44 protein-coding genes and 1 riboswitch are annotated in these 48836 nt (G+C 67.1%); of the genes, 20 read left to right on the top strand and 24 right to left on the bottom strand.

The features are described from left to right. Positions 1–171: 171 nt before the first annotated feature. The 9 genes from G372_RS0103635 to rpmE all read right to left on the bottom strand — a co-directional run bounded on the left by G372_RS0103635 (position 172) and on the right by rpmE (position 8725). The gene (locus G372_RS0103635; protein WP_019025620.1) at positions 172–2232 is read right to left on the bottom strand and encodes a transglycosylase SLT domain-containing protein; all 2061 of its coding nucleotides are present in this window, start codon (positions 2230–2232) and stop codon (positions 172–174) included. Positions 2233–2374: 142 nt separating this feature from the next. Beyond that, positions 2375–2917, bottom strand: coding sequence for a pseudouridine synthase (locus G372_RS0103630; RefSeq protein WP_026340357.1), 543 nt, complete (start codon positions 2915–2917; stop codon positions 2375–2377). Then, positions 2917–3582: a DUF1007 family protein gene (locus G372_RS0103625; protein WP_019624008.1), complete on the bottom strand. Its 666-nt coding sequence runs from the start codon at positions 3580–3582 to the stop codon at positions 2917–2919. Before G372_RS0103625 ends, G372_RS0103630 begins: the two co-directional genes overlap by 1 nt. Beyond that, a complete protein-coding gene (locus tag G372_RS0103620) occupies positions 3579–4526 on the bottom strand; it encodes a 5'-3' exonuclease (protein ID WP_019624007.1) in 948 nt (315 codons plus the stop codon). The genes G372_RS0103625 and G372_RS0103620 overlap by 4 nt, the downstream gene beginning before the upstream one ends. After that, entirely contained in the window at positions 4510–5433 is a 924-nt protein-coding gene (gene mdh / locus G372_RS0103615) for a malate dehydrogenase (protein WP_019624006.1), read from the bottom strand. The genes G372_RS0103620 and mdh overlap by 17 nt, the downstream gene beginning before the upstream one ends. Positions 5434–5490: 57 nt before the next feature. Continuing rightward, complete coding sequence (locus G372_RS0103610; protein WP_018863642.1) at positions 5491–6711, bottom strand: malic enzyme-like NAD(P)-binding protein; 1221 nt, start codon at positions 6709–6711, stop codon at positions 5491–5493. Between the two features lie 79 nt (positions 6712–6790). After that, on the bottom strand, positions 6791–7648 hold the full coding sequence (locus G372_RS0103605; protein ID WP_019624005.1) for a M48 family metallopeptidase: 858 nt from the start codon (positions 7646–7648) through the stop codon (positions 6791–6793). Then, positions 7645–8421, bottom strand: coding sequence for a thermonuclease family protein (locus G372_RS0103600; RefSeq protein WP_019624004.1), 777 nt, complete (start codon positions 8419–8421; stop codon positions 7645–7647). Before G372_RS0103600 ends, G372_RS0103605 begins: the two co-directional genes overlap by 4 nt. A 100-nt stretch (positions 8422–8521) precedes the next feature. After that, positions 8522–8725: a 50S ribosomal protein L31 gene (gene rpmE / locus G372_RS0103595; RefSeq protein WP_018174932.1), complete on the bottom strand. Its 204-nt coding sequence runs from the start codon at positions 8723–8725 to the stop codon at positions 8522–8524. A gap of 337 nt (positions 8726–9062) precedes the next feature. Here rpmE and rimO point away from each other — a divergent pair, with 337 nt between their 5' ends. The 3 genes from rimO to bioD are packed head-to-tail and all read left to right on the top strand — an operon-like array spanning position 9063 to position 12061. Continuing rightward, positions 9063–10424, top strand: coding sequence for a 30S ribosomal protein S12 methylthiotransferase RimO (rimO, locus tag G372_RS0103590; protein WP_019624003.1), 1362 nt, complete (start codon positions 9063–9065; stop codon positions 10422–10424). A gap of 27 nt (positions 10425–10451) precedes the next feature. Beyond that, positions 10452–11348 (top strand): phosphoribosylaminoimidazolesuccinocarboxamide synthase, encoded by an 897-nt coding sequence (locus G372_RS0103585; RefSeq protein ID WP_019624002.1) that lies wholly within the window; start codon positions 10452–10454, stop codon positions 11346–11348. Continuing rightward, positions 11345–12061 carry a dethiobiotin synthase gene (gene bioD / locus G372_RS0103580; RefSeq protein WP_019624001.1) on the top strand — a complete coding sequence of 239 codons (717 nt, stop codon included), beginning with the start codon at positions 11345–11347 and terminating at the stop codon, positions 12059–12061. The genes G372_RS0103585 and bioD overlap by 4 nt, the downstream gene beginning before the upstream one ends. Here bioD and G372_RS0103575 read toward each other — a convergent pair. The 6 genes from G372_RS0103575 to tkt form a co-directional block, all read right to left on the bottom strand. Then, complete coding sequence (locus G372_RS0103575; protein WP_018863636.1) at positions 11989–12792, bottom strand: lipid-binding SYLF domain-containing protein; 804 nt, start codon at positions 12790–12792, stop codon at positions 11989–11991. The genes bioD and G372_RS0103575 overlap by 73 nt on opposite strands. An 89-nt stretch (positions 12793–12881) precedes the next feature. Beyond that, positions 12882–13946 carry a class II fructose-bisphosphate aldolase gene (gene fba / locus G372_RS0103570; RefSeq protein ID WP_019624000.1) on the bottom strand — a complete coding sequence of 355 codons (1065 nt, stop codon included), beginning with the start codon at positions 13944–13946 and terminating at the stop codon, positions 12882–12884. 69 nt (positions 13947–14015) lie between these two features. Continuing rightward, positions 14016–15446 (bottom strand): pyruvate kinase, encoded by a 1431-nt coding sequence (gene pyk / locus G372_RS0103565; protein ID WP_018863634.1) that lies wholly within the window; start codon positions 15444–15446, stop codon positions 14016–14018. 37 nt (positions 15447–15483) lie between these two features. Then, positions 15484–16662 carry a phosphoglycerate kinase gene (locus G372_RS0103560; protein ID WP_018863633.1) on the bottom strand — a complete coding sequence of 393 codons (1179 nt, stop codon included), beginning with the start codon at positions 16660–16662 and terminating at the stop codon, positions 15484–15486. Positions 16663–16791: 129 nt separating this feature from the next. After that, entirely contained in the window at positions 16792–17790 is a 999-nt protein-coding gene (gene gap / locus G372_RS0103555; protein ID WP_018862624.1) for a type I glyceraldehyde-3-phosphate dehydrogenase, read from the bottom strand. A 50-nt stretch (positions 17791–17840) separates the two neighbouring features. Beyond that, the gene (gene tkt / locus G372_RS0103550) at positions 17841–19841 is read right to left on the bottom strand and encodes a transketolase (RefSeq protein WP_019623999.1); all 2001 of its coding nucleotides are present in this window, start codon (positions 19839–19841) and stop codon (positions 17841–17843) included. A 356-nt stretch (positions 19842–20197) separates the two neighbouring features. Between tkt and metK the strand changes: the two genes are divergently transcribed. From metK to G372_RS0103530, 4 genes are all read left to right on the top strand, one after another. Further along, positions 20198–21370 (top strand): methionine adenosyltransferase, encoded by a 1173-nt coding sequence (gene metK, locus G372_RS0103545; RefSeq protein WP_018863631.1) that lies wholly within the window; start codon positions 20198–20200, stop codon positions 21368–21370. A gap of 33 nt (positions 21371–21403) precedes the next feature. Continuing rightward, positions 21404–21485, top strand: a riboswitch (S-adenosyl-L-homocysteine riboswitch). A gap of 19 nt (positions 21486–21504) precedes the next feature. Next, the gene (gene ahcY, locus G372_RS0103540) at positions 21505–22917 is read left to right on the top strand and encodes an adenosylhomocysteinase (RefSeq protein ID WP_018863630.1); all 1413 of its coding nucleotides are present in this window, start codon (positions 21505–21507) and stop codon (positions 22915–22917) included. 95 nt (positions 22918–23012) lie between these two features. After that, the gene (metF, locus tag G372_RS0103535) at positions 23013–23867 is read left to right on the top strand and encodes a methylenetetrahydrofolate reductase [NAD(P)H] (RefSeq protein WP_018863629.1); all 855 of its coding nucleotides are present in this window, start codon (positions 23013–23015) and stop codon (positions 23865–23867) included. Positions 23868–23873: 6 nt separating this feature from the next. Beyond that, positions 23874–24641: a 16S rRNA (uracil(1498)-N(3))-methyltransferase gene (locus G372_RS0103530; protein WP_018863628.1), complete on the top strand. Its 768-nt coding sequence runs from the start codon at positions 23874–23876 to the stop codon at positions 24639–24641. A 46-nt stretch (positions 24642–24687) separates the two neighbouring features. On the opposite strand, the gene G372_RS0103525 is transcribed toward G372_RS0103530, so the two are convergent. The 6 genes from G372_RS0103525 to G372_RS0103500 are packed head-to-tail and all read right to left on the bottom strand — an operon-like array spanning position 24688 to position 34316. After that, complete coding sequence (locus tag G372_RS0103525; protein WP_018863627.1) at positions 24688–25179, bottom strand: hypothetical protein; 492 nt, start codon at positions 25177–25179, stop codon at positions 24688–24690. Next, positions 25176–30788, bottom strand: a complete 5613-nt coding sequence (locus tag G372_RS0103520) for a hybrid sensor histidine kinase/response regulator (protein WP_019623998.1) — start codon at positions 30786–30788, stop codon at positions 25176–25178. The genes G372_RS0103525 and G372_RS0103520 overlap by 4 nt, the downstream gene beginning before the upstream one ends. Before the next feature lie 15 nt (positions 30789–30803). Beyond that, the gene (locus G372_RS0103515) at positions 30804–32882 is read right to left on the bottom strand and encodes a methyl-accepting chemotaxis protein (protein WP_038070491.1); all 2079 of its coding nucleotides are present in this window, start codon (positions 32880–32882) and stop codon (positions 30804–30806) included. Between the two features lie 35 nt (positions 32883–32917). Then, positions 32918–33496, bottom strand: a complete 579-nt coding sequence (locus tag G372_RS0103510; protein ID WP_018863624.1) for a chemotaxis protein CheW — start codon at positions 33494–33496, stop codon at positions 32918–32920. Next, positions 33493–33858: a twitching motility response regulator PilH gene (pilH, locus tag G372_RS0103505; RefSeq protein ID WP_018863623.1), complete on the bottom strand. Its 366-nt coding sequence runs from the start codon at positions 33856–33858 to the stop codon at positions 33493–33495. Before pilH ends, G372_RS0103510 begins: the two co-directional genes overlap by 4 nt. A 38-nt stretch (positions 33859–33896) precedes the next feature. Beyond that, positions 33897–34316 carry a response regulator gene (locus G372_RS0103500; RefSeq protein ID WP_019623996.1) on the bottom strand — a complete coding sequence of 140 codons (420 nt, stop codon included), beginning with the start codon at positions 34314–34316 and terminating at the stop codon, positions 33897–33899. A gap of 203 nt (positions 34317–34519) precedes the next feature. Here G372_RS0103500 and gshB point away from each other — a divergent pair, with 203 nt between their 5' ends. The 11 genes from gshB (at position 34520) to G372_RS0103445 (ending at position 43529) form a co-directional block, all read left to right on the top strand. Continuing rightward, a complete protein-coding gene (gshB, locus tag G372_RS0103495) occupies positions 34520–35461 on the top strand; it encodes a glutathione synthase (protein WP_026340356.1) in 942 nt (313 codons plus the stop codon). Between the two features lie 12 nt (positions 35462–35473). After that, positions 35474–36529 carry an FAD:protein FMN transferase gene (locus G372_RS0103490; RefSeq protein WP_026340355.1) on the top strand — a complete coding sequence of 352 codons (1056 nt, stop codon included), beginning with the start codon at positions 35474–35476 and terminating at the stop codon, positions 36527–36529. Next, entirely contained in the window at positions 36526–36900 is a 375-nt protein-coding gene (locus G372_RS0103485; RefSeq protein ID WP_018863619.1) for a NusG domain II-containing protein, read from the top strand. Before G372_RS0103490 ends, G372_RS0103485 begins: the two co-directional genes overlap by 4 nt. A 95-nt stretch (positions 36901–36995) precedes the next feature. Then, entirely contained in the window at positions 36996–37541 is a 546-nt protein-coding gene (locus G372_RS0103480) for a Gx transporter family protein (RefSeq protein ID WP_019623993.1), read from the top strand. Next, positions 37516–38442, top strand: a complete 927-nt coding sequence (locus tag G372_RS0103475) for an energy transducer TonB (protein ID WP_019623992.1) — start codon at positions 37516–37518, stop codon at positions 38440–38442. Before G372_RS0103480 ends, G372_RS0103475 begins: the two co-directional genes overlap by 26 nt. 58 nt (positions 38443–38500) lie before the next feature. Then, positions 38501–39079, top strand: a complete 579-nt coding sequence (locus G372_RS0103470; protein WP_018863616.1) for a YqgE/AlgH family protein — start codon at positions 38501–38503, stop codon at positions 39077–39079. An 18-nt stretch (positions 39080–39097) separates the two neighbouring features. Next, positions 39098–39490 (top strand): Holliday junction resolvase RuvX, encoded by a 393-nt coding sequence (ruvX, locus tag G372_RS0103465; protein WP_019623991.1) that lies wholly within the window; start codon positions 39098–39100, stop codon positions 39488–39490. After that, the gene (gene pyrR / locus G372_RS0103460; RefSeq protein ID WP_018863614.1) at positions 39487–40011 is read left to right on the top strand and encodes a bifunctional pyr operon transcriptional regulator/uracil phosphoribosyltransferase PyrR; all 525 of its coding nucleotides are present in this window, start codon (positions 39487–39489) and stop codon (positions 40009–40011) included. The genes ruvX and pyrR overlap by 4 nt, the downstream gene beginning before the upstream one ends. Continuing rightward, positions 40008–41030 carry an aspartate carbamoyltransferase catalytic subunit gene (locus G372_RS0103455; RefSeq protein ID WP_018863613.1) on the top strand — a complete coding sequence of 341 codons (1023 nt, stop codon included), beginning with the start codon at positions 40008–40010 and terminating at the stop codon, positions 41028–41030. Before pyrR ends, G372_RS0103455 begins: the two co-directional genes overlap by 4 nt. Then, on the top strand, positions 41027–42322 hold the full coding sequence (locus G372_RS0103450; RefSeq protein WP_019623990.1) for a dihydroorotase: 1296 nt from the start codon (positions 41027–41029) through the stop codon (positions 42320–42322). The genes G372_RS0103455 and G372_RS0103450 overlap by 4 nt, the downstream gene beginning before the upstream one ends. Positions 42323–42629: 307 nt before the next feature. After that, a complete protein-coding gene (locus tag G372_RS0103445; protein ID WP_019623989.1) occupies positions 42630–43529 on the top strand; it encodes a dihydroorotate dehydrogenase electron transfer subunit in 900 nt (299 codons plus the stop codon). A 106-nt stretch (positions 43530–43635) separates the two neighbouring features. On the opposite strand, the gene G372_RS0103440 is transcribed toward G372_RS0103445, so the two are convergent. From G372_RS0103440 to G372_RS0103430, 3 genes are read right to left on the bottom strand one after another with little or no spacing between them, the layout of a single operon-like run. Beyond that, entirely contained in the window at positions 43636–44754 is a 1119-nt protein-coding gene (locus G372_RS0103440; protein ID WP_019623988.1) for a PilT/PilU family type 4a pilus ATPase, read from the bottom strand. Between the two features lie 27 nt (positions 44755–44781). Continuing rightward, positions 44782–45954, bottom strand: coding sequence for a PilT/PilU family type 4a pilus ATPase (locus tag G372_RS0103435; RefSeq protein WP_019623987.1), 1173 nt, complete (start codon positions 45952–45954; stop codon positions 44782–44784). Positions 45955–45996: 42 nt separating this feature from the next. Continuing rightward, positions 45997–47031 (bottom strand): type IV pilus twitching motility protein PilT, encoded by a 1035-nt coding sequence (locus tag G372_RS0103430; RefSeq protein ID WP_018863608.1) that lies wholly within the window; start codon positions 47029–47031, stop codon positions 45997–45999. Between the two features lie 143 nt (positions 47032–47174). On the opposite strand from G372_RS0103430, the gene G372_RS0103425 reads away from it, so the two are divergent. Further along, positions 47175–47888, top strand: coding sequence for a YggS family pyridoxal phosphate-dependent enzyme (locus tag G372_RS0103425; RefSeq protein WP_019623986.1), 714 nt, complete (start codon positions 47175–47177; stop codon positions 47886–47888). 14 nt (positions 47889–47902) lie between these two features. After that, positions 47903–48721, top strand: coding sequence for a pyrroline-5-carboxylate reductase (gene proC / locus G372_RS0103420; protein ID WP_019623985.1), 819 nt, complete (start codon positions 47903–47905; stop codon positions 48719–48721). The last annotated feature ends 115 nt before the right edge of the window (positions 48722–48836 follow it).

Genomic DNA, 48836 nt, shown 5'->3' with positions numbered 1-48836 from the left:
GGCCGGGGTCGCGGCAGTCGGGCGTGTTTCTTGGGTACTTCTTTGCACGAGCAAAGAAGTACCTCGCGGCGCGCTCGCGAGTGAGCGCTTGGCAGGCGGCCAGCCGAAGCCACCGTAAACACCGAAGGGCGAACCAGGCCCAGCCTCAGCGTGTGAAGATGCCCCAGCCCGTCAGCAGGCGTTTTCAGTGTAACCGGGCGCGTCGCAGAAGGCGCGGCCGAGCGCGAGGTCCTCGCGCATGTTGCGCAGTGCCCGGAGGTGATCCTCGCGGCTCGCCGCGAGTTTGGACTCTGGCGTCACCGGAAACAGCAGCTGCGACAGCGACGGCGGGTCCTGCCCCAGACGCACCGCATAGACGATCTGGTAGGCATATACCCGGCGCACATAATCGCGGGTCTCCGAGAACGGGATCAGCTCGGCCCAGATATCGGCGTCCATCTCGCCGTCGTCCGGCAGCCAGGAGCGCACGCGATGCGCCCCGGCGTTGTAGGCCGCCGTGGACAGCAGGCTGTGCCCGCCAAAGCGATCCAGGTTGCGCCGCAGGTAATAGGTCCCCAGCGTCGCATTGGTCGCTGGGTCGAGGATGTCCCAATCGGAGTTGACCCGGACCCCGGCGCTGGAGGCGATCGAGCGCCCGGTCGCCGGCATGATCTGCATGACCCCCAGCGCACCGGCCCCGGAGCGCACGTCGTGCAAAAAGGCGCTCTCCTGGCGGGCGATCGCCATCGCCCAGGCCGGGTCGATGCCCTGTTTTTCCGCGCCCGGGACGATCACGGAATCGAAGGCCAGCGGGAAGCGCAGCTCGATATCGTCCCAGTTGCGGGCCCGCGCGATGGTGAAGATCGCCCGGTCGTACCAGTTCCAGTCGGCGAACTCGGCAGCCGCAGCCTCGAGCTCGGGCGGTTCCATGTTGGCCACCGTGCGGGTCCACTCGCGGCGCGCCTCGGCGTAGCGATCCAGCGCCACCAGTTCGCGCATGCGCTGCATGGACGGGCGCTCCATGATCGATTCGCGCGCGCCATTAGCCAGTTGCAGGGGCTGGTGCGCAATGCGGTAAGGCTGGCCCAGACGATCGGCGGCCAGGAACCCGTGGAAATTGCGCTCGCGCGCCGCCCGCTCGTAGAAAAAGCGCGCCTCCTCGGCATCGCCCAGCTGCTCCAGCGCCCGCGCGTACCAGTACTGCCAGGCGGTTTCGTCGCGGGCATCGCGGCCCATGGAGCGGATCGCGCTTTTGACCGTCTCCCAATCGCCATCATGGAGTGCGGCGCGTACCTGCCACTGGCGCAGCTGGTCGTCGAAGACCTCGGTGTCCAGGCCCTCCATGAACTCCAGCGTCTCGGAGCGGAAACGCAGGGCGAGACGCAGCGCAAGCGCATGTTCGATCTCGCGGGCCGTCTCGGCCGGGAATCCCAGGCGCTCGCCACGCTCCTCCCAGCCCTTCAGGGCCGCATCCAGGTCCTGCGGAATCCAGCGCTTGAACGCCTGTTCCAGCATGGCCTCGGCCGAGCGGTGATCGTCCGCGCGGAAGTCGACCTCGACCACCCGTGACGGCCGCGACTCGAGCTCCAGCCAGCGCTCCGCCCAGTCGCGATCGGCGCTGGCCAGGTAGCGGCGCAGGTAGCTCGCGAGCCCGGTCTGGCGCGCCTGCATCGCCAGGGCGAAACGCTCCCAGGCCAGTTCGTCCGTCAACCCGCCGGCATCGCGCCAGGCCTTAAGCGCCGGATCACAGGCACTGGGGCGGGACTGGCCGTGCAGCCAGATCGAGTCCATATCCTCGATCGCCGCCGAGGTGTTGCCGGTCTCGATCAGTGCCTTGCGCCGCTGGCAGTCCTGCGTAACGGAGAGGTCGCGGCCATCGTCGGCAAAGTCGATATACCGTGACCACTCCTCTTCGCGAGCCAGATACGAGAGGTAGTTGCTGCGCAACTGGCCGGCCAGCGGGGTGTCGTCGTGCTCTTCGATAAAGGCACGCACGGCATCGGGGTCCGCGCGCCCCAGGTCGCGCGCCAATTCGCGATGATCCAGGTAGGGCGTCAGCGGATAACCCTCGAGCGTGCTGCGGGCATTGCGATAGGCCGTCATGTCGCCGCGGCTCAGGGCGCGTTCGGCATGCAGGAACAGGCTGCGTTCGAAGACCATCCCCGTCGGGGCCGGGTTAGCCGCCGGGGCCCCGGCGGCGAAGGCCATGACCAGACCGGTCAGACCCGTGGTGAGTATCCTGGGCAGGCGCATCGGATTGCGTTCTCGCTTGTCTGATCCGTTCATATTCCGCACGACCTGTAGCAGGCGCAATGGCCTTGTGGTGATTTCGCACCGTACCGGCCGCATTCCCAGATAATCCCCGGGTCCGCCGACAGGCCACCGGCAGTCGGCATCACCCGCGTTCGATCACGGAAAAGGCGCCGCGTTCCAGGCCATCCAGGGTCCAGGAGGCCACCCGGTAGCGCACCAGGCGCAGGGTCGGATGCCCCACCGCGGCGGTCATGCGCCGCACCTGGCGGTTGCGGCCCTCGTGCAGGGTCAGCGCGAGCCAGGTGGTCGGGACGGACTTGCGAAAGCGTACAGGCGGATCGCGCTCCGGCAGGTCGGGCGGGGCCATGCGCTCGACCTTCGCCGGCTGCGTGCGGCCGTCCTTCAGCTCCACCCCGGTGCGCAGGGCCTCCAGCGCGGCGTCATCGGGCTCGCCCTCCACCTGTACCCAGTAGGTCTTGCTGGTCTTGTGGCGCGGCTGGGTCAGCCGCGCATTCAGGCGCCCGTCGTCGGTCAGCACCATCAGCCCCTCGCTGTCGCGATCCAGGCGCCCGGCCGGGTAGACCCCGGGGATGTCGATGTAATCCGCCAGCGTGGGGCGCCCTTCCGGGTCGGTGAACTGCGGCAGCACACCCCAAGGCTTGTGGAACAAAACGATTCGGTGCATCAATCGCAGCGCACGGTCACGCGCTCGGCGAAATGGCGGCCCAGGTCGTAGTCTACCGTGGCGCCGTAATCGAGCATCATGGCCTTGGCGACGAGCTGAGGATCCGGCCGGGGACGCTCCAGCTCCGCGCTGCAGCCCGCGGCCGCGAGCCCGTCGGCCTCGACGATGCGCGTACCGGCCGGCTCCTCGTGCAGGAGCTCGATGAAATAGGTCGGGTCGTAGACCTTGTACGCCAGGGTCTCGGAACCCACATCGACTGGCTCGTCCAGCGCCAGTCGGAAACGGAAGAACAGCAGCCCGCCATCCATGCGCATCGAGGGATCGGGCTCGGCAGCGACGCCCATCTCGCGCCCGCCGGCCTCGACATGGCTGTACCACTCGTATTCCTCGAGGTTGTCGAGGATCTCGCGGGCGAGCGCCTGCAGCTTCTCCTCTTCGGTCGCGCCCTCCTGATGCGCCAGGGCATCCTCGTAGAGGTACTGCCCGTAGGTTGGGTCGAAGCGCCAGCGATGCAGCATGTGGGTAATGCGCCCCTCGCCATCGCGCTCCAGCGTGATCTCCAGGTCGATCCAGGCATGCGGATGCGCCTGTACCGGCGCACTGACCAGCAGCAACCACACCAGGCCCGCGGCAAGGATGGCGTAGAGAAGAGAACGTGGCCTCATGCAATCTCCGGGGTCGTGGACCGCCAGGCACCGGCGGCCGCCAGCAGGCGACCATGATAATCGCGCGCCACCCCGAGTTCCGCGAGCCAGCGCGCGGCATCGGGTTTCGGTCCGGTGGGGTGCAGGGCCTCGAGCACCGGCAGGTCGGGGATGCGGTCCGCCAGCCCGGTCAGCCGGCGCGACAGGCGCAGCCGCTCCGACTGCTCGGCGATGCGCGCGGCCACCGCGTCGGCCCGGCGGATATTGCAGCGCGCCACGGCCTGCGGTTCGGCCAGCACCGTCTCCAGATCGCCCAGGCGCCGCAGGATCCGCGCCGCAGTCCTGGGGCCCACGCCCTCGATACCCGGGATGTTATCGCTGGCATCGCCCGCCAGGGCGAGCATGTCCGCAACCTGTTCTGGCCGGATGCGAAAGCGCTTCTCGATCGCGCGGCGATCCAGCACGGTCCCGCGTTCCGGATCATGCATCCGGTCCTGATCACCGAGGATGACCTGGGTCAGGTCCTTGTCCGCGCTCTTGACCTCGATGCGATAGCCCGCGGCCCGTCCGGCCCGCGCCAGGCTGGCGATCAGGTCATCGGCCTCGTACTCGGGGTGGGCCAGGGTCCGGAAGCCGAGCTGACCGAGCAGCTCCCGGATACGCGCGAACTGCTCGCGCAGCTCCGGTGGTGCCGGCGGGCGATGGGCCTTGTAGGCAGGGTCGAGCCGGTGGCGAAAGCCCTTGCGCAGGCTCTCGTCGAAACAAAAGGCGATCGGACCGGGGGCGCAGGCGGACAGCCACTGGCAGAGCGAATGCACCAGCCCGTGCACGGCCCCGCCCGGCCGCCCGAGCGGATCCGGGTCCAGTCCGCGCGCGAACCAGGCACGAAAGACAAAGATGCTGGAGTCGACCAGCGTCAGGGTCGGGCGCGGCGGCCCCGGGTGCGACTCAGTGCAGGCGTTCAAGGTCCTTGCGCACCCCGGCGATGGACTGGTCGAAGGCCGCGCGTTCATCCGCGTCCAGTTCCAGCTCGATCACCCGTTCCATGCCTCTCTGGCCGAGGATACAGGGCACACCCATGGCCACGTCGCGCTCCCCGTACTCGCCCTCCAGCAGGGCCACGGTCGGCAGGACGCGCCGGCGATCCAGGGCAATCGCCTCCACCATCGCGGCAATGGCCGCGGCTGGCGCGCCATAGGCGCTGGAGGTCTGTTTCAGGGCGAGGATCTCGGCACCCCCATGGCGTGTACGCTCGACGATGCTGTCGAGTGTCGCCTGGTCCATGAAGTGGTTCAGCGGCACCCCGTTGACACTGGAATAGCGCAGCAGTGGCACCATCGCGTCACCATGACCACCCAGCACCAGCGCCTGGATGTCGTGGGTGGACAGCCCCGTCTCAAGCGCGATGAAGGCCTCCATGCGCGAGGTATCCAGTACCCCGGCCTGCCCGAAGACGCGATCGCGGCTCCAGCCGGTCTTCTGCCAGGCACGGTAGGTCAGCACGTCCACCGGGTTGGACACCACCAGGATGCGGCTTTGCGGCGCGTGGACGAGGATGTCCTGCAGAATCTGGTCGAGGATCTCGACGTTCTTGTCCAGGACGTCGGAGCGCGACATGCCCGGCTTGCGCGGGAGCCCGGCCGTGACGATCACCAGTTCCGCCCCGGCGATCACCGAGGGTTCGTGACTGCCGCTCAGGCGCGTATCGAAGCGCAGCAGGGGTGCGGTCTCCTGGATGTCCAGCGCCGCACCGGCCGCCGCCCCCTCGCGCACGTCCAGCAACGCGATCTCGCGGGCGACATCGCGCCGGGCCAGGAACTGGGCGGTGGATTCGCCGACGCGTCCGGCTCCGATGATGGCGATTTTCTGCATGCTTCCCTCGTCTGACGGAGGTGGAGTTTGGAGAAACGCTGATCAATCAGCGTTTCCTTAGCGACGCGCCACCCCGCTGTCGCGCGCGGCCTGTGCGACCGCCTGCGGCACGGTATCGATCAGGCGCGGGTCGAACGGGGTCGGCAGGATGTAGTGCGGGCCGAACTCGAGTGCCTCCAGGCCATAGGCGTCCAGCACGGCCTGCGGGATCGGCTCGCGGGCGAGCGCGGCCAGCGCATGCACGGCCGCGACCAGCATCTCGTCGTTGATCCGGCGCGCGCGCACATCCAGCGCACCGCGGAAGATGAACGGAAAGCCCAGTACGTTGTTGACCTGGTTGGGGTAGTCCGAGCGGCCTGTCGCCATGATCAGGTCGTCGCGCGTCTCGTGCGCGAGTTCCGGACGGATCTCCGGGTCCGGGTTGGACAGCGCGAAGATCACCGGCTTCGGCGCCATGGACTTCAGCATCTCGGGCGTCAGCAGATCGGGGCCCGACAGCCCAATGAAGACATCCGCACCCTCGCAGGCGTCCTCCAGCGTGCGTGCCTCGGTATCGACGGCGAAGATCTGCTTGTATTCGTTCAGGTCGTTGCGCTGGCTGTGGATCACGCCCTTGCGGTCCACCATGAACAGGTTCTTCTTGCTCGCCCCCAGGCGCAGCAGCAGTTGCATGGAGGCGATGCCGGCCGCACCGGCACCAACACAGACGATCTTCGCATCACTGAGCTTCTTGCCCTGGATCTCCAGGGCGTTCACCAGACCGGCCGCGGTAATGACCGCCGTGCCGTGCTGGTCGTCGTGGAAGACGGGGATATCCAGGCGCTCGGACAGGCGGCGCTCGATCTCGAAGCAGTGCGGCGCGGCGATATCCTCGAGGTTGATCCCGCCGAAGCCCCCGGCAATGCGGGCCACGGTGTTGATGAAGTCCTCCGGCTGCGGCGCATCCACCTCGATGTCGTAGACGTCGATATTGGCGAAGGCCTTGAACAGCACGCCCTTGCCCTCCATCACCGGCTTGGCTGCCAGCGCGCCGACATTGCCCAGTCCCAGCACCGCCGTGCCATCGGTGATCACCGCGACCAGGTTGCCCTTGCCGGTATAGCGGTAGGCCAGCTCCGGATCGGAGGCAATCGCGCGCACCGGCGCGGCCACGCCCGGCGAATACGCCAGGGAGAGGTCATCCTGGGTCGCCGTGGGCTTGGTGATATGGATGGCCAGTTTCCCGGCCGGCTGCTGTTCGTGGTAATCCAGCGCGCGCTGGGTGAAATCGTTGGACATGGAGTTGCGGGGCCTTTCAAGCAGTGACTGTCAGAATGCAGCGGGGTTACGGGGCCGATCCAGCCGCCCGCGTAACCCGTCAGTTGACCGGGTGGGTTGGGACCGAGGAGCCCCGGGCCTGTTCGTACAGCGGCCGGAACTCGTCGGCCATGCGGGTCAGGTCGCGCTGACGCGACTCGGGCGCCGGGTGCGTGCTCAGAAACACCGGATGGCGTCCGTTGGCCTGCTCCGCCATCTTGCGCCACAGGCTCGCGGCTGCGTCCGGATCATAACCGGCCCGCGCCGCCAGTTCGATCCCGATGCGGTCGGCCTCCGCCTCCATCCGGCGGCTGTGCGGCAGCTGCACCGCGAGCGCGGCCCCCAGGGCGGCGCCGGTCAGCGCCACGGGCGAGCGGTCACCCGTCATCGCGTAGCCCGCCACCGCGAGATTGCTGGCCAGGGCCACCGACATCTTCTCGGCCGTGTGCGCGGACAGTGCATGCGCGATCTCGTGGCCGATGATCTGCGCCAGCTCGTCGTCGGTCAGCTCCAGCTGCTCGATGATGCCGGAGTAGATCGCCATCTTGCCACCGGCCATGGCGAAGGCGTTGACCGTGTCCGGTGCCTCGATCACGCGAATCTCCCACTCCCAGTCGGCGGTCTCGGGGCGATACTTGACCGCCTGTGCCACCACGCGCTCGGTGATCCGCTGCACGCGCGCAGTCATCTCGGGGTCGGCATCCACCCGCCCCTCCTCGCGCGCCGGGGCGAGCATCTCCACATAGGCGGTACGCGAGGCGTCGATCGCCTGATTCTCGGAGACCAGCATCAGCTGCGAGCGCCCGGTGACCGGGTTGGTGGTGCACCCCGGCAGCGCGACGGCCAGGCCCGCGCCGATCAGCAGCGTCAGGGCCAGCGCCGCCCAGCGACGGGGAAACAGGCGGGACAGGGCGTTCATGGATCGATCACCTCGAGATCAAGGGGGTGGCGGATACGCATCCGCCCTCGCTCCCTCCAAGGATACACCGCACCGCGGGCGACCACGGTGTTTCCCAGCAGTGAGCGTGGTTCCAGATCCTCGAAAAACTCACGATCACCCCCGGAGATCAGCAGGTCCACCGGGCCGTCCAGCACCAGGACCCAGTGCGGCTCGCGCACCCGCACGTCGATCACCTCGCCCTGGACCCGCAGCCGGCCCTGCGAGCGCTCGCGCGGGGGGTCCAGCCAGCCAACCGGGAAGGCCGCTGGCCGCTCCAGCCAGAGCCCACGCGATTCCTCGCGCGCCGCGGCCTCGGCCCCGTAGTAGCACTCATCCAGGGGTCCCGGTTCCGGCCCCGGACGCGGCATCGCCAGGCCCTGCCCGATCAGGCTGGCCGCCAGGAGCGGACCGTCGTCGATCCAGGCATGCATGCGCAGATGCCCGTAGACGTCGCGGGCCGGACGCCCCGGCAACAGCACCAGGCGGTGCTCGGCGCTGCGCAGGTGCTCCGTCAACGCGCCATGCAGGTCCAGCCCGAAGCCCACCGGCAGCAGGTGTGGCGCCACCGACGGGCGCGCAGCCGCCGGCGCCAGCCCCAGCAGGCGGATGTGTCGCCCGTCTTCCAGCTCCAGGGCATCCGGCGCCCAGACGCGCTCGACCGTCACGCGCTGCAGATCGCGGGAGTCGTGGTCCTCCAGCGCACACTGCGCCGCTGCCCCCGGGGCGAACAGCCACACCGACAGCGCGACCAAACAAGCGAGGGCGCCCCGCAGGACGCCCTCGTTGAGTGGCGCGAGCATCCACTGGACGCCCCGCCAGAACCCGCCTCGCGCCATCAGGCGCGAACGCACTTTAGAATGCGAAGCGGCGGTTGAACTTGTCGACCTGACCGGCGGTGTCAACGATCTTCTGCTTGCCGGTGTAGAACGGATGGCACTGCGAGCACACGTCCAAATGCATCTCGTCCTTCGAGAGGGTGGAGCGGGTCTCGAACTGCGAGCCGCAGCTGCAGATGACCTTGACGTTGTGGTAGTTCGGATGAATGTCGGCTTTCATGGTCGGCTCACGCGTGTTCTGGCGAAAAGTGCGATAGCATAGCCGCCTTCCCGGGGGCGTTGCAAGGTCCGCCCTGGAGGGCGACTTGCGGGTCTCGCGGACGCAAGTCCTTGAAGACCCCGCCCCTTCGAGGGGCCCAGGGCGGCTTGTGGATAACCTTGTGGACGAATTGTCAGCGGCTGCCAACCAAGGGGCCACGGGACACACCGGAGTCGGCCCTTGATCGGCGACCGGCCTACGCAACCCGTTAAACCAAAAGAACAATCTGGGTAAAAACCAGCCCGCGCGCCCGGGTTTCGGCGCGCCTGGAGCAACCCCCAGAAGGCGATAACGCACTGTGAACAAAAGCAACACCCCGTCCCCTGACAGCGCGCAGCGCGTGGGCTTTGTCAGCCTCGGCTGCCCGAAGGCCCTGGTGGACTCCGAGCAGATCCTCACGCGCCTGCGCGCCGAGGGCTACGAGATCGCCGCCGACTACGACGGCGCGGACCTGGTGGTGGTCAATACCTGCGGCTTTATCGACGATGCGGTGGCCGAATCCCTGGACGCGATCGGCGAGGCCCTGGATGCCAACGGCCGGGTAATCGTGACCGGCTGTCTGGGCAAGGATGCCGAACGCATCCACGAGACCCACCCGGGTGTGCTCGCGGTCACCGGGCCGCATGCCTACGAGGAAGTCGTCGGCGCGGTGCACGAACACCTGCCGCCGCCGGCGACCCCGTTCGAGTCACTCGTGCCGCCGCAGGGCATCCGCCTGACCCCGCGCCACTACGCCTATCTGAAGATCTCCGAGGGCTGCAACCACCGCTGCAGCTTCTGCATCATCCCCAGCCTGCGTGGCGACCTGGTCAGCCGCCCGATCGGCGAGGTACTGGCCGAAGCGGAACGCCTGGCCGCGGCCGGCGTGCGCGAGATCCTGGTGATCTCGCAGGACACCTCGGCCTATGGCGTGGACGTGAAGTACCGCACCGGCTTCCATGGCGGGCGCCCGGTCCGTTCCGACATCGCCCACCTGGCCGAGGCGCTGGGCCAGCTCGGCATCTGGGTGCGCCTGCACTATGTCTACCCCTACCCGCATGTGGATCGGCTGATCCCGCTGATGGGTTCGGGCGAGGACGGCGGGATCCTGCCGTACCTGGACATGCCGCTGCAGCATGGCCACCCCCGGGTACTCAAGGCGATGCGCCGCCCGGCCGCCGCCGAGCGCGTGCTGGAACGCATTGCGAGCTGGCGCGAGCAGGTCCCCGACCTGACGCTGCGCTCGACGTTTATCGTGGGCTTTCCGGGCGAGACCGAGGCCGAGTTCGAGACCCTGCTGGAGTTCCTGCGCGAGGCGCAGCTCGACCGCGTCGGGGCCTTTGCCTACTCGCCGGTGGAGGGCGCGGTGGCCAACGACCTGCCGGACCCGGTGCCGGAGGCCGTGCGCGAGGAGCGCCTGGCGCGCTTCATGGACGTGCAGGCCCGGATCAGCGCCGAGCGTCTGCGCCGCCGGATCGGCAGCCAGCCGGTGGTGCTGGTCGACGAGGTGCACGCGGACGGGACCGTGATTGCCCGCTCGGCCGCGGAAGCCCCGGAGATCGACGGCGTGATTCGCGTGGCCGGGGTCGACCCGGAGTCGGTGGATATCGGGGACTTCATCGAGGTCGCGATCACCGACACCGACGAGCACGACCTGATCGCCGAACTGCCAGACGACTGACCACAAGCCGACCGAACGGAAGCACTGATGAGCGACGCCCTGCTGGAAAGCCAAATCCCCGATCTCGAACTGGTCCATCGCGGCAAGGTGCGCGACCTGTACGCGATCGATGCCGACCACTGGCTGATGGTCACCACCGACCGCCTGTCGGCCTTTGACGTGATCCTGCCCACCCCCATTCCGGGCAAGGGGCGCATGCTGACCGCGATTACCGAGTTCTGGATGCACAAGGTGGAACGCGAGCTGGGCATCCCCAACCAGCTGACCGACATCCCGCTGGAGCAGGTGGTCCCCGACCCGGCGATCCGGGCGCCACTGGAGGGCCGCAGTCTGGTGATTCGCCGGCTCGAGGCGCTGCCGGTGGAGGCCGTGGTGCGCGGCTACCTGATCGGGTCCGGCTGGAAGGACTACCAGGCCAGCGGCGCGGTCTGCGGCATCCCGCTGCCGGCCGGTCTGGAACTGGCCTCGAAGCTGCCGGAGGCGATCTTCACCCCGAGCACCAAGGCGGCGGTCGGCGATCATGACGCGAACATCGACTTCGCGACCGTGGTGGAGACGATCGGCGAGAAACAGGCCCGACAGGTACGCGACGCCGCACTGGCGATCTACGCGATGGCGCGCGACTACGCGGCCGAGCGCGGGATCATCATCGCCGATACCAAATTCGAGTTCGGGGTGGACGCGAACGGGGCCCTGCACCTGATCGACGAGGTCCTCACACCCGATTCCTCGCGCTTCTGGCCGGCCGATCAATATGCGCCAGGCCGCAGCCCCGAGTCCTTCGACAAGCAGTACGTGCGCGATTATCTCGAGACCCTGGACTGGGACAAGACCGCCCCCGGACCCGAGCTGCCGCCCGAGGTCGCGGAGCAAACGGCCGCGCGCTACCGCGAGGCCCTGGAACGGCTGACCCGCGACGCATGAGCGACGTGCCACAGGGCCTGTTTGTTACCGGGAGCGATACCGCAGTCGGCAAGACCTTTGTCGGCTGTGCCCTGCTGGCGGCCTGGCGCGCCGAGGGCCTGTCTCCACAGCCGCGCAAGCCGGTGGAATCCGGCTGTCCGGAACGCGACGGCGCGCTGTTCCCCGAGGACGGCGCAGCGCTGACCGCAGCGGCCGGGCTTTCTGCGAGCGCCGTGGAGCAGGTGACGCCCTGGCGGTTCCCCGATGCACTGGCACCCGATCAGGCCGCTGCGCGCCAGGGTGTGCAGCTGACGGTCGCAGAACTGGCCCGGGCCTGCGAGGCACCGGGCGATGCCCCCCGGCTGGTGGAGGGCGCGGGCGGGTTCTATTCGCCGCTGTGCAGCGATGGCCTGAACGCCGATCTGGCGCAGGCGCTGGGCCTTCCGGTGCTGCTGGTCGCCGAGGACCGGCTGGGCGTTCTGAACACCTGTCTGCTGACGCTGGAGGCCCTGGAACGGCGTGGCCTGCAACTGGCCGGGATCGTGCTCAACCGGCGCCGCGCCGATGCCGACCCCCTGCTGGACAACGCGAGCGCACTGGCCCGGCACACCCCCGCGCCCATCCTCTCGCTGCCGGAGGGGATAACCCCGGAGGATGCGACTCAGAAGCTCTCGACCTGGAAGTCGTCCTGGCGGATGCCGCCCTCGCCCGGCGTGACCTCGTCCAGGGTCTGATCCGGGCGCATGTCACCGTCCCCGGCACCGGGTTCTGCGGCCTCTTCGGACTGACGGAACGAGGCCAGCAGGTCACGCAGCTCGCGCGTCCCGGCGTGATCCACGCGGCGGCTCTCGATGATGTGCACCGGTCGCTGCGCCTCGCCGTAGTACGCCTCGTTGAAATCGTCGCGTACGGTCAGGCGCGAGCCGGAGAAGCTCATGCCCAGATAGGCCCCCCGCGCGCGCGAATAGGACAGGAAGTCCGCGGTTGGTGTGGACCCGCGCCCGGCCCCTACCGGCCCGGCGGCGACGGAGGCATCGGCCCCGAGGCGGATGGCCGAACCGAACATCGAGTCGACCGCATCCTGGGTACGCGCGACCATCACCACCTCGGCGGCGTCACCGCCGAACTGCATGCCGAAGCTCACGGACCCCATGGAGTAGAAGGCGACCGGGGAGTAGTCACCCTTGTCCTCGTCCCAGGCCAGGAACACCCCCAGGCCTCCGGAGCCGCCCACCAGGAAGGCACCACGAGCGATACGCGGGAAGATAACGACACCGCGGGCGGTGCGCAGGTCTTCCTTGAGGTGCTCGTATTCGGGGTGTGTGGCGAGACGCTCCAGCGTGACCTTCGCCCGATCGACAACGTCCTGCGGATCAACCTCGCGGCTGAACGGGTTTGCGTGGGCGGTCGCGGACAGGGCAGCCACCACCAGAACCGTCAGACAAAAGTGGATCAGTCGCGGCATTGGATGAACGCTCCGGATGGTTCGGTGGGCGACATCATCGCATAAAAAAAGGGGGCCGAAGCCCCCTTTTCCGTGCTGCGATCCGCAGATCAGTTGACCTTCGGATCCAGCTCGCCGCTCTTGTAGCGAGCGACCATGTCGTCCAGCGAGATCGGCTTGATCTTGGACGCCATGCCGGCGCAACCGAAGGCCTCGTAACGCGCCTGGCAGATGTCCTTCATGGCCGCGGTGGAGGCCTTCAGGAATTTGCGCGGGTCGAATTCCTTCGGGTTTTCCGCGAGGAACTTGCGCACCGCGCCGGTGGAGGCCATGCGCAGGTCGGTGTCGATGTTGACCTTGCGCACGCCGTGCTTGATGCCTTCCTGGATCTCTTCAACCGGCACGCCATAGGTCTCGCCCATGTCGCCACCGTACTTGTTGATGATTTCCAGCCACTCCTGCGGCACCGAGGAAGAACCGTGCATGACCAGATGCGTATCCGGGATGCGGTTATGAATCTCCTTGATGCGCTCGATGGCCAGGATGTCACCGGTCGGCGGACGGGTGAACTTGTAGGCGCCGTGAGACGTACCGATGGCGATCGCCAGGGCATCGCACTTGGTGTTCTTCACGAAGTCGGCGGCCTCGTCCGGATCGGTCAGCAGCTGATCGTGGGACAGCTTGCCCTCGGCACCGGAGCCGTCTTCCTCGCCGGCCATGCCGGTTTCCAGCGAACCCAGGCAGCCCAGCTCGCCTTCCACGGACACGCCGCAGGAGTGCGCCATCTCGGCGACCTTGGCGGTCACGTCACGGTTGTAGTCGTAGCTGGCCGGGGTCTTCATGTCGGGCATCAGCGAGCCGTCCATCATCACCGAGCTGAAGCCGGACTGGATGGAGCGCAGGCAGACCGCCGGCTCGGAACCGTGGTCCTGATGCAGCACGACCGGGATGTCCGGGTACTGCTCGATGGCGGCGATGATGTTGTGGCGCAGGAAGGGCTCGCCGGCGTACTTGCGCGCACCGGCGGAGGCCTGAATGATCACCGGGGAGTCGACCGCGGCGGCCGCTTCCATGATCGAGTGGACCTGTTCCATGTTGTTCGCGTTGTAGGCCGGCATGCCGTAGCCATGCTCGGCGGCATGGTCCAGTAGCTGGCGAAGGGAGATCAGTGCCATGGGTTCCTCCTTAACGGGATCGGACTGATGTAGTGAAAAATCTCGGGTTTGCCAGGGGGAGTCGCGCGTTCACAGCTCGTCGCCAACGCGCACGATCTTCATGGCGTTCGTTCCACCATGTTCGCCCTGCAGATCACCCTTGGTAATGATAACCAGCCCGCCATCCTGCACGACGCCCTCGGCCTGGAGCAAGTTGACCGCCTCACGGTTCACGCTCTCGTGGCTCTGGGGCATGGTGCTGATGATGACCGGATAAACCCCGCGATAAAGTGTCATGCGGCGGCTGGTGGACTCGTGCTGGGTCAGCGCGTAGATCGGAATGCCGGAACTGATACGCGACATCCACAGGGCGGTGGCGCCGGATTCGGTCAACGCGGCAATCGCCGCAACGTCCAGGTGGTTCGCGGTGTACATCGTAGCCATCGCGATGGCCTCGTCCACGCGGCCAAAGGTCGAGTCCATGCGATGGTCCGACTGGCGTGCGGCGCGCTGGCGCTCGGCAGCCTCGCAGATTCGGTGCATGCTCTCGACCACACGGTCCGGGTAGCGACCGGTCGCGGTCTCACCCGACAGCATCACCGCATCCGTCCCGTCGAGCACCGCATTGGCGACATCGAACACCTCGGCGCGCGTCGGGATCGGGTTCTGGATCATGGTCTCCATCATCTGGGTCGCTGTAATCACCAGACGATTGAGCGTACGCGCCCGCGAGATCAGGGTCTTCTGCACCCCGGGCAGCTCGGCGTCTCCGATCTCCACGCCCAGGTCTCCGCGGGCGATCATGATCACTTCGGATGCGGCGATGATCTCGTCGATCACGTCCAGGGCCTCGGAACGCTCGATCTTCGCGCAGACCCCGGCCTCCCAGCCGGCATCCTGCAGCAGGCTGCGCGCCAGGTGCAGGTCCTGTGCCGAGCGAGGGAAGGAGACCGCCAGGTAGTCCACCTGCAGCTCGGCCGCCAGGCGGATGTCTTCGCGATCCTTGTCGGTGATGGCCGGAGCGGAGAGGCCACCGCCCTGGCGGTTGATGCCCTTGTTGTTGGACAGCTCGCCCCCGACCACGACGGTCGTTTCGATCCGCCCGCCGTTGACCGCGCTCACCTTGAGCACAATACGCCCGTCGTCCAGCAAGAGGACGTCATCGGGGCGGACGTCCTGCGGCAGCTCCTTGTAGGTCAGCCCGACCTGGGTCTCATCCCCCGCATCGCGATCAAGATCCGCGTCCAGCGCGAACGGCGCGCCTTCCTGCAGCAGGACCTTGCCTTCGCGAAAGCGGTCAATACGGATCTTCGGGCCCTGGAGATCGCCAAGGACGCCGACGCAGCGGCCAACACGGCCCGCCGCGGCGCGCAGGCGCTTCAGACGGGCACGGTGGTCGTCCGGATCGCCATGGGAGAAGTTCAGACGGACGACATCCACGCCGGCCCGAATGATGGCCTCCATGGCCTCGTCGGTATCCGTGGCCGGCCCGAGGGTGGCCACGATCTTGGTACGTCTCATCCGCGTCGCTCTCCGTCAGCGGAGAGCGCGCCGGGCATCAGCCGCGGGCGCGCTCTTCCAGGATGGCGACGGCCGGCAGGGTCTTGCCTTCCAGGAACTCCAGGAAGGCACCGCCACCGGTGGAGATATAGCTGATGCGGTCGGCCAGGTTGTACTTGTCGATCGCGGCCAGGGTGTCACCACCACCGGCGATGGAGAACGCATTGCTCTCGGCGATCGCCTCACCCAGGGCCTTGGTGCCGGCGGCGAACTGGTCGAACTCGAACACGCCGACCGGGCCGTTCCAGACGATGGTGCCGGCATTGCGCAGGGCCTCGGCATAGGTCGCCGCGGTCTCGGGGCCGACGTCGAAGATCATGTCGTCATCGGCCACCGCATCCACGGACTTGGTCTCGGCCGGGGTCGACTCGGAGAATTCCTTGCCCACGGTCACGTCGGTCGGCACCGGGATCTCGCCGCCCTTGGCGCGGGCGGCCTCCATCAGGCGCCTGGACTCGTCGACCAGATCGGCCTCGTACAGGGACTTGCCGACCCCGTGGCCCTGGGCGGCGATGAAGGTGTTCGCGATACCGCCGCCGACAATCAGCTGGTCCACCACATTGGACAGCGACTCCAGGACGGTCAGCTTGGTCGAAACCTTGGAGCCACCCACGATGGCCACCAGCGGACGCTTCGGGGTCTCCAGCGCCTTGCCCAGGGCCTCCAGCTCCTTGGCCAGCAGCGGGCCGGCGCAGGCCTGCGGCGCAAACTTCGCCACGCCATGGGTCGAGGCCTGGGCACGGTGGGCGGTGCCGAAGGCATCCATCACGAATACGTCGCACAGGGCCGCATACTTCTTGGCGAGCGCCTCGTCATCCTTCTTCTCGCCGGCGTTGAAGCGGACGTTTTCGAGCAGGATGACCTCACCCGGCTGGGCGTCCACACCATCGAGGTAATCCCGCACCAGGCGCACTTCGCGGCCCAGCAGGCCGGCCATGTGCTCGGCGACCGGGGCCAGGGAATCCTCCTCGGAGAACTCGCCCTCGGTCGGGCGGCCCAGGTGCGACATCAGCATCACCGCAGCACCGCCGTCCAGCGCCTTCTGCACGGTCTCGAGGCTCGCACGGATACGGGCGTCGGAGGTGACCTTGCCGCCCTTCACCGGCACGTTCAGGTCCTGGCGCACCAGTACGCGGCGGCCGTTCAGGTCGAGATCGGTCATCTTGATGACAGACATGGGAGTACCTCTCGAAATTCGTTGAAAAGGAAAAAGGCTTCGGGCTAGCCCCCGCGGGGACTGGCCCCAGGCCTCTGGACCCGGGAAGAGAAACACGGCCGGACCCCGGCTGGGCCCGGCCGTCAGGCCTTACTTGGCGACGTGCTCCACCATGCGCAGCATGTTGCAGGTGTAGCCGTACTCGTTGTCGTACCAGGCGACGACCTTGACGAAGGTCGAGTCCAGCTGGATGCCGGCACCGGCATCGAACACGGACGGGGCGGTGTAGCCACGGAAGTCGGTGGATACGACCAGCTCGTCGGTGTAGTCCAGCACGCCCTTCAGTTCGCCACCGGCCGCCTTCTTCATGGCCGCGCAGATGTCGTCGTACTTGGCTTCGCCGTTCAGCTCCACGGTCAGGTCGACCACGGAGACGTCGGAGGTCGGCACGCGGAAGGCCATGCCGGTCAGCTTGCCGTTCAGGTCCGGCAGCACCTTGCCCACGGCCTTGGCGGCACCGGTGGAGGACGGGATGATGTTCTCCAGGATGCCGCGGCCGCCGCGCCAGTCCTTCATGGACGGGCCGTCAACGGTCTTCTGGGTCGCGGTGGCGGCGTGCACGGTGGTCATCAGGCCGCGCTTGATGCCGTAGTTGTCGTGCAGGACCTTGGCCACAGGCGCCAGGGCGTTGGTGGTGCAGGAGGCGGCGGAGACCATGTTCTGGCCCGAGTAGTCGCCGTGGTTCACGCCATAGACGAACATCGGGGTGTCGTCCTTGGACGGCGCGGACATCACGACCTTCTTGGCGCCGGCGTCCAGGTGCTTCTGGGCGGTCTCGGCGGTCAGGAACAGACCGGTGGACTCGATCACGATGTCGGCACCGATATCGCCCCACTTCAGCGCGGCCGGATCCTTCTCGGCAGTCAGGCGGATGCGGTTGCCGTTCACCACCAGGTGGTCGCCGTCGACGCTGATATCGCCTTCGAAGCGGCCGTGCACGGAGTCGTAGCGCAGCATGTAGGCCAGGTACTCCGGATCCAGCAGGTCGTTGATACCGACCACCTGCAGGTTCGGGAAGTCCTTGGCGATGGCGCGGAAGGCCATGCGGCCGATACGACCGAAGCCGTTAATACCAACCTTGATCGACATGGGATGTCTCCTCTCTTTCTTGCTTATGCGAAATCGATGCGGACGTAAGCTTAGCCGTTCAGCACGTCACGGGCGATCTGGGCGACGTTCTCCGGCTTGAAGCCGAAGTAGTCGAACAAGGCGCCACCCGGGGCCGACTCGCCGAAGCGATCCATGCCGAACACGGCGCCGTCCAGACCGGTGAACTTGTACCAGGTGGCGGTGGCGCCGGCCTCGACGGCCACGCGCTTGCGCACGGCGGCCGGCAGTACGGCCTCCCGGTAGGCGGGATCCTGCTGTTCGAACAGCTCGACGCAGGGCATGGAGACGACGCGCGCCTTCTTGCCCTCGCCGGCGAGCTCCTCGGCCGCCTTCACCGCCAGCTCGACCTCGGAGCCGGTCGCGATGAAGATCAGGTCCGGGGTGCCGTCGCAGTCCTTCAGGATGTAACCACCGCGGGCGATGTTGGCGAGCTGCTCGCCATCACGCTCCATGTGCGGCAGACCCTGACGCGACAGGATGAACGCCGACGGGCCGTCGGTACGCTCGATGCCGGCCTTCCAGGCCACCGCGGTCTCCACTGCGTCGCAGGGGCGCCAGACGTTCAGGTTGGGGATCAGGCGCAGGCTCGGGGTCTGCTCGATCGGCTGGTGGGTCGGGCCATCTTCGCCCAGACCGATGGAGTCATGGGTCAGCACGTACATCACCCGCTGCTTCATCAGCGCGGACATGCGGATGCCGTTACGGGCGTAGTCGGAGAAGATCAGGAAGGTGCCGCCATACGGGATGAAGCCGCCGTGCAGGGCGATGCCGTTCATGATCGCGGCCATGCCGAACTCGCGCACGCCGTAGTAGACGTAGTTGCCGGCGGCGTCATCCTTGCTGACGCCCTTGGAGCCGCTGTACATGGTCAGGTTGGAGCCGGCCAGGTCGGCGGAGCCGCCCAGCAGTTCCGGGACGGCCGGGGCCATGCCGGCGATCGCGTTCTGCGAGGCCTTGCGCGAGGCGACCTTCTCGGCCTTCTCGACGGTCTCCTTGATATAGGCGTTGGCCTTTTCGCTCCAGTCGGACGGCAGGTCGCCGGCCATGCGGCGCTCGAACTCGGCGGCCAGCTCCGGATGCGCCTGCTTGTAGGCGGCAAAGCGCTCCTTCCATTCGGCCTCGGCTTGCGCGCCCTTGTCCTTCGCGCTCCAGCCGGCGTAGATGTCGTCCGGGATCTCGAACGGGGCGTGGTTCCAGCCCAGCTCCTTGCGGGTCAGCGCGACTTCGTCCTCGCCGAGGGCGGCGCCGTGGCACTCTTCCTTGCCACACTTGTTCGGCGAACCGAAGCCGATCACGGTGCGACAGCAGATCAGGCTCGGCTTGCCGGTTTCCTTGCGTGCCTCTTCGATCGCGGCCTTGACCGCATCGGCGTCATGGCCATCCACGCCGCGCACGACGTGCCAGCCGTAGGCCTCGAAGCGGCTCGGGGTGTCGTCGGTGAACCAGCCCTCGACCTCGCCGTCGATGGAGATGCCGTTGTCATCCCAGAAGGCGACCAGCTTGCCCAGGCCCAGGGTGCCGGCCAGCGCGCAGGTCTCGTGGGAGATCCCTTCCATCATGCAGCCGTCGCCGAGGAAGGCGTAGGTGTGGTGATCGACGATGTCGTGGCCCGGCTGGTTGAAGTGCGCAGCCATCATCTTTTCGGCCAGCGCCATGCCCACCGCGTTGGAAATCCCCTGACCCAGCGGACCGGTGGTGGTCTCCACACCCGCGGTGTAGCCGTACTCCGGGTGGCCCGGGGTCTGGGAGTGCAGCTGACGGAACTGCTTGAGTTCGTCCATCGGCAGATCGTAGCCGGTCAGGTGCAGCAGGGAGTAGATCAGCATCGAACCGTGGCCGTTGGACATCACGAAGCGGTCGCGATCGGGCCAGTGCGGGTTGGCCGGGTTGTGCTGCATGTAGTCGTTCCACAGCACTTCGGCGATGTCCGCCATCCCCATCGGCGCGCCCGGATGGCCGGAATTGGCCTTCTGGACGGCATCCATCGACAGGGCGCGAATGGCATTGGCAAGCTCTCTACGGGTCGGCATGCTGAACTCCTGCTCTTTCGAAATAGTGTTGGGTCGGCTGGCGGCGATCAGCGGCGCGGGGCGCCAGCGGCGGCCGGACCCGGACAGGTCGACCGATCGAGGGCACTCAGATCCTGCCGGCGCTCAAAGACACGGAACGGCCCGAGCAGCCCCAGCAAAGGCGATGCATTTTGGCCACTTTCCGCGATCGGGGCAAGTCGACGCCAGGGCGCACCAGAACGCGGTCTCGAAGTCATTCGCGCTGCCCGGGGCTGCAGAAACACCGGGAGGGGGGCTTAGAAAATCTCGTCGAGTTGCGTTACAGTACTGGTCGTTTTGCGCAAAACTAAATCGAAACGACCCACAAAGGAACGCTAATGTCCAACGATTACATCTTCACCTCGGAATCGGTTTCCGCGGGCCATCCCGACAAGATGGCCGACCTGGTTTCCGACACCATCGTCGACGCCATCATCGAGCAGGATCCGCACGCTCGCATCGCCTGCGAGACCGCCACCAAGACCGGCATGGTCATGCTGCTGGGCGAGATCACCACCGGCGCGCAGATCGACTACGAGAAGCTGGTGCGCGAGACGGTGGTCGAGATCGGCTACAACGATTCCGACGTCGGCTTCGACGGCAAGACCTGCGCCGTGCTGAACGTGCTGGGTGAACAGTCCCAGGACATCGCCATGGGCGTGGACCGCGACGTCTCCGACCGTGCCACCCAGGGTGCCGGTGACCAGGGCCTGATGTTCGGCTACGCCGCGCGCGAAACCGATACCCTGATGCCCGCCCCGATCTTCTACGCCCACAAGATGGTGCGCATCCAGTCCGAACTGATGAAGAGCGGCAAGCTGCCGTGGCTGCGCCCGGACGCCAAGTCCCAGGTCTCGCTGCGCTACGAAGACGGCAAGCCGGCCGGCCTGGACGCGGTGGTCCTGTCCACCCAGCACAGCCCGGAAATCTCGCAGAAGGACCTGCAGGAAGCGATCTACGAAGAGATCTTCAAGAAGGTGCTGCCGAACGAATGGCTGAGCCAGGTCTCCGACGACAAGATCCACATCAACCCGACCGGCAAGTTCGAGATCGGCGGCCCCGTGGGCGACGCCGGCCTGACCGGCCGCAAGATCATCGTCGACACCTACGGCGGCATGGCCCGTCACGGTGGTGGCGCGTTCTCCGGCAAGGACCCGTCCAAGGTGGACCGTTCCGCTGCCTACGCCGGCCGCTACGTGGCCAAGAACGTCGTGGCCGCCGGCCTGGCCGACAAGTGCGAGATCCAGGTCTCCTACGCCATCGGCGTGGCCGAGCCGACCTCGATCACCATCGACACCTTCGGCACCGGCAAGGTCGACGACCGCAAGATCGAAGGCTTCGTGCGCGAAGTGTTTGATCTGCGTCCGTGGGGCCTGATCCAGATGATGGATCTGCTGCGCCCGATCTACAAGGCGACTGCCGCCTACGGTCACTTCGGCCGCGAAGACGTCGACCTCCCCTGGGAGCGCACCGACAAGGCCGAGGAACTTAAGAAGATGGCGGGCCTCTAAGAGCACCCGACATTTTGTAAGCGAAATACCCATCCGGCTGAGGAGCGCTGCAGCGGTTTAACCGTCAGGCTCAGCCGGATGTTCCCCTGAAACGTGAACACGGCGCTCATCCAGATAGACGGAGAAGTTGATCCATGAATGCTGTGATGAACGACAAGAAAACGACCGATTACGTCGTCAAGGACATTAACCTTGCCGAGTTCGGCCGCAAGGAAATTGCGATCGCCGAGACCGAAATGCCCGGTCTGATCCAGACGCGCGAAGAGTTCGCGGCCTCCAAACCGCTGAAGGGCGCGAAGATCGCCGGTTCCCTGCACATGACCATCCAGACCGCGGTCCTGATCCAGACCCTGGAAGCCCTGGGTGCCGACGTGCGCTGGGCCTCCTGCAACATCTACTCCACCCAGGACCATGCCGCGGCCGCGATCGCCGACAACGGCACCCCCGTGTTCGCCGTGAAGGGCGAGACCCTGGAAGAGTACTGGGACTACTGCCACCGCATCTTTGAATTCGACGGCGGCGCCAACATGATCCTGGACGACGGTGGTGACGCCACGCTGCTCCTGCACATCGGCGCCAAGGCCGAGAAGGACCAGTCCGTCATCTCCAACCCGGAGAACGAAGAAGAGATCGCCCTGTTTGCCTCGATCAAGGATCGTCTCGCCAAGCAGCCGAACTGGTACTCCGAGCAACTCGCCAAGATCCAGGGCGTGACCGAAGAGACCACCACCGGTGTCCATCGCCTGTACCAGATGGCGAAGGATGGCGAGCTGGCCTTCCCGGCGATCAACGTCAACGACTCGGTCACCAAGTCCAAGTTCGACAACCTGTACGGCTGCCGCGAGTCCACCGTGGACTCCATCAAGCGCGCCACCGACGTGATGATCGCGGGCAAGATCGCCGTGGTCGCCGGTTATGGTGACGTCGGCAAGGGTGCCGCCCAGTCGCTGGCCGGCCTGGGTGCCACCGTGTGGATCACCGAGATCGACCCGATCTGCGCCCTGCAGGCCTCGATGGAAGGCTTCCGCGTGGTCACGATGGACGAGGCCGCCGACAAGGCCGAGATCTTCGTTACCGCCACCGGTAACAAGGACGTGATCACCGAAGATCACATGACCCGCATGAAGGACCAGGCCATCGTCTGCAACATCGGTCACTTCGACTCCGAGATCGCCGTGGCCGCGATGCGCAAGTACGAGTGGGAAAACATCAAGCCGCAGGTTGACCACATCATCCTGCCGAACGGCAACCGGATCATCATGCTGGCCGAAGGCCGCCTGGTGAACCTGGGCTGCGGCACCGGTCATCCGAGCTTCGTGATGTCCAACTCCTTCACCAACCAGACCCTGGCTCAGATCGAGCTGTGGACTAAGGGTGACCAGTACGACAAGAACGTCTACGTGCTGCCGAAGCACCTGGACGAGAAGGTCGCGCAGCTGCACCTGAAGAAGCTGGGTGCCAACCTGACCCGTCTGACCGACGATCAGGCCAAGTACCTGGGTCTGCCGGTGGATGGTCCGTTCAAGCCGGAACACTACCGCTACTGATCGGCCAGCCTCACATTTCAATTCGTTGTTAATGTGAACGCCGGGGCGGGCCGCATGTTCGTGCGGTCCGCCTTCTTTTTGTCTGGAGGACAAACATGTCTGACCAAAAACGCGTCTTCAGCGTTGAATTCTTCCCGCCCAAGGACGAGGCCGGGGCCGAGCGTCTGGCGAAGGCCCGCAAGCGTCTGGGCACCCTGAAACCCGAGTTCTACTCCGTGACCTTTGGTGCCGGCGGCTCCACCCGCGACCGCACCCTGGAAACGGTCAGGGACATCATCGACAAGGACGGCATCCCGGCCGCCCCGCATGTGTCCTGCATCTCCTCTACCCGAGGCGAGCTGTATGACCTGCTGGCGACCTACCGTGACATCGGGGTTAACCGCATTGTCGCGCTGCGCGGCGATCTGCCATCCGGCACCAAGAACTCCGGCGGTGATTTCCGTTACGCCTCCGAGCTCGTGGAGTTCGTGCGCGCCGAGTTCGGCGACCAGTTCAAGATCGAGGTCGCGGCCTATCCGGAATTCCATCCGCAGGCCCCGAATGCCGAGAAGGATCTGGAGAACTTCAAGACCAAGGTGGATGCCGGCGCCGACGCCGCGATCACCCAGTATTTTTACAACGTGGACGCCTACGAGGCCTTCATGGAACGGGTGCAGGCGATGGGCATCACCATCCCGATCATTGTCGGGATCATGCCGATCACCAACTACACCCAGATCGTGCGCTTCTCCGAGATGTGCGGCGCCGAGATCCCGCGCTACATCCGCAAGCGGATGGAGGCCTACGGCGACGACAAGGAGTCGATCCGCAAATTCGGGATCGAGATCGCCACGCGCCTGACCGACGACGTGCTCGAAAAAGGTGCCCCGGGCATCCACTTCTACTCGATGAACCAGGCCGGTCCGACCGAGACCATCTGGAAGAATCTGGACCTGGACAACCGTCGGTAACGCCCGATGCGCTGCCCCCGGCTGCTGATCACCGACACGGATCTGGCCGCGGGGCAGTCCATTTCCGCCCCGCAGGACCGGCTGCACTACGCCACCAACGTCCTGCGCCTGAAAAACGATGCCGCCTGCCGGGTATTCGACGGCCAGGGCAACGAATTCCACGCCCGTCTGGAGATCACCGGACGCCGCAGCGGCACTTTTCACCTGGGCGAACACGCCGCCGCTCCCACCACGCCCGCACGCCCCATTGAACTGCTCCAGGGCATCGCCCGCGGAGATCATATGGACCTGGCCGTGCAGAAGGCGGTGGAACTGGGTGCCAGCGTGATTCGGCCGGTGCTCTGCGCACGGAGCCGCTCGGCCGCCGCGCACCGCGGGCTGGACAAGCGCCACGCCCACTGGACCGGGATCATCCAGGCCGCGGCCGAACAATGCGGCCGTAACGAACTCCCGCTCCTTGCCCAGCCGGTTGAGCTGGCTGATGCCCTGAACGCCGCGGAACCCGCGCTCGACCTGATGGCCGACGAGGACGGGCCACCATTGTCCGTGGTTCTCGGACCGTCCGGAAAGACCGGGTCGCCCCAGCGTGTGCGAATACTGATCGGGCCGGAGGGCGGGCTCACCGCCGAGGAACGCGACCAGGCGCGCGAGGGCGGATTTCGCCCTGTGTCCATCGGCCCGCGCACCCTGCGCACCGAGACGGCGGCGATCAGCCTGCTGACCCTGGTGCAGTGGCAGCTGGGCGATCTCGACGGCGGCGCGGGCCCAAGTTAGGCGAACGCCGGACGCCCCCCGCTTCCCGTGATCGGCCGGGAACGACTTACGCCGTCTCTGGCCGCGAAAGTTCCAGCAAGCGGCCTTCGATCGCATCGAGCCGCAGCAGGTGGCTGGTCACACCCGACGCCTTCACGCGCCATGCCCAGGGCGAGGCATCCGCGTCATCGACCGCATAGATGTTTTGCGGCGTGATCCTTACCGGATGCGGGGTGCCACGCACCTCCAGCGCATAGAACGGCAACCGCTCGGGCTGCGTAATGGCCTGCATGACCAGCAGACGGGTAAACCGGCGCTGGGCATCCTCGGCAGGCTCTTCGGGATACAACAAGCGGTGGACATTGATCACCGGCACCTGGACGTCCTGCCAGATCAGCGTGGGCTCCAGCCAGGGGATATCCGTATGTTCGTGATCGGTCTGCAGGGCCCCCGCCCGCGTCGTGACCTCGAGAAAGCAACTACGCGGCAGCACGATGGACCCGGTGTCCAGCTGCACGATCACGGATTCGACGGACGGGTCCCGGATCTCCTCGCTCATACGGCGACCTCCTCGAGATGGCGCCGGATCTCTTCCAGCAAGTCATTCTCCAGGTACGGCTTGCCCAGATAGCCGTTGACGCCCAGGCGCGAGGCGCGCTCGCGATGCTTGGTGCCGCTGCGCGACGTAATCATGATGATCGGCACCTGGCTCAGCTCCGGGTGATCACGGACATGGGCGGCGAACTCGAAGCCGTCCATGCGGGGCATCTCCACATCCAGCAGGATCAGCTGCGGTCGCCGCTCTTCCAGCATCGCCACCGCGTCCAGCCCGTCCCGGGCGGTCACCACGTCATAGCCGTGACGGGCGAGCAGGCGCGCGGTGACCTTGCGGATCGTGATCGAGTCGTCGACGACCATGATGCGCGGCGCGCTGGCGGCATCCGCCACTGGGCCGGCCTCGCCGATCGCCGCCGTGGCGGCCGCAAAACGCACCAGCATGCTCAGATCCAGGATCAGCATGACCGAACCATCCCCTTGCAGGGTAGCGCCGGCAACTCCCGGGATGCGGCTGAGCACCGGGCCCACCGACTTCACCACCACCTCCTGGCTCCCCAGCAAACCGTCGATCCGGAGCGCCACACGCTGATCGTCGGCCCGTACCAGCAACAACGGGAACGCATGGTCGGGCAGATGGCTCGCACTGGCCTGCGTCTCGACGCCCATCAGATCGCCAAGGGCCCGCACGGCGTAGTCCTGGCCAGCGTACGGATAGGTCACGCGCCCATCGTCGCGGGTGACAACCTCCTCGGCATGTGCGCGCACCACGCCTTCCACGGAGGCCATCGGCACGGCGAAGGTCTCCTCGCCCACCTGCACCAGCAGCGCCTGCGAAATGGCCAGCGTAAACGGCAGGCGCATGGTAAAGCGCGAGCCTTGCCCCGGAGTCGAGTCGATGTCCAGCGTACCGCCCAACTGTTTGACGTCGCTGTTGACCACATCCAGGCCCACACCGCGCCCGGCCACCTGAGAGACCTTCGAGGCGGTGGAAAACCCGGACTGCAGGATCAACTGCAACGCCTGCGGATCGGTGATCTGCGCGTCGGCGGACAGCAGGCCGCGCTCCACGGCCCGGGCGCGGATGGCATTGGCATCGATCCCGGCACCGTCGTCGGTCACCTGCAGGCGGATTTCGCTTCCCGACTGTTCCAGCGACACCGCAATATGCCCCGTTTCCGACTTGCCGGCCGCGCGACGTGATTCCGGGTCCTCGATCCCGTGGGCAATCGCGTTACGCAGCAGATGCTCCAGCGGGGCGACCAGGCGCTCCAGCAGAGCCCGATCCAGCTCGGCGCCCTGACCGGAAAACTCCACCCGCACCGGCTTGCCCAGGTCATCGCTCGCCTGGCGGACCACCCGTCGCAGGCGGGGAGCCATGCGCGCAAACCGCACCATGCGCTGACGCATGAGCTGGTCCTGCAAGTCCGTACCTACCCGGCGCTGTTGCAGCAGGATGCCGCTCGCATTCTGCAGTTCGTCGGCGACGTCCTGCTTCAATGCCTCAAGGTCACTGACACTCTCGGCCAGGGCGCGAGAGAGCTGCTGGATGCCCGAATATCGGTCCATTTCCAGCGGGTCGAAATCCACCGCTTCGTCGCCGCTCTCCTTCTCCACCCGGAACAGGATCTGTGCCTCGGTCTCGATCTCGAGCTTGCGCAGCTGTTCGCGCAGACGGGCAATGGTGCGCTCGAGTTCATCGACCTCGCCCTCGACCCGGCCCACAGTCTGTTCGAAACGGCGATGGAAGGTGGCGAGTTCGCCGGCATGGTTGACCAGCGCGTCCAGCACTTCGGCGTCCATGCGCACCTGATCCTGGATGCGGCGCGCCTCCTCCATCGGAACAGCTGGCGAGGCCGCCGCCGACGTGTCCTCTTCCGGACGGGCCCCGCCCGCAGCAGCCTCGTCGTCGCTGGATGCGGGCGACGGGCTCTCGAACTCGTCGCCGCCACCGGAGGCCCAGTCGCGCAGGGCCGGAAGGGTCTCGCTGGCATCCTCGTCCGTCTGCCAGCCGCCCACCCCGCGTTCCACAAGGCGCTGAACATCACTCAGTGCGCGTTCGACCAGCCGGAAAAAACCCTCGCGAGGCTCCAGCCCCGTCTCGGTCTCCACGCCCAGCGCACTCTCGAGGGCATGGGCGATGGCCCCGACCACCTCGAAGCCGGCCATGCGCGCACTGCCCTTGAGCGTGTGCACTTCGCGCTGGAACGCATTCTGATCCGGGCCCGGGCGGCCGCCGGCCTGGCGCCACGCCGCGAGGGCCGCAAATGCCGCATCGAGGATATCGCGGGCCTCCTCGATGAAGACCTCGGCAAACTCCGGATCGATCTCCTCTTCCGGCTCGGGCTCGGGCTCGGGCTCGGGCTCCAGACCCGTGTCCTGTGGTTCCGCCGGGCCCAAGTCGCTGGGTTCGCCGGCAACCGGCTCGGGCATCGCCGGCGCGGAATCCAGCGGCTGTGTCTCCTCGGCGTCCAGAGGCGGCAGGTCGAGATCCGGCGCGTCTTCATCCGGTCGTGGCGGCGCGGGCATCTGTTCGGCGGCGTCATCGTCCGCGGCGCGCAGCAGCTGCTCGGCGGTCGCGTGATCGAGGAGGTCATAGACCTCGGATGACCAGGCGGGGGGAGCTTCAGTCTTGACCGGATCGGGCTGCTCGTCGGCCACCGCATCCGCCACGTAGCCCTCGAGCTCGGCGAGCAAGGTCTGGGCGCGCGCGGACAGCGGCCACCCCATCTCCTTATGGATGCGCACGATGCGCTCGAAGGGCCCGCAGACAGCATAGATACCGCGGATGTCAGCCGTTCGGGCGCTGCCGTTCAGGGTGTGCAGCGCGCGCTCGAGCTCGTGGTTCGGCACCCGGTCGGGCCGATTCCCGGACTCGTCGATCCATGCGCGCAGCGTTGCGAGATGGGTGCGGGCCTCGGCTGCGAACACCTGCCAGAGTTGCGGATCGGTGCTCGTATCCGCGGGCACATCGAGCATTTCGTCGCTCGTTTCCAGCACGGGTTCCAGCGGGGCATCCGGCTCGTCCTCAGTCTCGGACTCGGACTCGGACTCGGACTCGGACTCGGGCTCAGAGTCAGACTCGGGCCCGGGTGCTTCCAGGGGCTCCTCCAGCTCCTGCGCACCCGCGGACAGCGGCTGCGCCGCCTCCAGTTCGCCCTCCGGGGCCTCGGGGATGGGGACTGTCGGCCATTCGGATTCGCCCTCGTCCTCGCCGGCAGGCTCGAGCGCATCCATACTGCGCGCCAGCTCGGCAAAGTCATCCTCCACACCGGCCGGCACCTCACCGGGTTCCTCCGAAGGCTCCATCGCGCCGGACAGTAACGCCTGCAGGCGCAGGGCGATGTCCAGCACGGGGGTGTCCGGACCGGTATCGTCGCGGACCTCGGCCACAAGGCCCGGCAGCACCCCGATCGCATCCTCGAGTGCCTGGATGGTCGCGAAATCGGCCTCGTCGCCGCCTTCCAGCAGACGGTTGAGGAACGACTCCACGACCCAGGCAAATTCCCCCAGACGCAGGGCCCCGGCCAGGCGCCCGGAGCCCTTGAGCGTATGAAAGGAGCGGCGGATCACCGTCAGGGCATCCCTGTCGGAGGGTGCAGCCTGCCAGCGCGGGAACTGCTCGCCGAGGCTCGCGATTTCCTCGTCGGCCTCCTCCAGGAAGATGTCGAGGATCTCGGGGTCGATATCCGGCCCCCGGACCTGCGAGGACAGCACGGACTCGTCGTAGTGCAGGCGGGTCGCGCCCTGGACCGGCGCCACTGACGATGGTGACGAAGGGGTTTCGGTTGCAGCCTCCGGTTCCGGGGGCGCCTCGGCCTCCGCGGCTCCCGCGGCCTCGCCGAACGTGGCGGCCAGCGGCTCTTCCTGCGCGGCCTCCTCGACCTGGCGGGCCGGGCTGTCCTCCCCCTCGCTTGCGGGCGCCGGCACGTCGGTCAGCGCAACGGGGCGCTCGATCGCATCGCCACCGGAGATTGCACCCAGGCGCTGCAGCGCGGCCACGCCCCGCTCATGGACACTGTCCAGCTCGCGCCAGGGCTGCCCGGACGACTCGAGCGCCAGCTCGATCGAACTCAGCACCTCGGCCAGGGCCTCGACCTCGTCCTCGCCCAACTCCTGCGCTGTGACCCCGGTGTCGACACGGGCATCCAGATAGCGGATCAATGGCTGCAGCAGGGCCTGCAGGGTCTCGAACCCCCCGATCGACATCGCACCGTCGACCCGTTCCAGTGCACTGCGAGCCTCGCGCAACCCGTGGTCCGCGCCTTCCCCCGACAGGTATCCGAGCAGGGTATCGCGCACGCGCCGCACGTCCACCAGGGCCTCCTGGTAGATGGCGGCCGCCAGATGGCGATCGAAGTCGGCGCGCGGGCCGCTGGCCGCCCGCCGGCGCAGACCGGATTCGAGCAGCGACTCCAGTGCCAGCAGGTGCTCGGCCAGTTCCATGTCGACCTGTTCGTCAGACTGCCCGGCCCGTTCCGGGTTCAGGGCCTCGATCAGGGCCTCGGTATGGCGCTGGCCGGCCTCGAGTCCCAACAGGCTCAGGGTCGAGCCGATTCGCTCGACCTGTTCGCTCAGGCTGGCCAGTTCCTCGTGGCTGCGCTGCGGCGAGCGCATCAGGACATCCAGACGCTCGCGGACCTCGGCCAGATCATCTTCAAGGGCGGCACGCAGATTCTGGTAGACCGCATGGCCAACACCCCCGTCCTGGTCACTGTTCAGGGTCTGCAGGCCGAACACCTCGCGCACGGCGCGCGTCTGCTCGCCGTCGGAGCTCGCTCCCGCAATATGGAACAGCAGGGTCTTGATCAGGTCATCGGGGATGGCGTATTCGGGCTCCGAACCATCATCGCTGGATTCGCAATGCTCGGCGAGGATGCCGAGATAACGCCCGAGCTCCCGGTCCACGCGCCCAATCAGGCGGCGAATGTCGGTACTCGCCTCGAGTCCCTGATCGGCGAGTGACTCCAGGATGCCGCCGGCAATCCAGAACAGGCGCCGGAGATCGCCGGGCGGGACCAGCTCCTCGATCTGGTGAGCGATGGGCTGCAGACGGGCTGCGGCCGCCATTACATCACCACGCACCAGCTCCAGGAGCTCGCGCTGGAAGCCCCGGCGGGCCTCCTGCAGGCGCCGCGCCCGCTCCTTCGGCTGCGGCGCATCGCCACCCGACCCGACCCGGTCGTCGTCCACGGCCTGAAGATCCGGCATCAAGGCCGCAACATCCATCAGGAGGGTCGCGCCCCGCGCCGCCCGCAGCTCGTTGAGCAGCGGCACCAGGATCATCGGCGATGGCCGCTCCGTATCACCCTCCTGCTCGAGGTAGTCGGGCAGCTGCAAAGCGGCACGCAATAATGCCTCGGTCGCCTCAGGTCCAAGGGATTCCGCGCCCTGCTGCAGATCCATCACCTGCAGCATCTCGTCGCAGATCAGGACAACACTCTCGACCTGCACCATGGTCAGGGTGCCGCGAATCTGATCCAGAATCGCACGGGCCTCATCCAGACACTCGCCACAGGCGGGGTCCTCGGCATAACGACGCAGGGCGTCCTGGAGCTCGACAAAGAGCTTGTCGAGCTCGTCGCGGACCCAATTCAGTGCGCTGGGTGCCATATCCGCGGCCCGACGTCAGGCGCGCTGCTCGTTCGGGACGGTCTCCTCGGGCGACGCATCGGGCTCGGCGGGGGCCTCGCCAGGCTCGGGCAGCGTCGGATCGGGGAGCTTGAAGTCCGACACCGAGGACTGGAGTTGCGCAGACAGTTGCGCCAGATCGCCGATGGCGGCCGCGGTGGACTGGGTACCCTGGGTAGTCTCCGAGGTGATCTCGCGAATCTCCCCCATGATCGAGGTCACGTTGCGCGCCATTTCGGACTGCTGGCGTGCCGAGCTCGCGATCCCGTCGATCAGGTCCGCCAGGTCCGCGGAAACCTGCTCGATCTCGGCCAGCGCCTCGCCCGCGGCCTGGGCCATCTCGGCCCCGGACACCACGTTGGCGGTACTCTGTTCCATCGACGATACCGCCTCGCTGGTATCCGCCTGGATCGCCTTGACTAGCCCCTCGACCTGTCGGGTCGCCCCGGAGGAGCGCTCCGCGAGGCGCTGGACCTCGTCTGCCACCACCGCGAAGCCGCGGCCCGCTTCGCCCGCGGCGGAGGCCTGGATCGCTGCGTTCAACGCGAGCACGTTGGTCTGCTCGGCGATGTCGTTGATCAGCCCGATGATGTCGCCGATCTCCTGCGAGGATTCGCCCAGGCGCTTGATCCGTTTCGCGGTTTCCTGGATCTGCTCGCGAATGGTATCCATCCCCTCGATCGAGCGGCGCACTGTGGCCGCCCCCTTGGAAGCGATCTCCACCGAGTTTCGTGCTACCTGGGCCGACTGCCCGGCATCCTGCGCAACCTTGTCGACCGACTGACTCACCTCGTCGATCGCATCGTTCGCCTGCTGGATCTCGCGGGCCTGTTCCTCGGACTTCTCGGCCAGCCCCAGCACCTGCGAGCGTGTGGCGGCCGACGATTCGCTGATATCCGCGGCCACCGTATTGATCGTCGCGACCAGGGTACGCAGGTTCTCGATCGCGTAGTTCATCGAGTCCGCGATCGCTCCGGTGAAGTCCTCGGTCACGGTCGCGTTGACGGTGAGGTCCCCGTCGGCGAGGTTCATCATCTCGTCCAGCAGGCGCAGGATCGCCTGCTGGTTACGTTCGTTCTGCGCCTCGGTCTCGGCCAGCTCGCGCTTGGTATCGCGATAGAGGAAAAGGCCCATCGCGATCAGCAGCAGCAGCGCCAGAGCACCCAGGGCAAAACCGACCAGGGCGATCACGCCCGCCTGCGCGGCCTCCCGGTTCAGGGCCGCCTCCAGGTCGCCGGTGACCTCCAGCATCACTCCGGAGCGGGCCTCGACGGAGGAGGCCGCCGCATTGATCTCGAAGATCTGCGACGAGGTATCCAGGACCCCCTCGACCGCCTCGCTGAAGGCGATGAACAAGGTGGCGATCTCCTGCAGCATGCGCTGCGTCTCGGTGTCATCGACGCGTTCGACACCGAGCGGTTCGAAGCCCTCGATCAGCCCGTCGAGCACGCGCCCGTACAGCGTGGCGTCGCGTTCGAAACGTTCGATCGCGGTAGCCGCCGCCGTGCCACCCTGCAGCACCTGGTTGAGGTTGTTGGCGATCCGCTGGATCAGCATGGTCTGGCGCGAGGCCACATAGACCTGCTCCGGGGATTCGCCGATCTGGACCATGCGCCGTACCACGTCGTCGGACAGACGTGCCAGCTCCGGCGAGAAGGCCTCCACCGCCTCGGAGAATTCCGTCACCTGCTCGATATCGTCGGAACCGACGATTACGGTAGTGACATCATCGCGATACTGCGACCATTCGCGATTGACGGCAGAGAGCTCGGTGGATACCGCATCGGGCAGCGGCAACAGGCCATCGCCGCCATCACGCAGCCGTTCGACCTGGTCATCGAAGCGGTTGCGCAGCTCCGTGATATCCGAGATCGCCTGCTCGGAACCCCCGGCCGCCTCCAGCGTACCGGTCGCCAAGCGCTGCGACAGCAACTGCATCTCGCTGGCCAGGGCGATGCGATCGCGATACTGGCTTTGTTCGAATTCGTGATAGGTAAAGGCCACGCCCGTCGCGATCAGGGCCAGCACCAGCAGCCCCCCGAGGACGATATTGCGCAATCGGCGACTCGATCCCATACGTCATACCCCCTGTTGCAGCCCGTCGCCTCCGCTTACACAGCAGCCGCGGTCTGTTCGGTATTCGGTGCCCCGGCCAGCTCCATGCCGGCAAAGCGATTGGTGTCATTCAAGAGCAGGTCCAGATCCAGCACCGGGTGCAGCCGGTGCCCGAGATCGAACCCGCCGGTAATAAAGGGGCGAACACTGTCGGGCACCGACACTTCCAGTCGCCGTTGCGACGGGATACAGCGCCGCATGCCCTCGACCTGACTCACCAGCAGCCCGGCCATCCCGTGTCCCTGGGGTGCCACCACGACGCGCTGCCCGGTCGCGTCATGCGGCAGGGGCGAATCCAGCAGCAGCTTGCCCATGTCGAACACCGGCAGGACCAGCCCACGCAGGTTCCCCACCCCCAGCACCGCTGGATCCGCCAGTGGCACGCGCGTCAGGGACAACGGGTCGGCAACCTCGGCGATCGAATCCATGTCGACCAGAAAACGAAAATCGGCGACGCGCAGCAACACCCCGCGCCAGCCCGTGCCGATATCCCGTCGCAGTTCGCGGTTCACGCGGCGCCCTTCGCGATCGAGACTCGCGAGCAAGGCATAGGGCGTGGACCGATCGACCTTCATGGGTTCAGATACTTCCCGATGGTCTGCAGCAGATCCTTTTCGGCCACCGGTTTGGTGATGTAGTCGCGGGCACCCTGGCGCATTGCCCATACACGGTCGGTGGCCTGGTCCTTGGTGGACACCACGACCACGGGCACATGCGAGGTCTCATCGGCTTTCGACAGCTCGCGGGTGGCCTGAAAGCCGTTCAGGCCCGGCATCACCACATCCATCAGCACCAGATCCGGAACCTGCGCCCTGGCCGCGGCGACGCCTTCCTCGCCGCTTTCGGCCGTGGTCACGGCGTGGCCATGCTTCTCCAGCATGGTGCGCAGGACATGAATCTCGGTCGGTGAATCGTCAACGATCAGGATGCGGGCCATGGGTCATTCCTTGTCGGCATCTTGTGGTGCGGCGGGTTTCAGCTTCCTGCCGGGCGGGTGTACTGGCGCATCGCGCCCAGGAGGTCATCCCGGGTAAAGGGCTTGGTGAGGTAATCCTCGGACCCGACCACACGGCCCTTGGCCTTGTCGAACACGCTGTCCTTGCTCGACAGCATGATGATCGGCGTGGCCCGAAACCGCTTGTTGTTCTTGATCAGGGCGCAGGTCTGGTAGCCGTCCAGACGCGGCATCATGACATCGATGAAGATGATGTCGGGATTGGAATTGACCACCTTGGCCAGGGCCTCGAAACCATCCACGGCCGTAATCACGTCCGCACCGTGCTTTTGCAGCAAGGATTCGGCGGTGCGCCGAATGGTCTTGCTGTCATCGATGACCATGACTTTCAGCCCTTGAAACTCGGCAGCCGAGTCCGCCTCTGCCAGTGCGTTCGCCACCCTGTTCCCCCCGAAGGCTCTCTGCGCCCTCGAATCTAGCGGAAGCGCGAGTCCGTGACAAACAGCACACAATGATATTGCCGCGGCACCCCCGGCAGTGGGCAGCCTACAACGAGCACCCTGCAGACGCCCTTGATCCGGGAATCCATGAACACCCCGATGGCGTGGCATACTCGGGGCACACCGACACCCCGGAACCGCTCGTGGCGCATGACATCGCTGTCCTGATGGACCCCATCGCCAGCATCAAGCCGTGGAAAGACACGACCTTCGCCATGCTGCTCGCCGCCCAGGCCCGCGGGCATCGCCTGCACTACCTGGAACCCGGCGACCTGTGGATCGACGCGGGACGCGCCCAGGTGCGAAGTCGCCCGGTGACCGTGCGGGACCAGCGCGAGGGCTATTACACCCTGGGGCCGGAAGACGAGGGCGACGCCAGTCGTTTCGATCTCCTGCTGATGCGCAAGGACCCGCCGTTCGACCTCGAATACATCTACGCCACCTACGCCCTGGACCTCGCCGAGCGGGACGGGGTGCGCGTGGTCAACCGGCCCGGCGCCCTGCGCGATGTCAACGAGAAGGCCTTTGCCACGCATTTCGCGGACTGCGGGCCACCCACCCTGATCACCCGCGACCGCGCGCGTATCCGCGCCTTTCTCGAGCGTCAGGGCGACATCGTGGTCAAGCCGCTGGACGGCATGGGCGGGGCCTCGGTATTCCGTATCCGCGAGGGAGACCCCAACCTCTCGGTGATCCTCGAGACCATGACCGAATTCGACCAGCGCACCATCGTCGCCCAGCGCTTCCTGCCGGAATACACCGCCGGCGACAAGCGCATCATCCTGATCGGCGGCGAACCCTACGACTACGCGCTGGCGCGGATCCCGGCCGAGGGCGAGACCCGGGCGAACCTGGCCGCCGGGGGGCGCGGCGAGGCCGTACCCCTGACCGATCGCGACCGCTGGATCTGTGCGCAGATCGCCCCGGAACTGAAACGCCGCGGCCTGGACTTTGTCGGCATCGACGTGATTGGCGACTACCTGACGGAGATCAACGTGACGAGCCCTACCGGCGTACGCGAGCTCGATGCCGCCTGCGGCGACGACCTCGCCGGCCAGTTCATCGACTACCTGACCCGCCCCTGACCCCGCGAGGTGATGCCCATGCCGATCCCCCTGCGCACCCGCCAGGCCCTTCTCGGGCCGATCCTGCTCGCCGCGCTGGCCCTGGCCGGATGCGACCGCGACACACCGGACACCGAGACGCTGAACTTCTTTGCCTTCGGCACGATCGTGGACATCACGCTCTACCCCGCCGGGGCCTACGACCTCGAGGCGCTGGAGTCCGAGCTGCAGGCCGAGCTGGAGATCCTGCATACCTCCTGGCATGCCTGGGAGCCCGGGTCACTCGGGCGCACCAACGAACTGCTGGCGCTGCAGGCCGAGTTCAGCGCCCCCCCGTCCGTGCTGCCGCTGATCGAGCGCGGAAAGGAGATGGAGGCGCTGAGCGACGGCCTGTTCAATCCCGCGCTGGGCAAGCTTGTCGCCGCCTGGGGATTTCACCAGGACGAGCCCGAGGGCCCGCCGCCGGACGCCGAAACCCTGGAGGCGCTGCTCGAAGACCCGCCCAGCATGCGCGACATCGAGCGCAACGGCGTGCGCCTGCGCGGCCAGCACGCGGATCTGCAGCTGGACTTCGGCGGCCTCGCCAAGGGCCTCGCCGTCGAACGCATGCTCGACCTGCTGCAGAATCAGGGCGTGGAGGCCGCGATCTTCAACGCCGGGGGTGACCTGATGACCCTCGGGCGACCCGCGGATCGAGCCTGGCAAGTCGCGATCCGCCATCCGCAGGGGGGCATTCTCGGGAGTATCGAACTCGACGCGGTCGAGGCCCTGTTCAGCTCCGGCGACTACGAGCGCGGCTATGAATGGGAAGGTGAACACATCCACCATGTGATCGACCCGCGCACCGGACGCCCCAGTGAAGGCGTCCACGGGGCCACCGTGCTGCACAGCGACCCCGCGCTGGCCGATGCCGCCGCGACCACGCTGATGATCGCCGGCCCCGAGGAATGGCCGCACTATGCCCGCAAGATGGGCATCGAGGCCGCCCTCGTGGTACTCGATGACCGCATCGAGGCAACGCCGGCGATGGCCGAGCGCGTGCGCATGGAGGACGACCAGCCCGCGCTCGAGGAGCGCGGGCTGCCGTGACGTTATCTGGTCTGCGCTGGGGCGACGGGGTAATCGCCGCCCTGGCCAGCGGCGCGGTGGTTGCGGCCTTTGCCCTCGCCTACCTGCCGGATACCGAGGCCTCCATGCTGGTCATCACCCAGACCGGAGAACCGCCGCGGCAGGAGCCCCTGGACCGAGCCCGCGAGATCGAGATCCACGGCCCGGCCGGCATCACCCGCGTACAGATCGAGCCGGGCCGGGCCCGCTGCGCCGACTCCCCCGGCACACGCAACATCTGCGAGAACAGCGGCTGGCTGCAGCGTCACGGCGAGGTCGCGGTCAGCCTGCCCAACCGGCTGACCCTGCAGGTCCAGGGCCGCGGCCCCGGCTACGACAGTATTCACTACTAAGGGAAACACTGATCAATGTACACGCTCGCGCTGGTGCCCCAGGTTTTCCGATACAAGGCGCGTCGTGCAGCGGGTAGTGTTTCCCTGGGTACGACGTGACCGCCTCATTCCCCGACACGCTGACGCAGCGCGACCGTGCGATCGCCGCGCTGGCCGCCATCGCCATTGGGGTCCAGGTCCTGGAGGCGGCGATCCCGAGCCCGGTGCCCGGGATCAAACCGGGACTCGCGAACATCGTGACCCTGATCGCCCTGCTAACCCTCGGCTGGCGCGCGGCGGTCGCGGTGACCCTGATCCGGGTCGTCGGCGCCGCCCTGCTGCTCGGCACACTGCTGAGCCCCACCTTCTGGCTATCGCTGGCCGGGGCCCTGGCCGCCCTGGCCGCGCTCGGCCTGCTGCGTCCACTGGCGCCACGACATGTCGGCGCCCTGGGCCTCGCCATCGCCGCGGCGATGGCGCACATCACCGGCCAGTTCCTGCTGGCCTGGGGCGTGATCATCCCCCACCCGAACCTGCCACTGGTGCTACCCCCACTATTGCTGGCTGCGCTGATTGCCGGCAGCGTGACCGGTATACTGGCCGCACACGTGCTCGCAGACCCCCGGATCCAGCGCCATGTCCGTCTCGCACGGCATCCTTGAACCCGAATCCCCGCAGCGTCGCGGCCAGCTGGCCCCGATGCTGTTTCTGGCCGTGGTCGCGCACGCCCTGATCATCCTCGGCATCGGCTTCGCGGTGGACCCGCTGGACACCGCGTCCCGCGAGCCCCTGGACGTGACCTGGGTGACCGATCCGGACGCGCCGGAGCCGGAAGAGGTCGAGCGCATCGCCACCGAGGACCAGGCCGCCAGCGGCGAAGGCGAGGAAGTGCAGGAGGCGCTGTCCCCGGAGGCCGAGACCGAGGGTGTCGGTAAACCGGAACCCGAGGGCGTCGAAGCCCCGCTCCCAGACCCGGGGCCGCTGGTCATGGAGCCCGCCCAACCGGAACCGGAGCCGGAACCCGAGGCCGTGGAGGCCGAGACGGACGAAGCGGAACCGACTGCCCCCGAGGTCGCCGAACCGGAGCCGATCGAATCGCCCGAGGCGGAGGAGCGCCCGTCAGCCGCCGCGCTGATGAACCGGGGCCTGGACACCGCGCGCGCGGCCCCGGCCGAAGAGCGCCGCGAGTTCTCCACCCGCGCCACCCGCACCCGCTACCTCGACAGCCTCGCCGCGCGCAGCGCGCCGGAGGCCGCGTATCTGCAGGCCTGGATCAACAAGGTCGAGCGCGTGGGCAACCTGAACTACCCCGACGAGGCCCGCCGCCGGGGCCTGTCCGGCACGCTGGTGCTGTCGGTGCGCCTGAACCCGGACGGCGAGCTGATGAACATCGAGATCGCCCGCAGCTCCGGCGAACCGGTGCTCGACCAGGCGGCGATGCGCATCGTGGAACTCGCCGCCCCCTATGCCCCGTTTACCGAACAGATGCGCGAGGAATACGACGAACTCGTGATCACGCGGACCTGGGCCTTCCGCCGCGACCAGATAGAGCAGATTCGCTAGGGGAACATCCGGGCCCCGGTTCCTTGCGGCATAACGGAGCAGCGTCGATACTGAGCACATGACGCAAGCCCCCTCCAGCTCGAGCGCGGCCAGCCTGCGCGATCACTTCCTGATCGCGATGCCGAGCCTGAATGATGGCTACTTCAGCCATGCGGTCACCTATATCTGCGATCACGACGCCGAAGGGGCCCTGGGGCTGGTAATCAACCAGCCAACCGAGCTTTCGCTGCGCGATCTGCTACAACACGTCGATCTCGAACCTCGCGACGAGCTGCCGGAGATCCCGGTCTACCGCGGCGGCCCGGTCCAGCCCGAGCACGGCTTCGTGCTGCATACCGGCCAGCCCGAATGGCGGGGGAGCCAACCCATTACCGACTCCATCGTGCTGACGACCTCGCGCGACATCCTGGAGGCCATCAACGAGGGCCGCGGCCCGAACCGCGTCCTCATTGCCCTGGGACACGCCGGCTGGGGACCGGGACAGCTCGAGAGCGAACTGGCCGAAAACGCCTGGCTGACCACCCGCGCCGATGCCGACATCCTGTTCGACCACCCCAGCGCCGAGCGCTGGGCCGCGGCGGCGAAGCTGATCGGCATCGACGTCAACCTGATCAGTTCCGCGCCCGGCCACGCCTGAGGCGGGCCCGGCAACGTCATGGGGCTTCTGGCCTTCGACTACGGCCGCCGGCGGATCGGGATCGCAGTGGGCGAGGAACTGACCGGCGCCGCGCGCGGACTGCGCACGCTCAACACCGATTCACCGGAGCTGTGGCCGATGATCGACAGCCTGGTAAGCGACTGGGCGCCCGAAGGCTTTGTCGTCGGCTGGCCTACCCAAGCGGACGGCAAACCCACCCCGCTGGCGAAACGCATCCGCGCGTTCGGGGCCGCTCTCGAAGCGCGCTACGGCCAGCCGGTATACTGGTACGACGAGCATCTGACATCGCACCTGGCCCGCGAGCGCAGCGGGCGGGGACGCCACGACCCGGGGCTGGACGCCCACGCTGCCGCGGTCATCCTCGAAGGCTGGTTTCAGGAGAACGCATGAAGACGCCGGATGTCCCAACCCTGCTCGACAGCATGGCCGAACAGACGCGCCAGTACCTGGCCAGGCACGGCATCGACAACCCGATGGTGGTCGGTATCCACTCCGGCGGTGTCTGGATCGCCGAGCACCTACGCGAACGCCTCGGGGTGGAGAGGCCGCTGGGCAAGCTGGATATCAGCTTCTACCGCGACGACTTCTCGCGCATCGGCATGCATCCGCAGGTCCGCCCGTCCGAGCTGCCGGAGGACCTGGACGGCGTGCATGTCCTGCTGGTGGATGACGTGCTCTACACCGGGCGCACGATCCGCGCCGCCCTGAACGAACTGTTCGACTACGGGCGTCCCGCCTCGGTCACGCTCGCCGTGCTGGTCGAGCGTGACGGGCGCGAGCTGCCGATCGCCGCCGCGATCGTCGGAGAACACATGGAACTGGGCACCCGGGAACAGATCAAGCTGCGCGGCCCCGAACCCCTGCGCCTGGAGCGCGTCACCCTCGAGACCGACGGGGACGCCGACGCATGAGCGATACCGTGGTCACCCCGGCCCTGGCCGGGGCCACCCGCCTGCCGGAGCCGGGCCCGTTGCCCAATCGCCTGCAGCTGACCGATGACGGCCAGCTGCGCCACCTGCTGACCATCGAGGGCCTCAACCGCGACCTCCTGATCGAGATCCTGGATACCGCCGAGTCGTTCGCAAACATGAACGAGAAGGCGGTGAAGAAGGTCCCGCTGCTGCGCGGCAAGACCATCGTCAACCTGTTCTTCGAGGCCAGCACCCGCACCCGCACCACCTTCGAACTGGCCGCCAAGCGCCTGTCCGCGGACGTGCTCAACATCAACATCAGCACCTCCTCGGCGGTCAAGGGCGAGAGCCTGCTGGACACCCTGCGCAACCTCGAGGCGATGAACGTGGACATGTTCGTCGTGCGCCACGAGGAGAGCGGGACCGCGCATTTCATCGCCCGCCATGCGGCGCCCGGGATCAGCGTGCTGAACGCCGGCGACGGCCGCCACGCGCACCCCACCCAGGCCCTGCTGGACATGTTCACCATCCGCCGGCACAAGGGCGACTTCACCAAGCTGAAGGTCGCGATCGTCGGCGACATCCTGCACTCGCGCGTCGCGCGTTCGCAGATCCACGCGCTCAACATCCTGCAGACCGGCGAGGTGCGCGTGGTCGCGCCCTGTTCGCTGCTGCCGGCGGATGTCGATCAGCTCGGCGTGCACGTCTACAACGACCTCGACGCCGGGCTGAAGGACGTCGACGTGATCATCATGCTGCGCCTGCAGCGCGAGCGCATGGAACACGCCCATCTCCCCTCCGAGCACGAGTACTACCAGCTGTTCGGCCTGACGTCGCGCCGTCTGCAGCTCGCGCACCCCACCTGCCTGGTGATGCACCCGGGCCCGGCCAACCGCGGGGTGGAAATCGAGTCCGCGGTGGCGGACGGGCCGCACTCGGTGATCCTGCAGCAGGTGACCTACGGCATCTCGGTGCGTCAGGCCGTGATGTCCATGGTGATGGGGGCGCATCAGTCGTGAGCGTACTGATCGAGAACGTACGGATCATCGACCCGGCAGACGACTACGACGAGGTCGGGGCGCTCTGCCTGCAGGGTGCCGAGATCCTCGCGCGCGGACAGGTACCGGACGGCTTCGAGCCGCGAAGGCGCATTGACGGTACCGGGCTTTGGGTGTTCCCCGGCCTGATCGACCTGTCCGCGCGCATGCGCGAACCCGGCGAGGAGCACAAGGCCACCATCGCCAGCGAGACCCTGGCCGCCGCGCGCGGGGGCATCACCAGCGTCGTGATTCCCCCGGACACCGATCCGCCCATCGACTCGCCGGCCGAGATCGAGTTGATCGCACGCCGCGCACGGCAGGCCTGCGGGGTGCGGGTCTATACCCTGGGTGCCCTGACGCAGCGCCTGGAGGGGCAGCAGCTCGCCGAGATGGCGGCGCTGCAACAGGCGGGAGCCCGCGGCGTGAGCAACGCCCACAAACCGCTGTCCAGCCTGCTGGTGCTGCGTCGGGCCCTGGAATACGCGACCACGTTCGGCCTGACGACTGTACTGCCCGCTCAGGACCTGTCGCTGACCGGCTCGGGCTGCATGCACGAGGGCGCGGTCTCCACGCGCCTGGGCCTGTCGGGCATCCCCGAGGCGGCCGAGACCGCCGCGCTGGGCGCCATCCTGGCCCTGGTCGAGCAGACCGGGGCACGCGTCCATGTCGCGCGGCTGTCGACGCGCCGCGGGGCCGAGATGATCGCCAAGGCGCGCGCCGAGGGCCTGCCGATCAGCGCCGATGTGGCCGCCCACCAGCTGTTCCTGACCGAAGTCGATGTCGCCGAGTTCGACCCGAACGGCCATGTAATCCCGCCGCTGCGTGCCCAGCGCGACCGTGACGGCCTGCGCGAAGCCGTCGCGCGCGGCGATATCAGCGCCATCTGCTCGGACCACCAACCGCACGAGGCGGACGCCAAGCTCGGGCCGTTCGCCAGTACCGAGCCGGGCATCTCGGCCCTGGAGACCCTGCTGCCCCTGACGCTGCGCCTGGTCGAGGACGGGTTGCTGAGTCTCGGTGATGCCCTGGCACGTGTGACGTCCGGACCCGCCGAGATCCTTGGCTTCGAGCAGGGCCGGCTCGGCGCCGGCGCACGGGCCGATTTCGTGCTGTATGATCCCGCGGCTCTGCAGGAGGTCCGACAGCTGGACTGGCTGAGCAGCGGACGCAACTCGCCGTTTTTCGGCTGGACCTTCTCCGGCCAGGTTCGCGAGACTTGGGTGGCGGGCCGTCCGGCCTGGACCCAGCCCACTAAGGGAAACACTGAATAATGTACACGCTCGCGTTGGCACCCCAGGTTTTCCGAGACAAGGCGCGTCGTGCAGCGGGTAGTGGTTCTACCCGCCCGTTTCTGATTGATTCGGGGCGCAACGCCGGATCGGGGAACCTGGGATGCCAACCCCACAAGCCATTAAAGCAGGGGCTCGGCCGCCCGTTGTTATCAAAAACGGGCGCGCGCACGGCGTTGCGGCTCCCTTGTGCAGAGTCACTGCACGGCAGTCACCGCGCCTTGTTCGCACGCAAAAGCGACTCGAGCGCGAGCGTGTACATTATCCAGTGTTTCCCTAAGGACAACGCATGACCCCCACCGACGCCGAACGCCCCCACCGCGGCACGATCTTCGAGGAGGCGGCCCGCATCCTCGATCACCAGGATGCCGGGGCCGGGCAGTGGATCCTGCGCGTCCAGGCACCGGAATGTGCGCAACGTGCCGCGCCCGGGCAGTTCGCCCATATCCAGTGCTCGCCGAACCTGCCGATGCGGCGCCCCCTGTCGATCCAGCGGGTCGACCGCGAGGCCGGGTGGGTCGAATTCCTCTACAAGGTCGTGGGCGACGGCACGCGGGCGCTGTCGCAACAGCCGGTGGGCGATTTCCTGAGTGTGCTGGGGCCGATCGGGGTCCCGTTCCGGCTGAATCCCGAACGCCCGCTGCGGCTGTTGCTCGGGGGTGGCGTCGGGATCCCGCCGATGATCTTTCTGGCCGATCACCTGCGCCGCCAGGGCGAGGCGGGCCAGACCCGCGCGATCCTCGGCTCCGAGGTGCCGTTCCCGTTTCGCGCCAAGCCCTCGGAGATCCTCTGGCCAGGGCTGCCGGATGGCGCGATCGCGACCCTGCCGCTGCTGGAGGACTGGGGTGTGGCCTGCCGCCTGACCTCGAAGGCCGGTATCCCCGGCGCCCATGACGGCTTCGTGACCGATCTCGCCCGGGCCTGGCTCAACACGCTCTCGCCCGCGGAACGTGACCAGGTCGAGCTCTACGCCTGCGGCCCGCACCCGATGCTCGAGGCCTGCGCGGAACTGGCAGCGGAGTTCGACCTGCCTTGTCAGGTTTCTCTGGAGGAATTCATGGCCTGTGCGGTGGGTGGCTGCGCCGGCTGCACGGTACCGGTGCGCACGCCCGACGGGGTCGCGATGAAGCGAGTCTGCGTGGACGGCCCGGTCTTCGCCGCCGCCGACGTGTTCCCAGAACCGGCCTGAGGAGCGAAACCCGGACCGAGGCCTTCACCCCGTAAAGCTCGCGGCGACGCCCCGGAGTCTGAGTTGCAGGACGGAAGGTGATGCGGTTCGCTTCGCTCAGCGCATCCTACTTGTCGGGGAGTTCAAGGTCTTCCTCGGCCTCGTCGGCCGCGGCGACACCACCGCCGAAGTTCAGGCGCCATTCGAGATCGGCACGCGAGTCCGCCTTGTTCAGGGCCTCGTCCAGCATCACTCGGCCACCCTTGAACAGCTTGACGATGGCCTGATCGAAGGTCTGCATCCCCACCGAGCTGCCCTTGGCCATAATCTCCTTAATCTCGCTGATCTTCTCATCGCGGATCAGTTCGGAGATATACGGCGTGTTCACCATGATCTCCAGCGCAGCCACACGCTGGCCGTCCTTGGTCTGCAACAGGCGCTGGGCGATGATCGCGCGCAGGTTCAGTGACAGATCGGAAAGGATCTGCGAACGATTGTCTTCGGGAAAGAGATTGATCACGCGATCCAGGGCCTGGCTGGCATTGGTCGCGTGCAGGGTCGTCAGCACCAGGTGGCCTGTATCCGCATAGGTCAGCGCCGCGCGCATGGTCTCGCGGGAACGCACCTCGCCGATCATGATCACGTCCGGGGCCTCGCGCATGCCTTCCTGGAGGGCGTGATCATAGCTCGGCGTGTCGATCCCGACCTCGCGCTGCCCGATGATCGAGCGCTTGTGGGTAAAGAGAAATTCGATCGGGTCCTCGACCGTGAGGATGTGTCCGCTGGAGTGCGTATTGCGATGGTCGATCATCGAGGCCAGCGTGGTGGACTTCCCGGTCCCGGTGGCGCCAACGATCAGCACCAGCCCGTCCTGGTGCGCGACAAAATCCTGCAGTACCGGAGGCAGACCGAGCTGTTCGATGGTCGGGATGGACATGCGGATGAAGCGGATCACCATCGCGACCTCGCCGCGCTGGCGATAGACGTTCACGCGGAAGCGTCCCAGACCCTCGCGCGAGATACCAAAGTTGACCGCAGTCTCGCGCTCGAAGATCTCGGCCTGATGCGCGTTCATCATCTCGCGCGCGATGGTCTCGGCCTGACCGGGGGCGAGGGCCTTGCGCGAGATCGGCTGCAGGACCCCATCGACCTTGATGCTCGCGGGCGCGCCGGTCAGGAAGAACAGATCCGAGGCGGCCTTCTGCGCCATCAGGCTCAGGTACGGTTCGATCTGCAGCTGGCTCATCGCTGGTCTCCCGATGGGTGCGGACCGCTAGCGGACACTGTAGTCCTCGGGACGGTCGTCCACGGACAGGCCCTCGCCCTCGTCGGCCACCGCCGGTGCGCCGTCCTCCTGTGCACGCTGCGAATCGAGCTTGATACGCAGCCGCAGGTCGTTCACCGAATCGGCGTTGCGCAGGGCCTCTTCGTAGCTGATCTTGCGGGTCTCGTAGAGGTCGAACAGGGCCTGGTCAAAGGTCTGCATGCCCTGCTCGCGGGAACGCGACATCAGCTCCTTCATCTCGTGCACCGCGCCCTTCAGCATCAGGTCGGCCATCAGCGGGGAGTTGATCAGGATCTCCACCGCCGGCACGCGGCCCTCGCCGTTCTCGTGCCGCACCAGGCGCTGCGAGATCACCGCCTTGAGGTTCAGCGACAGGTCCATCAGGAGCTGCTCGCGCCGGTCCTCGGGAAAGAAGTTGATGATACGGTCCAGCGCCTGGTTAGTGCTGTTGGCATGCAGGGTGGACAGGCACAGGTGACCGGTCTCGGCAAAGGCGATCGCGTAGTCCATCGTCTCCCGATCGCGGATCTCGCCGATCAGGATCACATCCGGTGCCTGACGCAGAGTGTTCTTCAGCGCGATCTCGTAGCCCTCGGTATCCACGCCCACCTCGCGCTGGGTGATGATGCTCTTTTCGTGCTCGTGGACGAATTCGATCGGGTCCTCGATGGTTACGATGTGATCGGGGGCATTGCGATTGCGATGGCCAATCATCGCGGCCAGCGAGGTCGACTTGCCCGAGCCGGTACCCCCCACGAAGATCACCAGCCCGCGGCGCTCCATGGTGATCTTCTCCAGCTGCGGCGGCATCTGGATGTCCTCGAACTTCGGGATCACCGAGTTGATCGTGCGCAGCACCATTCCGGGGCTGCCGCGCTGGGTGAACACGTTCACGCGAAAGCGCGACACGCCCTGCAGGCCGATCGCGAAATTGCACTCCTGATGGCGCTCGTATTCGGCGGACTGCTTGTCGTTCATCAGTGCGCGCACCAGCGCCTGGGTATGCGAGGCGGTGAGCTTCTGCTCGGTCATCGGTACCACACGGCCATCGATCTTGGCCGCCGGCGGCATGCCCACCGTAATGAACAGGTCCGAACCGCCGCGGTCCACCAGGGCGCGGAGCAGGTCGTGCATGTACTTGATCGCCTTGTCACGATCCATGGTGCTTCTCCCCTTGCCGAGGCCCCAGGACGGGGCGCGGGCTCAGAACGAATCCGGGTTGGAGGCCTTGCGCTTGGCGTCCTCGCGGCTGATCACACCCTGGGCCAGCATGTCCTTCAGGCACTGGTCCAGCGTCTGCATGCCGGTGCCGGCGCTGGTCTGGATGGTCGAATACATCTGCGCGATCTTGTTCTCGCGGATCAGGTTCCGGATCGCCGGCGTGCCGAGCATGATCTCGTGCGCGGCGATTCGCCCGCCGCCGATCTTCTTCATCAGGGTCTGCGCGATCACCGCCCGCAGCGACTCGGACAGCATCGCCCGCACCATGTCCTTCTCGGCCGCCGGGAACACATCGACGATACGGTCGATCGTCTTGGCGGCGGAGCTGGTATGCAGGGTGCCGAAGACGAGGTGGCCCGTCTCGGCCGCGGTCAGCGCCAGGCGGATGGTCTCGAGGTCACGCAACTCGCCGACCAGGATGGTGTCCGGGTCCTCGCGCAGTGCGGAGCGCAAGGCCTCGGAAAAGCCGTGGGTGTCGCGGTGCACCTCGCGCTGGTTGACCAGCGACTTCTTCGACTCGTGCACGAACTCGATCGGGTCCTCGATCGTCAGGATGTGGCCGTAGTCGTTCTCGTTGCGGTGGTTGACCATGCCCGCCAGCGTGGTCGACTTGCCCGAGCCGGTCGGGCCGGTGACCAGCACGATCCCGCGCGGATAGTTGGAGATCTCCTCGAAGATGCGCGGTGCCGCCAGCTCTTCCAGGGTGAGCACCTTGGAGGGGATGGTACGGAAGACTGCGGCCGCGCCCCGGTCCTGATTGAACGCATTGACACGAAAGCGCGCCAGCCCGGTGACCTCGAACGAGAAGTCCGTCTCCAGGAACTCCTCGTAGTCCTTGCGCTGGCGGTCGTTCATGATGTCGTAGATCAGGCCCTGGACCTCCTTGTGGTCCATGACCGGCACATTCACGCGACGCATATCGCCATCGATGCGCACCATCGGCGGCATGCCCGCCGAGATGTGCAGATCCGAGGCCCCGTTCTTGACCGCAAAGGCCAGCAGCTGCGTGATATCCATGCATCCCCCTGTACAACCGGAAACGAGCCGCCAGCCCCAGCGCCCCGCCCCGGGCGGCGCCCTGCCGGGCCCCGCTGCGTGTGGCGGACACCGCCCGCCTGGCGGCGGTGCCCTTACGTTTCACCGGACTATATCATAGGGCCATGAGCGCACCAGACCACGCATTCAGGGCCGTTCGCGAACGCATCGTTCACGCCTGCGAACAGGCCGGACGCAACCCCGGGAGCGTGCACCTTCTGGCCGTATCCAAGACGCGTACGGCCGACGAGATCCGCGCGCTGCACGCCCTCGGGCAGACGGCGTTCGGCGAGAACTACGTGCAGGAACTCATCGACAAGTTCGACGCCCTCGAGACCGGCGCGACCCCCCTGGGCCTCGAGTGGCACTACATCGGCGCACTGCAGAGCAACAAGACACGCCCCGTGGCCGAACGCGCCCACTGGGTCCACACCATCGACCGCGAGCGCATTGCCCGCCGCCTGTCGCAACAGCGCCCGGAACACCTGCCGCCCTTGCAGGTCTGCCTGCAGATCAATGTCTCGGGCGAGCGCCAGAAGGCGGGTGTACCGCCGGAAGCCGCCGCCGCGCTGGCCGACACCGTCGCGAATCTGCCCGGGCTGACGTTACGGGGCCTGATGACCCTGCCGGCCGCCGAGAGCAATCGCGAGCGCCAGCGCCAGCCATTTGCCCGGCTGCGGCAACTGAAGGACGAACTCAATGCGCAGGGACATGACCTGGATACCCTGTCCATGGGCATGTCCGGCGATCTCGAGGCCGCGATCCTCGAGGGTGCCACCCTGGTACGCATCGGCACCGCGCTGTTCGGGCCCCGCAACAAACCCGCAACAAACCAGTAAGAACAGGAGTCCGCATGACGGAACACCGCTTCGAAGTCGGCTTTATCGGCGCCGGCAACATGGGCGAAGCCCTGCTGCAGGGCCTGATCCAGTCCGGCCACGACGCCGAGCGCATCGCCGTCGCCGACAAGAGTGCCGAGCGCGTGCGCGATCTCCAGGCCCGCTACCCCGGGCTGCAGGCCGCAAGTGCCGAGGCGCTCGCCGAGGACAGCGACACGCTGGTCCTCGCGGTCAAGCCGCAGACGCTGCCGGACCTGGCTCCCACGCTGCGCGAGGCCGTCACCCGCGGGCAGCCCCTGGTGATCTCGGTGGCCGCAGGCATCACCACGGCCCAACTGGCCAGCTGGCTGGGTGACGACACCCGCCTGGTGCGCGCGATGCCCAACACGCCGGCCCTGGTTGGCGCCGGCGTGACCGGTCTGTTTACCGCCCCCACCGCCACCCCCGAGGACCGCGACACCGCCACCCGCCTGCTGGAGTCGGTGGGACGGGCGATCCCCGTGGCGGGCGAGGAGCTGATGCACGCGGTCACGGCGACCTCGGGCAGCGGCCCGGCCTACGTCTTCCTGATGATCGAGGCGATGCAGGAGGCCGCGCAGTCGCTCGGGCTGCCACCGGACACCGCGCTGGAACTGACCCTCGGTACCTTGGCGGGTGCAACCCGGCTGGCCGCCGAGAGCGACGAGCCGCCGGCGGAACTGCGCCACCGCGTGACATCGCCGGGCGGCACGACAGAGCGCGCCCTGCAGGTGCTGGAGGACGGCGACCTGCGCGGTCTCATGCGCCGCGCGATGGCGGCGGCGGCCGAACGCTCGCGCGAACTCGGACAGTAGGGGCTTCGTCCGCCGCGTTTCAGGCTGGGCCTGGATCGGCATCTGGAGTTTACGTGCCTTCGGCCTGCCGCCTGCCTGCGCTGTCTCGCCAGCGCGCCGCGAGGTACTTTCTTGC

The sequence above is a fragment of the Thioalkalivibrio thiocyanoxidans ARh2 genome, assembly GCF_000385215.1.
GTDB lineage: Bacteria > Pseudomonadota > Gammaproteobacteria > Ectothiorhodospirales > Ectothiorhodospiraceae > Thioalkalivibrio > Thioalkalivibrio thiocyanoxidans.
Note: the sequence above shows the minus strand (reverse complement) of the source record. Positions and strands in the feature narration are given on the sequence as shown.

Bases quoted from the DNA above. Each gene is read 5' to 3' on its own strand.
- G372_RS0103635 (WP_019025620.1), bottom strand. From the start codon at position 2,232: ATGCGCCTGCCCAGGATACTCACCACGGGTCTGACCGGTCTGGTCATG.
- G372_RS0103630 (WP_026340357.1), bottom strand. From the start codon at position 2,917: ATGCACCGAATCGTTTTGTTCCACAAGCCTTGGGGTGTGCTGCCGCAG.
- G372_RS0103625 (WP_019624008.1), bottom strand. From the start codon at position 3,582: ATGAGGCCACGTTCTCTTCTCTACGCCATCCTTGCCGCGGGCCTGGTG.
- mdh (WP_019624006.1), bottom strand. From the start codon at position 5,433: ATGCAGAAAATCGCCATCATCGGAGCCGGACGCGTCGGCGAATCCACC.
- G372_RS0103610 (WP_018863642.1), bottom strand. From the start codon at position 6,711: ATGTCCAACGATTTCACCCAGCGCGCGCTGGATTACCACGAACAGCAG.
- G372_RS0103605 (WP_019624005.1), bottom strand. From the start codon at position 7,648: ATGAACGCCCTGTCCCGCCTGTTTCCCCGTCGCTGGGCGGCGCTGGCC.
- rpmE (WP_018174932.1), bottom strand. From the start codon at position 8,725: ATGAAAGCCGACATTCATCCGAACTACCACAACGTCAAGGTCATCTGC.
- G372_RS0103585 (WP_019624002.1), top strand. From the start codon at position 10,452: ATGAGCGACGCCCTGCTGGAAAGCCAAATCCCCGATCTCGAACTGGTC.
- bioD (WP_019624001.1), top strand. From the start codon at position 11,345: ATGAGCGACGTGCCACAGGGCCTGTTTGTTACCGGGAGCGATACCGCA.
- G372_RS0103575 (WP_018863636.1), bottom strand. From the start codon at position 12,792: ATGCCGCGACTGATCCACTTTTGTCTGACGGTTCTGGTGGTGGCTGCC.
- fba (WP_019624000.1), bottom strand. From the start codon at position 13,946: ATGGCACTGATCTCCCTTCGCCAGCTACTGGACCATGCCGCCGAGCAT.
- pyk (WP_018863634.1), bottom strand. From the start codon at position 15,446: ATGAGACGTACCAAGATCGTGGCCACCCTCGGGCCGGCCACGGATACC.
- G372_RS0103560 (WP_018863633.1), bottom strand. From the start codon at position 16,662: ATGTCTGTCATCAAGATGACCGATCTCGACCTGAACGGCCGCCGCGTA.
- gap (WP_018862624.1), bottom strand. From the start codon at position 17,790: ATGTCGATCAAGGTTGGTATTAACGGCTTCGGTCGTATCGGCCGCATG.
- tkt (WP_019623999.1), bottom strand. From the start codon at position 19,841: ATGCCGACCCGTAGAGAGCTTGCCAATGCCATTCGCGCCCTGTCGATG.
- metK (WP_018863631.1), top strand. From the start codon at position 20,198: ATGTCCAACGATTACATCTTCACCTCGGAATCGGTTTCCGCGGGCCAT.
- ahcY (WP_018863630.1), top strand. From the start codon at position 21,505: ATGAATGCTGTGATGAACGACAAGAAAACGACCGATTACGTCGTCAAG.
- metF (WP_018863629.1), top strand. From the start codon at position 23,013: ATGTCTGACCAAAAACGCGTCTTCAGCGTTGAATTCTTCCCGCCCAAG.
- G372_RS0103530 (WP_018863628.1), top strand. From the start codon at position 23,874: ATGCGCTGCCCCCGGCTGCTGATCACCGACACGGATCTGGCCGCGGGG.
- G372_RS0103525 (WP_018863627.1), bottom strand. From the start codon at position 25,179: ATGAGCGAGGAGATCCGGGACCCGTCCGTCGAATCCGTGATCGTGCAG.
- G372_RS0103520 (WP_019623998.1), bottom strand. From the start codon at position 30,788: ATGGCACCCAGCGCACTGAATTGGGTCCGCGACGAGCTCGACAAGCTC.
- G372_RS0103515 (WP_038070491.1), bottom strand. From the start codon at position 32,882: ATGGGATCGAGTCGCCGATTGCGCAATATCGTCCTCGGGGGGCTGCTG.
- G372_RS0103510 (WP_018863624.1), bottom strand. From the start codon at position 33,496: ATGAAGGTCGATCGGTCCACGCCCTATGCCTTGCTCGCGAGTCTCGAT.
- pilH (WP_018863623.1), bottom strand. From the start codon at position 33,858: ATGGCCCGCATCCTGATCGTTGACGATTCACCGACCGAGATTCATGTC.
- G372_RS0103490 (WP_026340355.1), top strand. From the start codon at position 35,474: ATGCCCATGCCGATCCCCCTGCGCACCCGCCAGGCCCTTCTCGGGCCG.
- G372_RS0103475 (WP_019623992.1), top strand. From the start codon at position 37,516: ATGTCCGTCTCGCACGGCATCCTTGAACCCGAATCCCCGCAGCGTCGC.
- G372_RS0103470 (WP_018863616.1), top strand. From the start codon at position 38,501: ATGACGCAAGCCCCCTCCAGCTCGAGCGCGGCCAGCCTGCGCGATCAC.
- ruvX (WP_019623991.1), top strand. From the start codon at position 39,098: ATGGGGCTTCTGGCCTTCGACTACGGCCGCCGGCGGATCGGGATCGCA.
- pyrR (WP_018863614.1), top strand. From the start codon at position 39,487: ATGAAGACGCCGGATGTCCCAACCCTGCTCGACAGCATGGCCGAACAG.
- G372_RS0103455 (WP_018863613.1), top strand. From the start codon at position 40,008: ATGAGCGATACCGTGGTCACCCCGGCCCTGGCCGGGGCCACCCGCCTG.
- G372_RS0103445 (WP_019623989.1), top strand. From the start codon at position 42,630: ATGACCCCCACCGACGCCGAACGCCCCCACCGCGGCACGATCTTCGAG.
- G372_RS0103440 (WP_019623988.1), bottom strand. From the start codon at position 44,754: ATGAGCCAGCTGCAGATCGAACCGTACCTGAGCCTGATGGCGCAGAAG.
- G372_RS0103435 (WP_019623987.1), bottom strand. From the start codon at position 45,954: ATGGATCGTGACAAGGCGATCAAGTACATGCACGACCTGCTCCGCGCC.
- G372_RS0103430 (WP_018863608.1), bottom strand. From the start codon at position 47,031: ATGGATATCACGCAGCTGCTGGCCTTTGCGGTCAAGAACGGGGCCTCG.
- G372_RS0103425 (WP_019623986.1), top strand. From the start codon at position 47,175: ATGAGCGCACCAGACCACGCATTCAGGGCCGTTCGCGAACGCATCGTT.
- proC (WP_019623985.1), top strand. From the start codon at position 47,903: ATGACGGAACACCGCTTCGAAGTCGGCTTTATCGGCGCCGGCAACATG.